We start from the raw sequence: 57,671 nt of genomic DNA, 5'->3' as shown, positions 1-57,671 counted from the left end.
CCGGCCTGGCGGCGGCCTCATTCTGCTGACGGTCTGCACCCTGACGGCGCTGGCTGTCCTGCTGGCGCTGGGCAAATGGCAACTCGACCGTCTGGCCTGGAAAGAAGATCTGATCAGCAAGATCAACGCGCGGGTGGACGCGCCGCCAACGCCTGCCCCGGCGGAGAGCGCCTGGCCGCGCCTCGACGTTCATGCCGAGGAGTATCGCCACGTCACGGCCTCGGGACGTTATGACTTCGCCCATCAGACCCTGGTGCACGCCAACGCGCCCAGGGAGAATGGCGCGGTGCGGGCCGGCTACGTCGTCCTCACGCCGCTTGTACTGGCCGATGGCGGCGTCGTGCTGGTCAATCGCGGTTTCGTGCCGATGGAAATGCGCGGCGCTCTCGCCGATGTGGACGCCCGCACGCCTGCTGACGCCACCGTCACGGGGCTGCTGCGCGCCTCCCAGATTCGCGATCCGTTCGTGCCGGCTGACGACCCGGCCAGCGGTGAATGGTTCACCCGCGACATCGCCGCCATCGCCGCCGCGCAGGGACTGAGGCGCGTCGCGCCGTTCATTATTGATGCCGACGCGCCCGCCCGCTACACGGAAGGGCCGCGCGGCGGGCTGACCGTCATCAGCTTCCCCAACCGGCACCTGGAGTACGCCCTGACCTGGTTCGGCCTGGCGGCGACCCTGCTGGGCGTCTACGGCGTGTTCGTCTGGCGGCGGCTGCGCGAGCGGCGGCGGGCCTGAGGCGGCTTTCCTCACGGCGCCCCTCCCCGCGCGGCGGGACGACGCGGCGCACCGGAGCGAACGCGCTTTCCGGGCCCCATGTGGACGATTTTGCGCGGGAGCCGAGGCGTTCGCCCGGGAGTTTCGGGGGATCCGGCAAGGGAATCCGGCGAGATGAAACCGGCGCCGTGATCCAGAATGAACAGCGCCCCGCCATATGTTAAAAGACGAACCTCCGTTTTGCGCGCGAGCCGACCTTCGCGCTGACAGGAAACGGATTGACCCAAGCCGGAGAGAACCTTGCTGCACGTGTCTACCAGGGGCGAAGCGCCCGCCATCGGCTTCACGGACGTCCTGCTTGCGGGCCTGGCGCGCGATGGTGGCCTGTATGTGCCGCAAGGCTGGCCGCAGCTGTCGCGGACGGATATCGCCGGCATGGCCGGCCAGAGCTACGCAAAGGTCGCCCGCCGGGTGCTGGGCGCGCTGATTGACGGCGATATCCCCGCCGCCGACCTCGGCGCGATGATCGACGAGGCCTACAGTGTCTTCCGCCACGCCGCCGTCTGCCCCCTGACCCAGGTCGCCGACAACATTTTCGTGCTCGAACTGTTTCACGGCCCGACCCTGGCGTTCAAGGACGTGGCCATGCAGCTGCTCGGCCGGCTGATGAACCATGCGCTGCGGGCGCGCGGCCAGCGCGCCACCATTATCGGCGCCACCTCCGGCGACACCGGCTCGGCCGCCATCGAGGCGTTCCGTGGGCTGGATCAGGTCGATGTCTTCATTCTTTATCCCCACGGCCGCGTCTCCGAGGTGCAGCGTCGCCAGATGACCGGCGTCGACGCCCCCAATGTCCACGCCATCGCCGTGGAAGGCACGTTTGACGACTGCCAGGCCATCGTGAAGGGCCTGTTCAACGACCACCGCTTCCGCGACGAGCTTGGCCTGTCCGGCGTCAATTCGATCAACTGGGCCCGTATCGCGGCGCAAACGGTCTACTACTTCACCTCGGCCGTGGCGCTCGGCGCGCCGCACCGGCCGGTCGCCTTCTCGGTGCCCACCGGCAATTTCGGCGACATCCTCGCTGGCGACATCGCCCGCCGCATGGGCCTGCCCGTGGCCAACCTGGCCATCGCCACCAACGCCAACGATATTCTCGCCCGCACCCTGGCCTCGGGTCGCTATGAGAAGCGCGGCGTCGCCGCCACCTCATCCCCGTCCATGGACATCGAGATTTCGTCGAACTTCGAGCGCCTGCTGTTCGAATCATGCGGCCGCGACGCCGCCCAGATTCGCGCCATGATGGCCTCCCTCGGCCAGTCGGGCGCCTTCGAGATCGAGCCGGTGTCGCTGGCGGCGATTCGCGCCGGCTTCAGCGCCCACACCGCCGGCGAGGACGCCACCCTGGCGGAGATCGCCCGCGTTTACCGTGAATGCGGTTACATCATCGACCCGCACACCGCGGTGGCGGTGGCCGGCGCCCGCGCCGAGATCGCGCAGGACCCGGCGACGCCGGTCATCGCCCTCGCCACCGCCCATCCAGCCAAGTTCCCGGACGCGGTGGAGAAAGCCACCGGCATGCGGCCGCCGCTGCCAGCCCACCTGGCCGATCTGTTCGACCGCAAGGAACGCTTCACGGTCATGGCCAACGACCAGGGCGCCGTGGCCGCCTTCATCCGCGCCAACGCCCGCACGGGCTGAAACGCCCGCACGCCTCTCCCCACCTACCTGGTGACAATGGCCGGCCCCGCCCGGCCATTGCTGTTTTGATTGACCCGGCTGTTTTGATTGACCCGGCGGGTTTTGTCCGGCGTACTTGAGCATCGTCGCGGCGCCCTGCGCCGCGACGTCAGACACATGATGCGGGAGGGCGCGCCATGGCCCTGTTTCGGTTTGCCCCGCGCCAGACGGAGCCAGCGCCTGTCGTTGGCGCGCGGGTCTACCTGCGCCCCATGCGCATGGACGATTTTGACGAATGGCTCGCCCTGCGCCACGCCAGCGAGGCGTTTCTCGCGCCCTGGGAGCCGTTGCGCACGGGCGATGAGTTCGATCGCACCGCCTGGCGGCGCAAGGTTCTGGCCGCCCGGAACGACGCCCGGCTGGACGCCGCCTATGGCTATCTGATTTTCAGCCGCGCCCATGACATCATGGTCGGCGGCCTGACGCTTGGCCTCGTCCGGCGTGGCGTCGCCCAGACCTGCACGCTCGGATACTGGATGGGGGCTCCATGGGCCGGAAAAGGGCTGATGTCCGACGCGGTCGACGCCATCTGTCGCCATGCTTTCACCCAGCTGCGCCTGCGCCGGATCGAGGCAGCCTGCCTGCCGCACAACCACCGCTCGCGGCGGGTGCTGGAAAAGAACGGTTTCCAGCTTGAGGGGCTGGCGCGGGAATACCTGTGCATCGCCGGCGTCTGGGCGGACCATGTCACCTATGCGCGCCTCGCCAGCGACGGATGACCCCCCGGCGGACCATGCTCATCGGCCGCCAACATATTGGCGCCACGTTCAGGCGGTGGAAAGAAGCGCCGCACGCCCCGGAGCGCCAGGCGGCTGGCGCAAGCTCTGGCGGGTTTACCAATTGACGCCGCCCCCGCCATCAGACGGTTGCCCTGGCGGGCCGCCGCCGTTACCACTTCGCCACCGGAACATCGCCGCGCCTTCGGGCTTGGCGGCCTTTGCAGAGTTCGATTTGCCAGCCAAGCCAGCAGCCCTGTTGTCCCGCATCGGCGCCGTCCTCGCGGCCCTGGTCGTCCTGTGCCTGTCCGTGTCGGGCGCGCTGGCGGTCGAGGCCGTGCGCGTCACCCCCGAGCGGCCGGCGCTGGACCTGACCCGGATCATCGAGCGCTACCGCTCCCAGGGCGACGTCATCCAGATTTCCACCGCCCCTGGCCCTGACGGCATCGTGCGCCGCATCGCCGTCAAGGCGCGCGAAAGCGGCTCGCGGCCGGAATGGATCGTTTTCGCCCTCACCAATCCCGGCGATGAGCAGATCGACCGGCTGCTGGTGGCGCCGCATTACAAGCTCGTGGGCTCGGGCGTCGTCTGGCCTGACCTTGGCAGCAACCGCATCGCCGCCATCACCGCCAGCCAGGGCATGAAGCCGGAACGGGAGGACAGCCCGGACGCCGACGTCTTCGCCATCACCCTTGATCCGGGCGCCACGGTGACCTTCATCGCCGAGCTGACCTCCGACAGGCTGCCGCAGGTGCTGCTGCTCGATCCGGAGACGTACAAGGCGAAAACCAACGGCCTCACGCTCTACAAGGGCATCATCCTCGGCATTTGCGGCCTGCTGGCCCTGTTCCTCACCATCGTTTTCGTGGTCAAGGGCGCGGTGATCTTTCCGGCCGCGGCGGCGCTGGCCTGGGCGGTGCTGGCCTGGGCCTGCATCGATTTCGGCTTCATCCAGCGGCTGTTTCCCTTCACCATCGGGGCCGACGCCATCTATCGCGCCGGCGCGGAAACCGTGCTGGCGGCGACGCTGCTGGTGTTCCTGTTCGCTTATCTCAATCTCAACCGCTGGCACGTGCGCTACAGCCACGTCACCGCCATCTGGCTGGTGTTCCTCGGGGCGCTCGTCGGCCTCGCGGTCATTGATCCGCCGGTCGCTTCCGGCGTCGCCCGCATCTCCATCGCCGCCATCGCCGCCATCGGCTTCGTGCTGGTGCTCAACCTGGCCATGCATGGCTATGACCGGGCGGTGATGCTGATTCCCACCTGGACCTTGCTGCTGGCCTGGGTCGGCGCCGCCGCCATGGCGGTCACCGGCTATCTGAACAAGGACATCGTTCCCGCGGTGCTGATCGGCGGCCTGGTCCTTGTGGTGATGCTCATCGGCTTCACCGTGCTGCAACACGCCTTCGCGGGCGGCGCCATCGCCCAGGGGCTGGTGAGCGACACCGAGCGCCGCGCCCTCGCCCTCGCCGGCTCCGGCGACGTGGTGTTCGACTGGGACGTGCAGACCGACCGGATCGCCGTCAGCCCCGAACTGGAGCAGCAGTTGGGCCTGAAACGCGACGCCCTCAGCGGCGGGGCCGCCGACTGGCTGGCGCTGATGCACCCGCTGGACCGCGACCGCTACCGCGTCACGCTTGATTCGATCCTTGAGCAGCGCCGGGGCCGCATCAACCTGGACTTCCGCCTGCGCTCGGCGCGCGGCCACTACGTCTGGCAACGCCTCAAGGCCCGGCCCGTCGTCGGCAGCGATGGCGAGGTCATCCGCATCGTCGGCACGCTCGCCGACATCACCGACAGCAAGACCGCCGAGGAACGGCTGTTGCAGGATTCGATCCACGACCGCCTCACCGGCCTGCCCAACCGGCAGCTGCTGGTCGATCGCCTGAACACCGCCATCCTGCTCGCCCGGCGCGATGAGGCGGTGCGGCCCACCGTCGTGGTCATCGACATCGACCGCTTCCGCACCATCAATGAGGAGGCCGGGCCGGCCGCCGGCGACGCGGTGCTGCAAATGGTCGCCCGCCGCCTCGCCCGCCTGCTGAAACCGCAGGACACCCTGGCGCGGCTCGGCGGCGACGAATTCGCCGTGGTGCTGTTCTCCGAGCCCGAACTGGAGGCGATCCGCGCCTTCACCGAACAGGTGCGCGCCGTGCTCGGCACGCCGGCGCCGCTTGGCGAGCTTGAGGCCTATCTCACCGGCTCGATCGGCATCGCCCTCTACGACCCCTCCGTGCGCTCTGGCGCGGAGGAAATGCTGGCCAACGCCGAAATCGCCGCGACCTGGGCGAAACGCCAGGGCGGCGACCAGGTCGAGGCTTTCCGGCCGATGATGCGCAACGAGCGTAGCGTGCCGCTGGCGCTGGGCGCCGATCTGCGCGGCGCCCTGGAGCGCGGCGAGATCAAGCTGTTCTTCCACCCCATCGTCCGCCTGGAAGACCGCACCGTGGCCGGTTTCGAGACGATCCTGCGCTGGGACCATCCGCGCCAGGGCCGGCTCGCCTATGAGGATTTCCGCGAGATCGCTTCGGCCAACGGCCTGCTTGGCGAACTGTTCCTGTTCGCCGTCGAGCGCGGCGCCCGTGAACTGGCGGCCTGGCAGGACGCCCTGGACGTCGATCCGCCCCTGTTCGCCACGGTGGCGCTCACCGGCGTCCACGTGCTGCGCGCCGACCTGCTGGCGCAGTTGCGCAATCTGGTCGAGCGTTCCGGCGTCAAGCCCGGCACGCTGCTGATCGAACTGTCCGAGCGGCATCTGCAGGAAGACCCGGAGTTCATGCTGCGGACGCTGCCGCGCCTGCGCGAAACCGGTGTGGGCCTGTGCCTGTCGCGCTTCGGTTCGAGCCAGTCGCCGCTCACCAGCCTGCAACACGCCGACATCGATCTTGTGAAGGTCGATTCGTCGCTGGTGAAGGCGCGCGGCATGCCCGCCCGCGTCGCCATCCTGCGCTCCATCGCCGCCTTTGCCCACGACCTCGGGGCCGAGATCTGCGCGGAAGGCGCCGAGGACGAATCGGATTCGGTGGAGCTCGCCCAGCTCGGCTTCGACTTCGCCCAGGGCAGCGTGTTCGGCGACCCCATGAGCGCCTACGACGCCCGCCGCCTGGTCGGCTCGACCCAGGAAGCGGCCTGAACCCTGGCCGCCTGATACCCGACAGAATGGGAAAGCGGGCGGTCGCAGACCTTGCCCGCCGCCGCGCCGGTTGCGGGTGAACGCGGCTCCCCAGCAGACCACGCCGTACGGGCGGGCCTCCTGAAGGGGCGCGGGCGCCCGGAATCAAAGGATCACGATCTCGCGGTCAGGCTGGTCTTCTGCGCCGCCAGGGACGCCAGCGCCAAAAGGAACACGGCCGGCTGCAACGCCCCCTGCCCCTCAGGCGTGGCCAGCGTCTCCCGACAGCCGCGCGGGGTCGACGCCGATCAGCTTCAGCGCCTGCTCATAGGTGTGTTCGCCGCCGCCGAAGATCAGCGACGGGTCAGCCGGGCAGTTGAGCCAGCCATTGGCCTGGATCTCATTTTCAAGCTGACCGGCGGCCCAGCCGGCGTAACCGAGCGCCACCAGCGCGTTGCCAGGGCCGTCGCCCCGCGCGATGGCGCGCAGGATATCCACCGTCGCCGTCAGACTGATGTCGTCATCAATTGGCAGGGTTGAATTGTCGATCGAGAAATCCGAGGTGTGCAGCACGAAGCCCCGGCCGGCGTCGACGGGGCCGCCGCGCACCACCCGCACCCTTTCCGAGGCGGACGACAGGCGGATGCTGGTGTCCTTGATGATGTCGAGTTGCAGCAGCAGATCAGCGAGCGACAGGTCCGTCGCCGGCTTGTTGATGATGATGCCCATCGCCCCTTCTTCCGAATGGGCGCAGATGTAGATCACCGAGCGGGCGAAGCGCTCATCCTCCATGGAAGGCATGGCCACCAGCATCTGGCCGTCAAGCCAGACATCTGAATCAGCAGGCGATGGGGCGAACGGTATAGGCATGCCCCTATTGTAAAGGGCATGGCCGCTTTCGCCTACTGGGGATTGCGGTCGGTCAGGCGACCTTTGCAACCCCTGCAACCGCCGGGGCGACGCCGCCATGGCCGGGCGCGGATGACATCGGGCGCGTCCCGTCCTATTCATGCACTGCGCCTGCAGCGGCCCGCGCGTCGCGCGGGAGCGTTTTCAGACAAGCTGCGTATTGTTTCGCGTGGCGAGACGCGTGTTCGCGACTGTTGCGGCGCATGCGCCAGAACGACACAAACCTCTGACGATAAAGACTTATCCGGGAGTTACCATGACGATCCAAGTCGGCGACCGCCTTCCGCAAGCCACCTTCCGCGTCATGACCGCCGAAGGTCCGGCGGCCAAATCGACGGATGACCTGTTCGCCGGCCGCCGGGTCATCCTGTTCGCCGTTCCCGGCGCCTTCACGCCCACCTGTCACCGCAACCACATGCCCGGCTTCGTCACCCACGCGGCTGAACTCAGGGCCAAGGGCGTGGACGCCATTTATGTCACCGCCGTCAACGACGTGTTCGTCATGGACGCCTGGCTGAAGGCCAGCGGCGCTGAAGGCAAGGTCGAGGGCCTGTCGGACGGCAACGCCGATTTCGCCAGGGCGATTGGCCTGACCATGGACGGCTCGGGTTTCGGCCTCGGCGTCCGCTCGCAGCGTTATTCCATGGTGGTGAAGGACGGCGTGGTCGAGCAGCTCAATGTGGAGGCTGTCTCCGGCAAGGCCGACGTCTCGACCGCCGAGCATCTGCTCAACAACCTGTAAGACTGCTCCCAGGCGGGGCGGAGCGCTGCCTCGCCTGTCCTGCGCGCCTGCCCTGGAACCCCAGGTTCAGGCCGCCTTGTAGGGCGCCATGCCCTGACGGGCCAGGGCGTCGACACGCTCGTTTTCCGCGTGGCCGGCGTGGCCTTTCACCCAGTGCCAGGCCACGTCGTGCCGCTCCTGCGCCGCATCCAGCCGCCGCCACAAATCCTCGTTCTTCACCGGCTTGCGGTCCGCCGTCTTCCAGCCCTTCGCCTTCCAGCCGCGCAGCCACGAGGTAATGCCGTTGCGCACATACTGGCTGTCGGTCCACAGATCGACGGCGCAGGGCCGGTTCAGCGTCTCCAGCGCCATGATGGCGGCCATCAGCTCCATGCGGTTGTTGGTGGTGAGCGCCTCGCCGCCGCTCAACTCCTTCTCCACGCCGCGAAACATCAGCAGCACGCCCCAGCCGCCCGGGCCCGGGTTGCCGCTGCAGGCGCCGTCCGTGTAGATCGTTACCCGCCCGCTCACGCCGCCAGCCCATAGTCGGACGCTGAAATCACGCCACGGTGGAAGGCCAGCTTGCGGTCATATTCCAGCGGGTCTTTCGGCTTCACCAGCACGCCCGGCGGCACGTTGAGCCAGTCGACCAGCCGCGTCAGCAGAAAGCGCAGCGCCGCGCCCCGGCACAGCAGCGGCAGGGCGGCGACCTCCTCCGGCGTCAGCCGGCGCACGCTCTGGTAGCCGGCCAGCAGCGCCTGACCCTTGGTGAGGTTGAAGGAGCCGTCCGCCTCGAAACACCAGGCGTTGAGGCAGATGGCCACGTCATAGGCCAGGGCGTCGTTGCAGGCGAAGTAGAAGTCGATGACGCCGGACAGCTTCGGGCCGATGAAGAACACGTTGTCGGTGAACAGGTCAGCGTGGATGACGCCCGTGGGCAGCCCCCGGGGCCAGTTCGCCTCCGCCTCGGCCAGGGCCGCGCCGATACGCGCCCCAAGGCCTGGCGCGATATCGTCGGCGCGCCCGGCCGCCGCGTCGAACAGCGGCCGCCAGCCGGCGACGCCCAGCGCGTTAGGACGGCTGAGGGCGAAGCCGTCGGCCGCCTGGTGCAGACCGGCCAGGGCGACGCCCAGCTCGCGGCAATGACCGACGCCGGGTTTGCGCACGGAAACGCCGTCGAGGAACGTGACGATGCAGGCCGGACGTCCCGCCAGCTCGCCCAGAGCCTCGCCGGCGCGGTTTTTCACCGGCAGCGGGCAATTGACGCCGCGCGCCGCCAGGTGCTGCATCAATCCGATGAAGAACGGCAGATCGTCCGGGTTCACCCGCTTTTCGTAAAGGGTGAGGATGAATGAACCGGCTTCGGCGCGCAGCAGGAAGTTGGAGTTCTCGACGCCTTCGGCAATGCCCTTCAGCGACAGCACCGCGCCCATGTCATAGCCAGCGATGAAGTCCGTGAGTTCTTCATCGGCGATCTCGGTGTAAACGGCCACGATTACTCCGTGGGTTCGGCGCGCAGCTCGCGCGGCAGCGGGAAGAAGACGCTTTCATCGGCGGTGGAGACGCTTTCCACATGCACGTCATAGCGCGCGGCGAAGGCGTCGATAATCTCCTCGACCAGCACCTCCGGCGCCGAGGCGCCGGCGGTGACGCCAAGGCTGGCGATATTGCCGAACAGCCCCCAGTCGATGTCCTCCGCCCGCAGGATCAGCCGCGAGACGCGGCAGCCGGCGCGCTCCGCCACCTCCCGCAACCGCTGGGAGTTGGAGGAATTGGGCGAGCCGACGACAATCATCGCCTCCACCTGGGGCGCCACGCGCTTCACCGCCTCCTGGCGGTTGGTGGTGGCGTAGCAGATGTCTTCCTTGTGCGGCCCCACCACGTCCGGGAAGCGCGTCTTCAACGCCTCGACGATCTGCTGGGTGTCATCGACGGAGAGCGTCGTCTGGGTGACGTAGGCCAGGCTGGCGGCGAGGGCCGGATCAATCCGCGCCACGTCCTCCACCGTCTCCACCAGGGTGATGCTGCCGGGCGGCAACTGCCCCATGGTGCCGATGACTTCCGGATGACCGGCGTGACCGATCAGGATGATGTGCCGGCCGCGCCGCCGGTGCACCTCGGCCTCGCGATGCACCTTGGTGACCAGCGGACAGGTGGCGTCGATAGCGAAGAAATTGCGCGTCGCCGCCTCGTCCGGCACCGATTTCGGCACGCCATGGGCGGAGAAGATCACCGGCGCCCGGGTGTCGGGAATCTCGGACAGCTCGTCGACGAAGATCGCGCCCTTGCGGCGCAGGCTCTCCACCACATACTTGTTGTGGACGATCTCGTGCCGCACATAAACCGGCGGGCCGTAGACGGCCAGCGCCTTCTCCACCGCGTCGATGGCCCGCACCACGCCGGCGCAAAAGCCGCGCGGCGCGCAGATCAGCACGTCGAGGCGCGGCCTGGCCGCCGCGCTGGCCGCCGCAACGGCGTGGTCGTCCGGTTTGGGGCCGGTCATGTGTGCAGTCCCTGAAGTGCGTGCGCCGTGGCGTGGCGGGAAACAACGCCGCCCCGTCCGTTCTGCTGAAAGGCTTTAGCCCATTGGCGGCGCGCGGTCACCCTTGCCCAACGCGATGTGGCCGCCCCGTCGCGACCTGTCAAGAACGGCGCCGACGCGCGGGCCGCCATGCTTTTGGTGTTGGGGACGATGGGCATGCGATGGCATAAACAGGGACCCGCTGAACCGCCTCCCTGCTTCGCCAGGCGCCCCGGACGACAGAACGGACCTGATGACCGACCCCGCAAGCCACACCAGCTTCATCGAGCCCATCCTCGTTTTCTGTGGCGCCGCCGCCGTCGCCGTGCCGCTGTTCCGGCGCATCGGCCTCGGCTCCATCATCGGCTACCTGGTGGCGGGCGTCGTCATCGGTCCCTGGGGCCTGCAGCTGGTGTCCGAGCCGGAAGCCATTCGCGGCGTCGCTGAATTCGGCGTCGTTCTCCTGCTGTTCATCATCGGGCTGGAGCTGAAGGTGTCCAGCCTGTGGTCGATGCGGCGCGACATCTTTGGCCTCGGCGCGGCGCAACTGCTGTTGTGCGGCGCGGCCCTGGCGGCGGGCGCCTGGTTCGTCGGCTACGGACCGAAGGAGGCGACCGTCGCCGGCATGGCGCTTGGTCTTTCCGCCACCGCCATCGCCCTTGGCATTCTTGGTGAGCGCGGTGAAACCCGCGCGCCCTATGGCCAGCGCACCTTCGCCGTGCTGCTGTTCCAGGACCTGTCGATCGTCCCCATCCTCGCCATCGTGCCGCTGATGGCCAATGTCACCTCGCCCGAGACCCATGCGATGTCGGCGCAGCTGATGTCCATCGGCATGGCCCTGGGGGGCATCCTGCTCATCGTGCTGGTGGGCCGTTACCTGCTGAACCCGATCTTCCGCATCCTCGCCGCCAGCGGCGCCCGCGAGGTGATGACCGCCGCCGCCCTGCTGGTGGCGCTGGGCGCGGCGGTGTTGATGGAGCACGTCGGCCTCTCCATGGCCATGGGCGCGTTCCTGGCTGGCGTGCTGCTGGCCGAATCGAACTTCCGCCACCAGCTCGAGGCCGATATCGAGCCGTTCCGCGGTCTGCTGCTCGGCCTGTTCTTCATGAGCGTCGGCATGTCGATCAATCTTGGCCTGGTGGGGGAGAACGCCCTGCCGCTGGCCCTCGCCGCCATCGCCATGGTAGCGGTGAAGATCGGCCTCGTCTCCGGTCTGGCCCGCGCTTCCGGTTCGCCCTGGCGTGATTCGCTGCGCATCGGCGCCCTGCTGGCCACGGCGGGCGAATTTGCCTTCGTGCTGTTTCCCACCGCCCAGGGGCTTGGCCTGCTGACCCCCGATCACGCCCAGATGCTGATTTCACTCGCCGCATTGTCGATGCTGCTGGCGCCGATCGCCGCCAAGGCCATCGATGCGGCGCTGCTGCGCCGGCCCGTCGCCGACGGGGATGTCGACGCCTCCGATCTGGACAATGGCGAAACCGCCAGCGGCGGCGTCATCGTCATCGGTTTCGGCCGTTTCGGCCAGGTGGTCAATCAGGTGCTGCTCGCCGGCAACGCCGACGTGACGGTCATCGACCACAATGTCGAGCGCATCCGCCAGGCCAGCAGCTTTGGCTTCAAGGTGTTCTATGGCGACGGCGCCCGCACCGACGTGCTGCACGCCGCTGGCGCCGGGCGGGCGGCCGTCCTCTGCATCTGCGTCGATCACGCCGAAACGGCGACGCTGATCGCCGAGCTGGCGCACGCCGAATTCCCGCACGCGCGCACCATCGTCCGCGCCATTGACCGCGAGCACGCCATCGCCCTGATGAAACTGCCGGTGGACTACCAGATCCGCGATACGTTCAAGTCGGCGCTCAGCCTGGGCCGGGCGACGCTGGAAACCCTGGGGATGGACTTCGAGCAGGCTGAAACCGTGGAGGAAGACGTGCGCAAACGCGACGTCGCCCGCCTCGTCCTGCAAAGCGAACAGGGTTTCATGAGCGGCCTGGAGCTGCTGCACGGTTCATCGATCCGGCCGGAGCCCCTGTCGCGCCCGCGCAAGCGCTCGCGGGCGCTGAACGCCGAAACCCGGGGCCTCCTCGACGCCAGCGACGCCGACGACGACTGGGGCGCTGGCGACGACCCCTCGCTGCTGGGCTCCCGGGGCTCCCTCGGGATCTGACGGCGGCCGGCGCCCCGCATGGCGTCGGCCGGCTCGTCCAGGACGCGCGCGCTCCGCGAACGCCAGCGTTGCTTTTTCAGCAAACCGGGAAAAACCGGAAACCCAAAAAAGGCCGCCCGGAACATCCGGGCGGCCATGATCCGCAGCGGGCCTCAGGCGGCTGCGCCTGCCGTCAGTCCGCCTGACGCTCGCGCGCCACCGCCCGATAGCCGATGTCGCGACGGCAAAAGCCCTGGGGCCAGTCGATCCGGTCCACCGCCTCATAGGCGCGCCGCTGGGCTTCCGTCACCGTGGCGCCGCGCGCCGTCACCGCCAGCACGCGCCCGCCGGCGGCCGTCAGGGCGCCGTCGACCGTCTTCGTGCCCGCGTGGAACACCATCACGTCCGGGCCCCCGGCCGCGTCAACCCCACGGATCACCGAGCCGGCCTGGACCGCGCCGGGATAGCCGTCCGCCGCCATCACCACCGTCAGCGCCGCTTCGTCCGACCAGGCAAGCTGCTCCGGCGGCAGCGCGTCGAGGCGGCCGTCGATGGCGGCCAGCATCACCTGCACCAGATCGCCGCGGAAACGTAGCATCAGCACCTGACACTCCGGGTCGCCGAAACGCGCGTTGTATTCGATCAGCTTCGGCCCTTCGGCGGTGAGGATCACGCCGGCGTAAAGCACGCCCACATAGGGCGTTCCCCGCGCCGCCATGCCCGCCACCGTCGGCGCGATGATGCGGTCCATGATCTGCTGGTGAACCTCCGCGGTCACCACCGGCGCCGGCGAGTAGGCGCCCATGCCGCCGGTGTTCGGGCCGCGATCGCCGTCGAATACCCGCTTGTGATCCTGGGCGTCGCCAAAGGGAATGAAGGATTTTCCGTCAGTGATGGCGAAGACGCTGGCCTCCTCGCCGCTCATGAACTCTTCGACGACGACCGCCGCCCCCGCCTGGCCCAGCCCGCCGCCGAACATCATGTCCAGCGCATCCTCGGCCTGGGGGAGCGTCTCGGCCACCACCACGCCCTTGCCGGCCGCGAGGCCATCGGCCTTGATGACGATCGGCGCGCCCTTCTTGCGCACATAAGCGCGGGCCGCGGCCAGATCCTCGAACCGGGCGAACGCGGCGGTGGGGATGGCGTATTCCGCGCACAGCTCCTTGGTGAAGCCCTTGGAGCCTTCCAGCTGCGCGGCCGCGCTGCGCGGGCCGAAAGCCTTGATGCCCGCGGCGGCGAGATCATCGACGAGGCCAGCGACCAGCGGCGCTTCCGGGCCAACAACCACCAGCCCGACGTCGTGGGCGCGGCAGAAGTCGGTCACCGCCGCATGGTTGCTCACGTCGAGCGCGATGTTCTCGCCAAGCGTCGCCGTGCCCGGATTGCCAGGCGCGATGAAAAGCTTGTCGCATGAGGGGGATGCAGCCAACTTCCACGCCAGCGCATGTTCGCGGCCGCCCGAGCCAATGAGCAGGATATTCATGGCCGCGCTTATAAAGAAACTGCCGGATAATGAATAGCGCTCGCGCGCTCCGCCCCACGCGATTCTCCGCGCCCACGCGGTTCATTCCCATAGGGCCCATATGGTTCCCTGCGGTGGTTCATGCCATGGCGGTTCTTGTCCTGGCGGCGACCGCACATCCCTCCCCCTTGTCGCATGCGCCGGCCCGGAGCCGATGTGCCGGGCCACACCTACGGATATGGACCATCTGTCCATCATCCCAGGAAGCAGGATTGCTTTCGGGGAACGACATGAACGTGATCAGGACGGCCGGCTCCATCATCTTCGCAACGCCGATTGGCTGGGCGCTGATCGTCATCGCCATTATCGTGGCGGCCAGGATATAGGGCTGGAAACCCGTTGATGCTGAAGGAATTGCAGAGCGATCAGGAAGGGTGCTCCCGCCCCATCCGTTCCGGGCCACGTCCGTGGAACGACAAGGAGCGCGGCAAGGAGCGCGGCCAAAGGGCGTGAAAAGAGGGCGTGAAAAGGGGCGCGGAAACGCCGCCTGGCTCCCCGCTCATCCCTTGCAGACCGGCTCCTCGCAATCGCGCATGGCGGCGATGATGCGGCCCAGGGTTTTGGGGCCGGGATATCCCTGAATGCCGACGCCGCCGGTGATGAACGACGGCGTCGCCGACATGCCCAGCGACGCGGCGAGTTTCATCTGCGCCTGCAACGCCTGGACGGTCTTTTCGTCATCGGCGGCGCGCTGGACATTGGCGAAGGTCGCGCCGTTTTTCTTGCCTTCCGTGGTTTCGCTGCGCCGCCCGTCCATCACCACCCGGGCGGCGGCCAGCGCCGCGGCGCCGTCGGCGCGGCCCTTGCGCGAGAACATTGCCCGGTAAAAATCATAGGCAACCTGCGGCCCCATGGTTCGCAGCAGCGCCATCTCCACTTTCGCGGCCTGGGCCGAGGCGGGCGAGAGGATCGGATTGTTCATGAAGCCGACGCGCACATCGTCCGCATCCGCCATCAACGCATGCAGGTCGCGCGCCGTCGCGTGGCACCACGGGCAGTTATAATCGTAAACTTCAATGATGGTGACGTCCGGCTGGGCGGCGCCCATCCAGAACATCCCGGGCAGACGCTCGATCTCAGAGGTCAGCTCCACCGGCAGCCGCATGTTGGGCAACGGCGCCCCGTCCCGGTCCTTCAGGTCGTACCAGTGATCCGCCCCCTGGCCGCTTGTCTGGCCGCTTGCCTGGGCCCGCGCGCCTACAGCGAAAAGCGCCCCCAGCCCCCCGAGCAACGCTGTCCGCCGGCTCACCCACATCATCACGTCAAACCCTTCCAGCACGCCCAATCGCCCGGTCGATACACAAAACGTCTATGCACAGGACAATGCGGCGTGGTCGTGTCGCGCACAACCATGGCCGGTCATCATGGTTTTCAGTTGCGCAACAGGCGGCGGCCGCCGCCCAAACTCTGGAGGTTTCCATGCCAGACGCCACACCAGCGAAACTCGCCATCGACTATGTGGAGTTTTCCTCGCCCGACGTCGCCGCCACCACGGCTTTCTTCACCAACGCCTTCGGTTGGAATTTCGTCGATTATGGTCCGGATTATCAGGCGCTTGATGGCGCCGGACTTGACGGCGGCGTCGCCCGGGCCAGCCTTGCGCCGCCGCTGGTGATCCTGAAAACCGACGATCTCGAAGCCGCCCTGGCCCGGGTAAAAGCCGCCGGCGGCGTCGTCACCGCGGATATCTTTGACTTCCCCGGCGGCCGTCGTTTCCAGTTCCGCGAACCCGGCGGAACCGAACTCGCCGTCTGGTCCGCGACCTGACCGGCGCAACGCGCGCCGGCGCGGCTGTCACAACCCGATGATCGCCGCCGCCTACCAGTGCGGCGGCTTCGTTACCGGCGTATCCGGCGCGGTCTGCTCTTCCAGCAGCAGGAAGCGGCTGGTCAGCGCGTTCAGCTTTTTGCCCAGCTGATCAATGGTTTTCCACTGCTCAGCCAGCACCGACGACAGATCCTCGATGGTTTTCTCCTGCTCGGCGATGCGGATTTCAAGCTCGGTCAGGCGTTCTTCGCCAGTCATGGCCGCGTTTCCTCAATGCAGGGCTGACGGGCGCGGAACCGGAAGCTGGCTCCCCGCCACGCCCTGACCCATATATGCGCCGGCCCACGCGGCCAAGATCAGCGCCTGAAGATCAGCGCCTGAAGATCAAGGCCATCAAAGACCAGCGCCATTCCCGCCGGATTCTGCCGGGCGCGGCGGCGACGCCCTGCCGGCGCGTTGCCCTCCGGGAGCCGCAGCGTCCAACCGGAGATCGCGTTGAAGCTCCTTGTTACTGCCGACGGGATCAGTCCAGCGTCGCCAGCAATCCGGCAAACAGTCTCCCCCGGGTCGCCAGCGAACTCACCACGATGTGTTCGTTCAGCGTATGGGCGTTGGCGCCCAGGGCGCCGAGGCCGTCGAGGGTGGGAATGCCCATGGCGCCGGTGAAATTGCCGTCCGAGCCGCCGCCCTGGCTGGCGTGCGGCAGGTCGAAACCAAGATCGGCGGCGATGGCTTTCGCCCGCTCGTACAGCGCCATGCCGCAGGCGTCCGGCTCCCACACCGGCCGGGTGACGCCGCGAGTCACGGTGAAACGGGCGCCGTCGCTCTCCCCGCTCATCGCCAGCATGGCGGCGACGCCGGCGTCCAGATCCGCCTGCCGGCGCGCCATGCTCAGCGCCTGGCCAGTGCAGGCGGACGGCACGCAATTCACCCATTCGCCACCGTTGATGACGCCGACGCTGAAGGTGCAATCGCGCGTGGTCATCGCCTCGATGTCGAGAATCCGCCGGGCCATTTCGCGAATCGCCGAGCGGCCGGCGGAGAGCTGGGCGCCGGCGTGGCTGGGGCGTCCCTCGGCGTGCAGATTGAAGCGGGCGATGGCGTAACGCCCTGTCACCACGCCATTATCGGTCAGCGACGGCTCCGGCACGAGCACATAGCGGTTACGCGCCGCCTCCTGCTCGACCAGTTCGCGGGCGCTGGGCGTGCCCACTTCCTCATCCGGCGTGAACAGCACCGTCACCGGCAGCGGCGTCTGCCAGCCGGCGCGGGCGAGCTGGCGAATCGCCTCCAGCGCCAGGTAGTTGCCGCTCTTCATGTCCATGATGCCCGGGCCGTAGCAGATGTCGCCCTCGCGCCGCACCGGCAGGCGCTGCAACGTCCCCAGCGGGTGCACCGTATCGAAATGGCCGGCGATCAGAACGCCAGGCTCGCCGAAGCGCGGATGCGGAAACCGCGCCCGGACACACCCGGCGAAACCCATCCGGCCGGGAATTCGCTCGATGGTCGCCCCCATCGCCGCCAGATCAATGCTGGCCAGGTCCAGCATGGCGTTGACGGCGGCGGCGTCGTGGGTGGGGCTTTCGCACATGACCCATGGAATCAGGCCCTGCAGCATGGTTTCAGCGTCGAACGGCAATCCGGCGAAGTTCACGGCGTTTCTCCCTGCTGTTTCCGGGCGCGCCCGGCTGCCCAACCATGGCGCGTCGCACCCCGCGTTGCCAAGACGCTTTACCAGGACGCTTTGCCAGGACGTGTCGCCAGGCGCTTCGCCAGCCGGGGCTGTCAGGCGGGGCTGTCAGGCGGGGCGCCGCCAGAGCGAAAGGCTGGCCGTCAGCCCCCAGGTATTCGCCGCCGCACCTTGCGTATTCGCGACCCCAATACCTGCCGCCTGCGCCGCCTATGCCAAAAGTCTTGGTTGCGATCGCAACGGAATCCGCTACTCCAGAATCGTCGACCAGGCCCCCCTTTTGGGGCGTCGTGGTCGTGATTCCGACACAGCGGGCAGCCGCCTGCCGTAGAAAAACATATAAATACAGTAACTTGACGCCCGTCTCCGGCGCAACCGCCCGGAGCCTCGTTCAGGGAGGCGACCATGCAGGGCCTGTTGGTTCTGAGCAGGGGCATCGATCAGCTCAGCCGCTGGCTGGGCTATGTGGCGAGCTGGCTGGTGCTGCTCAGCGTGCTCATCAGCGCCGGCAACGCTACGGTGCGCTACCTGTTCCACTACAGCTCGAACGGCTGGCTCGAAATCCAGTGGTACATGTTCGGCGCCATGGTGCTGTTTGGCGCATCATGGACCCTCGCCTGCAACGAGCATGTGCGCGTCGACGTGATTTACGGCTCGGTGTCGCAGCGGGCGCGACTGTGGATCGACGCCATCGGCCTGACGGTGTTTCTGCTGCCGGTCACCATATTTCTCACCATTATCTGCTGGCGTTTTTTTCTCACCTCCTGGTTCTCGGGCGAATATTCGCTGAACGCCGGCGGCCTGATCCTGTGGCCGGCAAAGCTGGTTTTGCCCGCCGGCTTCTTTCTGCTGACGCTGCAGGGCGTCTCCGAACTGATCAAACGCGCAGCGGCGCTGCGCGGCCTGACGGACATCGACACCAATTACGAAAAACCGCTGCAATAACAGCGCAACCGATGCCGGCAAGGCGGGGTCAGGGAGGTCCGAACCATGTTCGCATACGGGGTGCTGCCGCCGCTGATGTTCGCCGGCATGATCTGTTTCATGCTGCTTGGTTTCCCGGTGGCGTTCTCGTTGTCGGCCGTGGGGCTGGCGTTTGGCGTGCTGGGCATCTTCACCGGGCATTTCACGCCGGATTTCCTCACCGCCCTGCCGCTGCGCTTCTTCGGCATCATCTCCAACGACCTGCTGCTGGCGATTCCGTTCTTCACCTTCATGGGCGCGATTCTGGAGCGCTGCGGCCTGGCGGAGGATTTGCTGGAGGGCACAGGCAAGCTGTTCGGGGCCATTCCTGGCGGCCTCGCCTATGCGGTGATCGTCGTCGGCGCCATTCTCGGCGCCATCACCGGCACCGTGGCCGCTTCGGTGATCGCCATGGGGGTCATCTCGCTGCCGGTGATGATGCGCTACGGCTACGACATGCGCGTGGCCACCGGCGTCATCGCCGCCTCCGGCACCATCACCCAGCTGATCCCGCCGTCGCTGGTGCTGGTGATCCTTGCCGACCAGCTCGGCAAATCAGTCGGCGACATGTATCTGGGCGCCATCGGCCCCTCGCTGCTCCAGGTGGCGATTTTCATCCTCTACATCGTGGCGCTGTCGTTTCTGCGTCCCGGCGCCATGCCGCCGCTGCCACCGGAGGCGCGCGGCGAGCTGAACCGCGCCCTGGTCTTCCGGGTGCTGTGGGGCATGATCCCCTCGATCGTGCTGATCTTCCTGGTGCTGGGCACCATCTTCCTCGGCCTCGCCACGCCGACGGAAGCCGGCGCAATGGGCGCGGTCGGCGCGCTGGTTCTGGCGGCGCTGCACCGGCGGCTGACCTGGAAACTGTGCTGGGAGGGCATGGAGAACACCATGCGCCTCACCGCCATGGTGGTGTTCATCCTGATCGGCTCCACCTGCTTCAGCCTTGTTTTCCAGGGCATGGACGGCGGCCGCTGGATTGAGCACATGCTGTCGCACCTGCCTGGCGGTCAGATCGGCTTCCTGATCTTCGTCAACATCTTCATCTTCATCCTGGCGTTCTTCCTCGACTTCTTCGAGATCGCCTTCATCGTCATTCCGCTGCTGGCGCCGGTGGCGGCCAAGCTGGACATCAACCTGATCTGGTTCGGCGTGCTGATCTGCGTCAACATGCAAACCAGCTTCATGCACCCGCCCTTCGGCTTCGCCCTGTTCTACCTGCGCGGCATCGCGCCCAAGGCGGTGAAAAGCTCTGACATCTACTGGGGCTCGATCCCCTGGGTGATCATGCAGCTGATCCTGGTGGCCATCGTGATCTTCTGGCCCAATTCCGTCACCTACTGGCTGGAGGACGTGAAGAAGATCGACGACAAGGCGGTGGAGGAGCAGTTCCGCAATCTCGGCGGCGCTCCCGCCCCGGGCCTCCCTGGCGCCCCCGGCCTTCCCGGCGCGCCAGGCGCTCCGGCCGCCCCAGGCGGACTCGGCGGCTTTGGCGGCCCGCCGGATGTTGGCGCGCCGAAATTCTGAGGCGCCAGCGACTGCCGGAAGCCGGCCGCCCATAACGGCGGGACGCAGGCCCGGCCGGCAGCCCTCCCACCGCGCGATGACGCGACTTGCTCCCGCCATCTGCGTCTGTTGTTGTGTCCCCGCCTGACCTGGAGGCGCGCCAACCCGGAGACACGTCCCATGCAGCCTGTCGTGGAAACACCGTCCGCAGCGCCGGCGCCGCAACGCCTGGTTCTGTCGCAGTGGCCAACGCCCGCCGGCATGGCGCTGCTGATCTGCGATGAAACCGGCGCCCTGCGGGTGTTCGACTGGGAAGGCTATGACGGGCGCATGCGCCGGCTGCTGGCGCGCCATTACGGCCCCATCGAACCCGAAACCGGCGCGACGCCGCCGGACCTCGCCCATGCGCTCGACGCCTATTTCGGCGGCGACATCGCGGCCATCGACGCCATCCGCGTCGCCACCAACGGCACGCCGTTCCAGCGCCGGGTGTGGGCGGGCCTACGGCTGATTCCCGCCGGAGAAACCCGCAGTTATGGCCAGCTGGCGGCGATGATCGGCGCCCCGCCCACGGCGGTGCGGGCGGTGGGCCTCGCCAACGGCGCCAACCCCATCGGCGTCGTCGTGCCCTGCCACCGGGTGATCGGCGCCGATGGTTCACTCACCGGCTACGCCGGCGGCCTCGCCCGCAAACGCTGGCTGTTGACCCACGAAGGCGCAGGCTTCAGCGACAAACCAAAACGCGGCGACAAAAAAGCGGGAGACCCCCTGTCGGCGCTGCCCCTGTTCGCCATGCTGAGCGAACCTGGATAAAGCGGGACGTATTCACGCTGCCGTCAGCGCGTCGCCCGCCGCCATGGGGCGCCGCCCCAAAACGTCATGGCCGGGCTTGCCCCGGCCATCCACGCCTTTTCACGCCGCGCATCTGCCGCGCGGCAGGTCAGCCTGCTCCAGCCGGAGCGCGCCGACCACAACGTCGCGACGGCTCGCGGCCAGACGCTCCGCGTCAACCTCAGTACAGCAAACGCGCCCGGATGGTGCCGTCGATGCCGCGCAGATCGCCCAGCGCCGCCGTCTTGTGATCGCCATCGCCTTCCGCGTCGAGCACCACATAGCCGATATCGCCCGAGGTCTGCAGATACTGGGCCGAGACATTCAGCTTGTGGCTGGAGAACACCTCGTTGATTCGCAGCATCACGCCGGGAACGTTGCGGTGCACGTGGATGAAGCGGGCGCCGCGCGGGGTTGGCGGCAGTTGCACCTGGGGGAAGTTCACGGCGCCGAGCGTCGAGCCCACGTCGGAATACTCCACCAACTTGCGCGCCACCTCGGCGCCAATGCGCTCCTGCGCCTCCTGGGTCGAGCCGCCAATGTGCGGCGTCAGGATGACGTTGGGCAGCCCCTGCAATGGCGAGACGAACGCCTCCCTGTTGGAGCCCGGCTCCACCGGGAACACATCGATGGCTGCGCCGGCCAGATGCCCGTCGCTGAGGGCGGCGGCCAGGGCGTCGATGTCCACCACCTTGCCGCGGGCGTTGTTGATGAGGTAGGCGCCCGGCTTCATGGCGCGGATTTCCGCTTCGCCGATCATGTTGCGGGTGGCCGGCGTGTCGGGCACGTGCAGGGAAACCACGTCGCTCTGCCCCAGCAGTTCCTGCAGGGTTTCCACCGGCTCGGTGTTGCCGTAGCGCAGGCGGTCGGTCTGGTCGTGGTAGATCACCCGCATGCCCAGCGCTTCGCCGAGGTGCGACAGCTGGCTGCCGATATTGCCGTAACCGACGATGCCCAGGGTCTTGCCGCGCACCTCATAGCTGCCGGTGGCCGACTTGTCCCATTTGCCGGCGTGCGCGCCGGTCGAGCGCTCCGGGATGCGGCGCATCAGCATGATGATCTCGCCGATGGTCAGTTCCGCCACCGAGCGGGTGTTGGAGAACGGCGCGTTGAACACCGGCACGCCCCGGGCCGCGGCGGCCGGCAGGTTCACCTGGTTGGTGCCGACGCTGAAGCAGCCGATGGCGATGAGCCGGTCGGCGGCGCCGATCACCTCGGCGGTGAGCTGGGTGCGTGAGCGGACGCCGACGAGGCGCACGCCTTCCAGCGCCTTGCGCAGGTCCTCGCCGTCGAGCGCCGTGGTCAGCCGCTCCAGATTGGTGTAGCCGGCGGCGCGCATCAGATCGACCGCCGTGTCGCTGATCCCCTCCAGCAACAGGACGCGAATCTTGTCTTTGGCGAGGGACAACTGGCGGGACATGGGCTCGTCTCCTGGGCGATGCGTGAGGGACGCAAGAATAAGGCGCGCCATTGGGGGCGCGTTGGCTGAATAGCACCCTGGCGACAAAAATTCCCGGAATTTTGTCGCGGCGCGCGCCCGGCGCCTTCCATAGCCGGGCGCGCGCCCGGTTTGCGGGCTGTTCAGGGCGCCGTCCGGCCAGCTACAATGGCCGCCATGGCTCCGCCCCGCATCCCCAGAACCTCCTCACGCGCCCCCCGCTCCAGCCCGTCGGCCGACGACAGCCTGTTCAGCGTTGCTCCCCCGGCGGATGGCGGCTCGAACGCCCACGAATGGACCGTCTCCAGCCTGTCCGGCGCCATGAAGCGGACGCTGGAGGACCAGTTCGGTCATGTGCGCCTGCGCGGCGAGGTCAGCGGCTATCGCGGCCCGCATGCGTCTGGCCATTGCTATTTCTGCCTGAAGGACGATGGGGCCCGCATTGATGCGGTGATCTGGAAGGGCGTGTTCGGGCGGCTGCGCGTGCGCCCTGAGGAAGGCATGGAGGTGATCGCCACCGGGCGCGTCACCACCTTCCCCGGCCAGTCCAAATACCAGATCGTCGTGGAGCATCTGGAGCCGGCCGGCGTCGGCGCGCTCATGGCCCTGCTGGAAGAGCGGCGGCGCAAGCTGGCGGCGGAGGGGCTGTTCGATGAAGCGCGCAAACAGATTCCGCCATTCCTGCCCCGGGTGATCGGCGTCATCACCTCGCCCACCGGGGCGGTGATCCGCGACATCCTGCACCGGCTGGAAGATCGCTTTCCCCGCCGCGTCATCGTCTGGCCCGTGCGGGTGCAGGGCGACGGCAGCGCCGCCGGGGTCGCCGCCGCCATCCATGGCTTCAACGCCCTGCCGGAAGGGCCGCCGGACGCGGCGTTGCCACGGCCGGACGTGCTGATCGTCGCCCGCGGCGGCGGCTCGCTGGAAGATCTGTGGGGCTTCAACGACGAGGCGGTGGTGCGCGCCGCCGCTGACAGCATGATTCCGCTGGTCTCGGCCGTCGGCCACGAAACCGACTGGACGCTGATCGACCACGCCGCCGACCTGCGCGCGCCCACCCCTACGGCCGCCGCCGAAAAGGTGGTGCCGGTGCGCATGGAGCTGCTGGCGCAACTCGGCGACCTCACCCGCCGTCATCACGCCGCCGCCAGCCGGCTGTCGCGCCATCGCCACGACGCGCTGCGCGCCCTCGCCCGCGCCCTGCCGCGCCCCCAGGCGGCGCTGGAAGGGCCCCGGCAACGGCTCGATCTGGCCGCGACTCGGCTGACCTCCGCCAGCGCCCGCCAGATCGACGCCGCCAGCCGCAGGCTCGGCCGCGCCGCCACCGCTCTGGCGCGCCATTCGCCATGGGCGGAGCTGCGGGCGCGGCGGGCGCGGTTTGACGCCTTCGCCGGCCGGCTCACCCCGGCCTGGACCGTGGTGGAGCGCCAGCGCCGCGCCAGGCTGGAAAACCTGGAGCAGATGCTGCGCAGCCTCAGCTACAAGGGCGTGCTGGCGCGCGGCTTCGCCCTTGTGCGCACCCTGGAGGGCGCCCCGGTGCGCAGCGTCAGCGGCGCCCCGCCCGGCGCGCGGCTGGAGATGCAGTTCGTTGACGGCGCCGTGCAGGCGACAGTTCCTGATGGCGGCGGGGCTCCGCCGGCCGGACGCCGCCGCCGCGCCCGCAAGGCGGCGGACGATGACACGCCGCTGCTGGACCTGTAAGAAAGGCGCAAACGTTTTCTCACGCGGCCAGCCGCACGGAGCAGGACATGGACAGGTTGAACGCCGGCCAGAACGAAGCGAAGCTGCATTATGAATCCGGCGATTATCGCGTGATCCGCCCGGGCGATTTCGTCCGCTGCGCCGTGACCGGCGCGCCAATTCCGCTGGATGAACTGCATTACTGGAGCGCCGAGCGCCAGGAGGCCTATCTGTCGCCGGCCGAGGTGCTGAAAGCGCACAAGCTCAAGCTCGGCCCTCAATAAAGCCAGAACTCCGGCGGCTGCCCGACGGCTGGGCGCCCGTCACGCCCGTGCGCACCGCCCCTCCTGCAAGGCGCTTGCCCCACGACAGAGGCGCGTTCCAGAACAGGCGCGTTCCAGAACAGACCTGCGTTCCAGGGCGGACACGCCCGGCGGCGGGTTGCCTTCTGCCGACAATCTGCCAGAACCAGCCTCCCGCGCCGCCCACACCCACCCGTCATGGCCTGGCTTGCCCCCACCCTCCACGAAAGCCGCGCGCTGGCAAAGCGGCGCGCCGCGTCAGCGCCGGTGCGTGGGCGCCCGCAACATGAGCGGGCCTGACGTAAGAGAACCAGGAAGCGCGGTGAGCAGGACCAGAGGCGCGTGAGCAGGTCTGACGCGCGGGGCTGGACCTGCAACACAAGCTGGGCAGGCTCGCCGGCGCTTATCTGGCCAGCACCTTGGCGAGCAAGGCGTCCAGCGCGCCATCATCCGCGAAAGTCAGCGTCACCGGCAGAACCGTCATCTGCGCCAGCACCGGCGCCAGGCTGGCGTCGCCGGCCATGCGCGCCGCGTCCTTGGCGGTGGTGACCAGCGTCAGGCCCTCCCGGGCGGCGCGGGCCGCCAGCGGCGCCAGATCGGCCGGCCGGTAAGGGTGGTGATCGCCAAAAGCGGCGAGATCGACCACCTCGGCTCCAATTTCCCTCAAGGTGGCGACGAATTTTTCTGGCCGGCCAATGCCCGCAAGCGCCAGCACCCGCCGCCCGGTCAACCGCGCGGCGACGGCCGCATCCGGCCGCAGCGACGCCCGCAACGCCGGCTTGCCGCGCGCCTGCGCCTCACGGGCGATCGCCTGCCCCGCGTCGCCGGCCCCGATCACCACCACCGCATGCACGGCCGGCCATTGCGCCGATAGCGGCGCCCGCAACGGTCCCGCTGGCAAAACGCGGCCATTGCCCACGCCGACGGCGCCGTCGACGACAGCGAGGGCCAGATCCTTGTGCAACGCCGGATTTTGCAAACCGTCATCAAGGATGATCACATCAGCCCCCGCCCCGACAGCGGCGCGGGCGCCCGCCAGTCGGTCGCGGGCGACAAAAGTTGGCGCCGCCGCCGCCAGCAGCAGCGGCTCATCGCCGGCAAGGCGCGCGTCATGCACGGCGGGATCAATCTGCGTGACCGCGCCCTGACGGGAGAGCGCGCCGCCATAGCCGCGACTGACGAAGGCCGGGCGCAGGCCGCGCCGCGCCAGATGGGCGGCGAGGCTGATGGCGGCAGGGGTTTTTCCCGCGCCGCCGGCGACGAAATTGCCCACGCAGATCACCGGCGCGCCGACGCGCGCGCCTGGCCGCGCCATGCGCCGCGCCGTCACGCCGCCATAGACGGCGGCGGCCGGAGCCAGCAGCGCCATGGCGAGGCGCGCCGTGAGGCCAGGATCGCGCTGCTGCCAGAAGCCCGGCGCGCGCATCAGAGCCGCTCCAGCTCCATTTGCAGGATGTAAGGCTCGATCGCCTGCAAGGTCCGCTCCAGCGCCCCGCCGTAGCGATCAACCACGCCGGCGGCGGCCCGCGTCATCTCGCGTCCCCGGGCGGCGTCCTGCAACAGCGTCGCGATGGCCTCCGCCAGTTCATCGGCGTCGGTGACCGGCATGGCCCCGCCGGCGCCGTCGAACGCCGCATAGACGTCGTTGAAATTGTGCACGTGCGGCCCATGCAGGATCGGCGTGCGCAGCTTGGCCGGCTCGATGGGGTTGTGCCCGCCGTGATTGAGCAGCGAACCGCCGATGAAAGCGACCTGGGCGAGGCGGAAATACAGGCCGAGCTCCCCCATCACGTCGACGATGTAAATCTCTGTGGCGGAGCCTGGCGCATAGCCCTCGGAGCGCAACATCGCCTCCAGCCCCTCCTCCTCCGCCATGCGCGCCACATCCTCGGCGCGATGCGGATGGCGGGGCGCGATGAAGGTCAGCAGATCCGGCCAGCGCTCCTTCAGCTGCATGTGCACATAACAGGCGATTTCATCTTCCACGCCATGGGTGCTGGCCGCGAGCCAGACCGGCCGGCCGCTCACCTGCCCCTGCATCAGCGCCAGCGTCTGGGTGTCGGCGGGCGGGGCTGGCGCATCGAATTTCAGGTTGCCGGCGATGGTGACGCGCGGCGCGCCAAGGCGGGCGAGACGCTCGGCGTCGGCCGGCGTCTGGGTCAGGGCGACGTCAATGCAGCCGAGCAGCGCCCGCGCGGTTTTGGGCGCCCGCTGCCAGCGCCGGAACGACCGCTCCGACATGCGACCGTTGACGAGGATCAGCGGCACCCCCCGCTTTTCCAGCGCCACGATCATGTTCGGCCACAGCTCGGATTCCGCCACCAGCGCCAGGTCCGGCTGCCAGTGATCGAGAAAACGGCGGATGTAGCGCGGCGTGTCCAGCGGCGCGAACTGGTGAAAAGCGCCCGGCGGCAAACGTTCGGCCAGCACGCCGGCCGAGGTCACGGTGCCGGAGGTGACCAGCACGGTGAAGCCGCGCTGGGTCAGCCGCTCGATGATCGGCAGGATGGAGATGGTTTCGCCTACGCTGGCCCCATGCAGCCAGGCCAGGCGGCCCGCCGGACGCGGCGCGTTCGCCACGCCGCGCCGCTCGGCGATGCGTTCGCCGTCCTCCTTGCCGCGCCGGCGGCGCGCCGCCAGCAGCAGGGGCGCGAAGGGCTCGGCAAGGGACATGGCGGCGCGATACAGGCGCAGGGTCAGCGGCGTACCGGTCATGACGATGGCTCTCCTGCGCGGGTGTCGGCGCCCGCGGGCGGCTGGGCTCCCGGCGGTTTTTTGGCGCCCGGGTCTGGCGTTCCCACCAGGGCGTAGGCGCGCGCGTGGGCCGCATCCAGCCCCTGCTCGACGGCGAGCCGCGCCGCCTCCATGGCGGTCTCATCGGCGTCTGGCGGCACGTGGACCGGCTCGCCGATGACGATGGCGCCGCGCCCGAACGGCAGGCCAATCGAGGCGTGGTCCCAGCTGTTGAAATCGATGCGACGGCTGCTCACCACGGCCACCGGGCACACCGGCCGGCCGGACATGCGGGCCAGCGCCACGATCCCTGGCCCGCAGACGCGGGAAACCTTGGGCACGTCGGCGGTCATCACCACCATTTCGCCGCCGGCCAGCGCCCGGCTCATGGCGATCAGCGCCCGCACGCCGCCCTTGTCGCGGATCTGGCTGGCCTTGCGCGCGCCGGAGCCGCGAATGGCCCGCACCCCAAGATGGCGCAGGGCGATGGCGTTGAACTCGCCGTCGCCCGAGCGCGACACCAGCGCCGCCGCCGGGTCCTGCCGGCGTTTGGCGAACGTCACCATGAAATGCTGCCCGTGCCACATGGCCGCGATCACCGGCATCTGCGGACCGACCCGGTCATAAATGTCAGGCGGGTCCATCTGGAACCGGGTCGTCGCCTGGACGAGGTCGAGATAGCGCGCAAGCAGGAATCCAAGCGTTTCCTGCACCGCCCGCGACCGCCCAATGCGTTTGACAAGACCCATTCCGCAAATTTCCGGCCGTGTTGCGGCCCTGCTGGCGTCCGCGCCGGCGAAGCCGCGACGCTTTACCGGGCCGGGCGCGGAAACCGCGCCGAATCGCCATGGTACAGCATGATCGGTCGTCGCGACCCTCGCCACGCCCAAACACGAGACGTCAGGGAACTGGGGCGCCTGCCCGGTTCCGGCTGATATTCAGGCGAACGCGACCAGCCATGGCGACGTTCATGAACGCCCGTGCCGGCGACCACCCCGAAATGAACCGCGGCGGCATCCGCGTCCAGACGCGAACGCCGCCCCTCACGCGCCGAGAAGGCGCGCGGCTTCAGATCACTGAAAATGACATGGAATGCAAGGACTTTGCGCGAATCCGCGCCATTGGCCCGCCAGTTAACCTTGCCCTGCGGGTTTCGGGGAAAACCGCCCGGAGCGCCTTTCCCCGAAGCCGGGGCCTTGCGGCGGGCGGCGCGCCTGGCGCGAAAACCGGCTCCTTAACGACCCGCCGCTTCAGGATCAATCAGACGATGCAGGTGCACGATGAAGTAACGCATCAGGGCGTTGTCGACGCTGCCCTGCGCCTTGCCCTTCCACGCCGCGTAGGCGCTGGCGTAATCGGGATACATGCCGACGATGTCGAGATTGCTGAGATCCCGGAACTCGATGTGCTCCAGGTCGGTGAGCTCTCCGCCAAACACAAGGTGAAGGAGCTGTTTGGACGATCCGTTTGCCATGAAAGCCTCTGTAACTGACTGCTCAACCGCCGCGACGCCGCCCGCCTCCGAAGCACGCCCCGATCGGGCGCCCCGATCGGGCGCCCAAAGGGGCGCGATCCCGATCTGTGGAGCCGCAGGACGCCCCCCCGACCAGCCAGATCGCCCGGATCTGCTGCATGGCCATCCGGCGACGCGGACGTCGCTTCGCCGAAAAACACGTCAGATCGAAGGCAGAATCCGGTCCCCGGTCGTCGGGGCGTCTGCGCTGCCCGCGGCGTTTCCCCACCCCTGTTTATCGGCCGGAACGACGGCTGCGCCAGGCGGCGCGGTCAGGTCCAGCCGTTACGGCGCATGAAATCCTGCACGCCTTCCAGCACCTCGCCATGCAGCGGCGCGCCGGAGGATATGAGAGTCTCATGCTGCGGATCCCGCAAATTATACACTGGCCGGAAGCCGTCCAGCCCCGTCAGCAATCCTCCCGCCTCTTCTATGAGCAGATCGGCGGCGGCGATATCCCAGTCGCGCGCATGGGCCGAGACCAGCGCGATATCCAGATCATTGCTGGCCACCCGCGCCAGCCGCAGGGCCAGCGACGGCAGGCGCGGCATCTTTGTCAGGGCGCCGGTGTAATGCTCCAGCTTGTCGACCATCGGCCCTGGACCCGCGACGCGGGCGCCCCGCGCCTGCTCCCGGGGCGAGGCCAGAATCGGCGCGCCATTCATCTCGGCGCCGGCGCCGCGCACGGCGCTATAGTGCTCGCCCAGCGCCGGCGCATGGACCACGCCCGCCAGCGGCCGGCCCTTTTCCACCAGGGCGATCGCCACGGTCCAGTTGCTGTCGCCGGCGCAATAGGCGCGCGTGCCGTCAATCGGGTCGACAACCCAGCAGAGGTCGTGATCCAGCCTGGCCCGGTCGTCGCGGGTTTCCTCGGAAAGCCAGCCAGCGGAAGGCAACGCCGCCGTCAGCGTCTCCTTCAGAAAGGCGTCGACCGCTTCATCGGCGTCGGACACCGGCGAATTGCCGGTCTTGTAACGCACCCGGGCGCTGGTCTGCTGGCCGGGACGGAACGACGCCATGGCGATGTCGCCGCCGGCGATCGCCGCCTGGCGCATGATCTCGCGCAGCGCCAGGGCGTCGGCGCCGCTGCCGGCCGTGCCGGCGGAGGACGTTCGGGCTGGGGGAATGCGCGCAGAGATCGGACGGGCTCCCTGGCGCGTGCTCCAGCGGAGCGAACGCCGCTCCGCCACAGGAAAACGCGCCAAATCAACAGGATGGAACAAACGGCGGTTCAGTTCGACCGCATCCGGCTCCACGCCCGGCCGATCCTGCAGGACATCGCCAGCCCAGGGGACCGCCACGCGGGAAGAAAACGCGGAACGCCAGATACATACGCCTGCGCCGCCCGGCTCACAAGGCGTTTCCCGCGTCCGCCCCTCCTTTCAGAGCAGCGCCGTCAACGCATCGGCAAGCAGACCCGCGAGCAGAATCAGCCCCGCGTCGCGGTTGGAGCGGAACAACGCCAGCGACCGGACCGGCTCATCCCGGGAAATCCCGGACGTCTGCCAGGCCAGGTGACCGGCGAAACCGGCGAGGCCCAGCCAGCCGGCGAAGCCGGTCCCCACGCCCCATAACGCAAGCGCCAGCAGCGCCACCACGGCCGCGTAAAGCGCCCCGACCGCCGCCTGCACATGGGCGCCGAACAGCTGGGCGGAGGACTTGATGCCGGCGATCTCGTCGTCTTCCAGATCCTGGATGGCGTAGATGGTGTCATAGCCAATGGTCCACAGCACCGCCGCCGCGTACATCACCACGGGCGGCCAGGCCAGCGCGCCGAAGGCCGCCGCCCAGCCCACCAGCGCCCCCCACGAAAACGCCAGCCCCAGCACCAGCTGCGGCATATGGGTGATGCGCTTCATGAACGGGTAGACGGCCACGATCGCCAGGGAGCCGATGCCGAGCCAGATGGTGAAGCCGTTGAAGCACAGCAGAACCACGAGGCCGATCAGGCATTGCAACGCCATCGACGCCAGCGCCTGACGCACGGTGATCTGGCCGGAGGGCAGCGGCCGCATACGGGTGCGAGCCACCTTGCCGTCGAGATTGCGATCGGTGATGTCGTTCCAGGTGGAGCCGGCGCCGCGCATCGCCACCGCGCCGACAAAGAACAGCGCCATATGGGCCAGGTTTGGCCACGGACGATCCGCCGCGATCGCGGCCAGGGTCGCGGACCACCAGCAGGGCAGCAACAGCAGCCACCAGCCGATCGGCCGGTCGACCCGGGCCATTTTCAGGAAGGGGCGCATGGCCGCCGGCGCGCGCCGGTCCACCCAATTGCCGCGATCCGCGTCCGGCAACGTCAACGGGTCAACCGCGTCATTGTCGATCGCATCGTTCATCAGCCTGCCCCAGTGACCTTTGCCTTCCGGCGCCGTTGCGCGAACATCTGGCGCAGGCCCGGGGCCGCCCTGCGCGGCCAGCCTCGCTCACGGCCGGTGTGTTCCGGCCCTCCGCGCACGCCCTGGGCTGGAGAACGGCCGTCGCCGTCAGGCCCCTGATCTGCCCGAAGCCATGGGAGGCCCTGGGTGGGCCTCCCCGCCGCCGTCAGAGCGCGCCGGACGGGATGCTGCGCTGCCCAGTCAGGCCCGGACCGCCCAGCGGGCCGCCGCCACCGCCCTGGGCCGCCTGGGCGCGGGCGCGTTTTTCCATCTGCTGGATTTGCGCCGCCACCTTGCAGGCCTGGCCACGGATGCCGATTGCCTTTTCATGGTCGGATTTGAGGCCGGCCAGGAAATTGTCTGGAATCTGGCACCAGGCCTTGTTGGACTCCATCCACTTGACGGTTTCGGCGCCGTTGGAAACCAGCTTGCCGAAAGCGCCGCAGGCCGCGCGGGCGTCCATCTTCTTGCCGCCCTTGCTCAGCTTCTGGATGCCGTCCACAAGCGATTTGCGCTGCAACAGCAACGTCTGCATCTTCTCGCAGCCGGGAGGCGGCGTCTGCGCCAGCGCGGGCGCGGAAGCCAGAACGCCCAGGCTGACAAGCCCCGTTGCGATCGACACGGCGCGGATCGACCTGGCGCGAATCGACATGGCGAGTGACATACGCCGAACTGGCAAATTCATTAACATTCCCCGTTTTCTGTCCGCTGCGCCCGCCCGTCCAGCCCTGACGGGCTTTCCCGGACACTGGCTGCCGTCGCCTTGCGGAACGCCACGCCGCAGAACCAGGACCATGGCGCCTAACGTAATAACAGCCCGCCGTCACGCCCCACCCGGAAATCGAACGCGACAATATGACGGTGAATTATGTCCCCTGTTGGACCACGCTTCCATGAGCAGGCCCCTGCCGACACACCTAGCGCCAACCACAACTGTTTATCAATATGGTTTATGATGGGCGGACAGCCATTGGCGGCTTCACCGTCCCCATTGAGGATTGCCGAATTGCAGCAGAGCGATGCTCCCCCGCCCCGCCAGCGCGACCGGCGCGCGCCGCGCCTGTTCGTCAGCCAGTCCCTGGCGACCGGCGAGACGCCGGTCGAGACTGTCACGCTGGAAAAACAGCAATCCCACTACCTCAGCCATGTATTGCGGCTCGGGGTGGGCGCGCGGGTATTGCTGTTCAACGGCATGGACGGCGAGTGGAGCGCCCGCATTGTTGAAGCCGCGCGCGGCGCCGTCACCCTGGCCCCCGACGACCAGACCCGGCCGCAGGTTCTGGGCCCTGATCTGCACTATCTGTTCGCCCCGCTGAAACACGCCCGGCTGGATTACATGGTGCAAAAAGCCGTCGAGATGGGTGTCAGCCGCCTCGCGCCGGTTATCACCGAACGCACCGAGGCGCGCCGCGTCAACCTCGACCGCATGCACGCCAACGCCGTGGAAGCGGCGGAGCAGTGCGAATTGCTGTCGATCCCCGATATCGCGACCGAAGAGCGTCTCGCGCCGGCCCTGGAGCGGCTGGAGCCGGGCCGCACGCTGATTTTCTGCGATGAGGACGCGCCTTCCGCCAATCCGTTGACGGCGTTGTCCGGCCTGCCGCCTGGTCAGCCGCTGGCGGTGCTGATCGGCCCAGAAGGCGGCTTTTCCGATGCGGAGCGGGCCCTCATCGGCCGTCGTCCTCATGTGACGCGCATCTCGCTTGGCCCGCGCATCCTGCGGGCGGACACCGCCGCGGTCGCCGCTCTGGCCGTGATCCAGGCCACCCTGGGCGACTGGGGCGCGCGGTCCCCCTGAACGATTTTTCCGCCCCGCCGCCCCGCGCATGGCGGCGGCGCGACGGCGGAGATTGCCGCCGGCCCTTCCGCCGCTTATGAACATGGCGGGCAGATGGTCGCGCGTCCCCCGCGTTGCCTCCCCCGCCGCCGGGACAAGGTCCCACGGCGATCGGTCCGGGAGCCGGTTGCGTTGACACGGATGCGCCATGGCGCGCCGTCGACGGCGGAACTGTCTCTCATCGACGAGTCTGGCGGCGCGCCGGCACGGATCCAGCATCTGGCTCCATGCGGGCGCGACATGCTCCTGGCGATTTCCGGAAAGACACACATGGCGCGCGATGTTTCCGATTCCACGCCAATCGGTTCCCGTGACGAGCTGGTCGGCTGGCTGGAAAGCGGCTGCCGGCCGGCGAATGACTGGCGCCTGGGCACCGAGCACGAGAAGATTCCGTTCCACGTCGCCGATCACAGCCCGGTTCCGTATGACCATCCCGCAGGCATTCGCGCCCTGCTCGATGGTCTGGCCGCCCGCACCGGCTGGACGCCGATCATGGAGGGTGACCACCCCATCGGGCTGTACAGCGAGGATGGCGGCGCCATCTCGCTGGAGCCTGGCGGCCAGTTCGAACTTTCGGGCGCGCCGCTGGCCACGCTGCACGACACCGCCGCCGAGCTGGACGCGCACCTGGCCGACGCGAAGGCCGTGGCGGAGCCGCTGGGCGTCCGCTTCCTGACCCTGGGCATGAGCCCGCTGTGGAGCCGCGCCGAAACGCCGGTGATGCCCAAGCAGCGGTACGACATCATGCGGCGTTACATGCCGAAGGTCGGCTCGCTCGGCCTCGACATGATGCTCCGCACCTCCACGGTGCAGGTCAACCTCGATTTCGGCAGTGAAGCCGACATGGTGCGCAAGCTGCGCGTTTCCCTGGCCCTGCAGCCCGTCGCCACCGCTTTGTTCGCCAATTCACCGTTCACGGAGGGCAAGCCGAACGGCCTGCTGTCCATGCGCTCGCATATCTGGACCGATACGGACCGCGACCGCACCGGCATGCTGGCCTTTGCCTTCGAGGACGGCATGGGCTTCCAGCGCTACGTGGATTATGCGCTCGACGTGCCGATGTATTTCGTCAAGCGCGGCGAAACCTATATTGACGTCGCCGGCGCCTCGTTCCGGGATTTTCTTGACGGCAAATTGCCGGCCCTTCCGGGCGAAACCGCCTCGCTGGCCGACTGGGCCAACCATCTCTCCACCATCTTCCCCGAAGTGCGGCTGAAGCGCTTCCTGGAAATGCGCGGCGCCGACGTGGGTGACCGCGACATGATCGTCGCCCTGTCCGCCTTCTGGACCGGCCTGCTCTACGACAGCGCCGCCCTCGACGCCGCCTGGCGGCTGGTGAAGGGCTGGACGGCGGAGCAGCGCCAGCAATTGCGCGACGACGTTCCCGCCCGGGGTTTCGAGGCCCGCATTGATGGACGCAGCATGCGGGAGCTGGCCGCCGACGTGCTCGCCCTGTCGGAACAGGGGCTGGCCCGCCGCGCCCGCGTCAACGCCGCCGGCGCCGACGAGCGCATCTGGCTGGCGCCGCTCCAGACCATCGTGGCGGAAGGCCGCAGCAACGCCGCCCGGTTACTGGCGCGTTACCACGGGGAATGGCGCGAGTCCGTGCTGCCAACCTTTGAAGAATGCGTATTCTGAACAAAATGGCGCGGGCGCAATCCGCGCCTGCCCTGCGACTTTTGTAGAACGACTGTAACTTCCTGGGCCTGGGGCATTCCAGCCGCGACGGAATTGGCTCTACAATGGCCATCCGGCCAGTTCCGGCCGGCGCGCGCGACGGGGTTCAGGAGACACCATATGCACGACAAGCCGCAGGAAGGCCGTTTTCTCGAAAGTCTCGGGGTCATGGAAACCATCGAGAGCGACAATATTGTCCGCTGGGACGGCGTGCGGCTGTATATGGAATGCGACGTCTATCACAACGGCCAGCTCGTCCATTCCAAATACCGGCGCAATATCAGCAAGCCAGTGGCGCAGCACCTGCTGTCGCTGCTGCAGGACGTGATTCGCACGAACTGACATATTGTCAGGACAACCGCCCCGCCGCCCCATGAAGGGGGGGCCAGATAAGACGCCCGGGGGGCCGAAAAGCGGCGGGGCCTGAACACGACGCCCGTTTTGGGCCGCGCCCCGCCTCAGGGAAGCGCGTAGCCCGACTGGGCGCACATGCGTTTCACCACCTGCAGGGCCTCCGCGTCCGTCGCCACCAGGGCGAGTTCGCCGGAGCGGATTTCCTTGCGCGCGGTGCGCACCGCCGCCAGGAACGGCTGGAAGCCCAAATAATTGCCGCCCCCATCCCTGGCGTTCAGATAGCCGCAATAGCGCCCCTGCCCCTTTTCGAATGTCTGCATGTTCAGCGGCAGCCAACGCCACTGCACGCTGTCGGGATCATTCAGCCCCGGCGACAGGGATTTGGCCAGCGCCGCCTTTTCCGAGGGATACAGCTCACGGGTTGGCGTATCGGAAACGACGCTGTTGTCCACCCAGAAAATATCCGCGGCGTCCTGCATGAAGACCATGGCGGCGATGCCAGCGACAAAGACGCCCGTGGCGATGGTGAACAGCGTTTTCCGGGTCAGAAGCGACATCGAGGTTATATCCGCAACACATTGCCGCCGGTGCGGCGATCAAACAATACCAGGGGCAACGCCGCCAGGAACAAGGCCCGGCTCGCGTTCAGCAAACGCGCCCGGGCAAGCAGCCCGGACGCTGTACGTCGCCAGCGGGCGCCGGACGAGCGCCTGACCGGATCAGCGCCAACCCTGCCCTCGCCCCTTTGCCTGAACGAAATTCCCGCGCGAGGCGGCGCTCAACCCGGGCGCATGCGCCGGGCGCTCAGGCCGTGTAACGGGCGATCACCGCATCCCGGTCGGCGTCGGTGAAGCCGAGATGGCGCAGATAGCCTTCGACGGAGCCATATTCGTCGCTGACCGATGTCAGGGCGATGTCCAGATGGTGCGCCGCGACGCCAAGGAAGGCCTGCACCGCTTCCTCGGGAACCGGTCGGCCGAGCGCTTCGGAAAGGTTCTGCTGCACCTGCTCGCGGCGGGCCTCGGTCATCGTCAGTTCATTGGTCAGCAGGTAATCGGCGATGATATCGTCGCGATGCACGCCGAGAATGGAATGGATCAGCGCGACCAGAAGGCCGGTGCGGTCCTTGCCGGCCGTGCAATGCACCAGCACGCCGCCGTCGAGCCCCGGCAGCGCCCGCAGCGCCCGGCTGAACAGGTCCTGGTGGCGCTCCTCGTGCAGCGCCTTGCTGTAGTATCCCTGCAGATAGGCCTCGATGGAGGCTGGCGTCACGTCCGATTTACGGAGGAAGGCCAGATGCGGCGTTTCCGATTCGTCGCCAAGGTCGTTGTCGATAACCGAACCGCCCCAGTTGGACGGGCGGCGGGAGGGCTGGTTCTGACGCTCGGTCGGCCGGCGCAGATCGACCACCAGCGCCAGATCGAGCGCCGCCATGCGCTCCAGGTCCGCGTCGGTCGCCAGATTCTGGTGCGCCGCACGGAACAGCCGCCCGGCGACGACGCGGCCGCCAGCCCCCGTGGCGTAGCCGCCAAAATCACGAAAATTGACGATTGCGTCGTATGTTAGCACCCGGTTCCAGGCCATCGCCTGCTCGCCCTCAGCCATTGCTCTCTCTCGTTTCCTGCCTGTTCTGATAGGTTTTCCGGTGGAGTTCATACCATTTTGCGTGAAAAAAAATGCGTCAATTCAAAAGCTGAATGCAAAATTCCGCGCCGGAGGTCCGAGTTTGTCCGCCGCGCGCCGCCATCCCGGGGCCGCGTCTGGCGCCCCGGGATGTCGACGCCAGACGGGCTGACGCGCGCGGGCTCCGGCTTCGCGCCATGGCGCCAGGGAGTTCCCGGCGGCCCGCCCGCGCCGGCGGAGGCGGCGTCTCCGGCGAGGCGCGGCGGAGACGGATGGGGTGATCATCCCGGGCGCGCAGGGCTTGTTTGCGCCAGAACGCCTCCCATGTCCTGAACCGGTGTGGCCTTGCCGGGCGCCATACCCGTTTCGTCCCGCCATTCAACGGGCTGGAGCGCGCCTCAAAATGGGCTGGAGCGCCGCGGCGGCGCATCCGTACTGAACAGACAGGAGGCCGGGCATGAATGTTGCATTGATTGGGGCCAGCGGCGCGGTGGGCTCACGCATTCTCGCGGAGCTGTCGCGGCGCGGCCACGCCGTCACGGCCATCGCCCGCAATCCGGACAAGATTCCGGTCATGCCGGGCGTGACGCCCCGCCAGGCGGATGTATTTGATGAGATTGGTCTGGCGCAGGCCATCACCGGCCATGACGCGGTGATCAGTTCCGTCTGGTTCACCGCCAGTGATCCGGCGATCCTGATCGGCGCCGTGCGTCGCGCCGGGGTTGAACGCTATCTGGTGGTGGGCGGCGCCGGCAGCCTCGATGCGGCGCCGGGCCTGCGTCTGTATGACTCGCCCGAATTCCCCGCCGAATGGGTGACGGAAGCCAAAGCCGGCGGCGCCTTTCTCGCGCTCCTGCAGAAAACCCCGGATATTGACTGGACCTTCCTGTCGCCGTCGGCCCTGCTTGTCCCGGGCGAGCGCACCGGGCGCTTCCGCCTCGGCGGCGACAGCCTGCTGCGCGACGCCAGCGGCAAATCTTCCATCTCCATGGAAGATTACGCCGTCGCCATGGTCGATGAGCTTGAGCGGCCGGCCCACGCCAGGCGGCGCTTTACAGTGGGCTATTGACGTTCAGGGAAAAGGCCGCGCGGTGAAAACCGCGCGGCCCCAAGGTCGGCGTTGTGCGCCGCCGTCAGCTTTTCAGGCGCTTGTTGCACTCGCTGTAATAACCGCCGCCCTTCTGGATCCACTTGAGGCCGCCATTGCCATTCGTGGCCTTGTTGGCGTTGTACTGGTCCAGGCAGGTGTGCATGCGCTGTTTCGCGGGCTTTTCAGCCGAATACTTGGGCGAGATCGCGCGCGGAAACACGGCGGTTCCGGCGGCGGCGGGCTGGCCCGGCTGGGCCGGGGCCGCCGGCTGCCCCGCGCGCACCGGCGCTGTCTGGCCCGTCGCCGGCGCGGCCGCCGCCGCGGCGCCGTCGCCACACTGGGCCTTGCGGAAATCATTCCACTTCATCGCGCCGAGCGTCCCGGCGGCCTGGGCCGCCTTATACTTCGCGCTACATTCCTGCATGGTGAGGGCGCTCGCCGGAGCCCCCATCAGCAGGCTGGCGCCCAATGCGGCCAAACCGCCAAGCGCCAACGCGCGCAGCGGCGCGGAAGCGCGCGCATGCGCCGCCGATGCGGAAAATCTCGTGCGGGAGATATGATACGCCATCAGTCTGATCCCTGGTTAATGCGAACAGAACAGCAGCATTCCCCGCCCCAATCAACTGCCATTCAGCACACGTTGCCGATATCAGGCCAGATCGCGAAGATGTTGACGGACCGGCGAACTGAAAAAGTCAGTCGCCCTCCAGGCCCAGAGCAAAACCGGTGGTTCAGTCTCACCGGTTTTCCCTGCGCCGGATCGGGAAAACCTCAACAAAATCTCAACCGGACCACCCGCCCCCTGGACGCCATGCGCGCCAGAACGCGCCGACGCCAGAGAACAGACAATTGAAAGTATATATAAAAATTATTACACGAGTCAACAAGTATAAATTCTACTCCGGATCATCGAGACTGAACTGTTCTGTCTGCTCATCATAAGAAAACAGTTCGGCGTAACGTCCCCACGACACGGCGGTGTTCAACGTCTGGTCCGCATAGCTTTCAGACATGGCGTCCTCCAGCTCGGCGCGGAACCGGGCGGCGGGAACACGGTGGTCGGTCCGCTGCTCCAGTTCCTGGCGGATCATCCGCACCAGCGGCACGCGCTCGATCAGCTGGTGGGCGAACAGATCCTTGCGCGCATCGGTTTCCATGCCGGCGAAAGCAAGGCCCGCATCGGTGAGATGCAGGTCGCCGTCCTTCATGTCGGCGAAGCCGAGCAGTTGCAGCGCCTCGCCCAGCTGCACCATCTCATCCGCCTCCAGCTGGTGGTCGCGGGCCAGGTCGGGCAGGTCGGCGCGGCCGTTCCACGGCTCGCCGGCCACCGCCTCCATCATGCCGGCCATGATGTTGGTGGACACGGGCTGCAGCGCCAGCGGCGAGGCCCCGCCCTCACCCTCACCCTCGGGCTGGGCCTGCGCCCGCCGGGTCATGCGGGCGTAAACATCGTCCACCACCTTGCGGAAGCGCGGATCCTGGCGGTTGCGTGGATGCGGCAGGGTAATGCGCACCTGCGCCGCAACCCGGCCCGGATTGGACGAGAAGATCAGGATGCGGTCGCACAGCAACACCGCTTCCTCGATGTTGTGGGTGACGATCAGCACCGCGCCCACCGGCAGGCGGTCTTCCATCCACAGGTCGATGAGGTCGGTGCGCAGCGTCTCGGCGGTCAGCACGTCGAGGGCCGAGAATGGCTCGTCCATCAACAGCAGATCCGGGTGCATCACCAGGGCGCGGGCGAAACCGACGCGCTGGCGCATGCCGCCGGAGAGCTCGCGCGGATAGGCGTTCTCGAAGCCGTCAAGGCCGATGAGGTCGATGGCCTGCAAGGCCCGCCGGCGCCGCTCTGGCGTGTCGACGCCCAGCGCCTCCAGGCCCAGCTCGACGTTCTCCTGCACCGTCAGCCAGGGAAACAGGGCGAAACTCTGGAATACCATGGAGACGCCGCGCGGCGGGCCATCCACCGGCTGGCCATGGAACAGCACCTCCCCCGAAGTCGGTTGCAGCAGGCCGGCGGCGATGCGCAGCAGCGTCGACTTGCCGGAGCCCGAGCGGCCGAGCAGGCCAATGATCTCGCCCTGGCGCACCTCGAAATTTACGCCGTCGAGCACAGCCAGGGCTTCGCCGCTCGCCTTGGCGAAGTCTCGCTTGACGTGGCGCACTTCCAGCAGGGTTGGGCGACCGGTGCGCTCCTGTTGCGGCCAGGCTGTTTCGCGCGACATCCGCTTGCACTCCGCTTGCGCGCCGCAGCCAGGCGCGTCCACTTCAGGGTTTTCCCGCGACATTTTCCGGCGAAAGGACAACGGACGCCGGAGAAATGCGTCAAAGGGGTTTCACAGCCGGAACCGGCGCTCGATCCAGCGGCGCAATGGCAGCCACAGCACCCGGTTCAGCGCCAGCACGAACAACGACATGACGGTGACGCCGAGCACCACGCGCGGCAGATCCCCCGCCTCCGAAGCCTGGGCGATGTAGGAGCCAAGCCCGGCCGCGACCAGCTTCGTATCGCCCCACTGGGCGATTTCCGCCACGATGCTGGCGTTCCAGGCGCCGCCGGCGGCGGTGAGCGCGCCAGTCACATAATAAGGCAAAATCCCCGGCAGGATGAGCGTGCGCCAGCGCAGCGCCCCCTTCAGGCTCAGGCTGCGGCCGGCTTCACGCAGGTCGCCCGGAATGGCGCTCGCCCCGGCGATCACGTTGAACAGGATGTACCACTGGGCGCCGAGCGCCATCAGCGCCGTCAGCCAGATATTGGGATTGCCGTGAAAGACGATGATGCCCGCCACCACCACGGGAAACAGCAGATTGGCGGGAAACGCGGCGGCGAACTGCACGATGGGCTGCGCCCGCACCGCCACCCCCGGCCGCATGCCGATCCACACGCCGACCGGCGTCCAGAACAGGCTGGACAGAACCACAACCACCATCACCCGCAGGAAGGTGAAGAAGCCAAGCCGCACCGCCTCGATGAAGTCCGCCGGGGTCAGCGTGGCGCGAATGAAGGAGATGATCAGCCACGCCGCCCACAGTGAGCCGACCACCACCACGGCCAGCCACAGCAGGTCCAGCGCGCGAACGAGCAGTGGCGGCAGCCGGAACATGCGGCGCCGGCGCCGGCCCGGCCCGCCGTCCAGCCGCAATTGTCCAAGCTGGCGCAGCAGGGCGCCCACCGGCGCCACCGCCGCCCGCAACACCCGCGTGCGGCGAAAGGCGTCCAGCAGCCAGGCGTCGGGCGCTTCGGCTTCGGCGTCGCCGCCATCGCCGGTCATGCGGAACTTGTCGGCCCAGGCGGTCAGCGGCCGGAACAGAACCTGGTCGTAGATGAGAATGACGACAGTCATGGTGAGCGTGGCGTAGCCGACCGCCTGCAGATTGCCCTCGCTCACCGCCCTGGCCAGATAGGAGCCGACGCCGGGCAGGATGATGTTCTGGTCGCCGACCGTCAGCGCCTCGGAGGCGACGATGAAGAACCAGCCGCCGGACATGGACATCATCATGTTCCACACCAGCCCCGGCATGGAGAAGGGCACGGTGAGGCGCCAGAACTTCTGCCAGGCGGACAGTTGCAGGCTGGCCGCCGCCTCCTCCAGGTCACGCGGCGTATTGCGCGCCGACTGCAGGAAGCTCAGCGCCATGTTCCAGGCCTGGCTGGTGAAGATGGCGAAAATCGCCGCGAACTCCGCGCCAATGATCTTGCCAGGAAACAGCCCGAGGAAAAACGTGATGGTGAACGTGAGGAAGCCCAGCACCGGCACCGATTGCAGGATGTCGACCGCCGGCTCCAGCACCATCGAGAGCTTGCGGCTGCGGATGCACAGGGCGCCAAAAGCCATGGTGAAGGCCAGCGACGCCGCCATGGCGGCGAGCATGCGCAGCGTGGTGCGCAACGCATAATAGGGCAGATGCGCCGGGTCGGTGGTGACCGGCGGCGAGCGCAACGCCTCCAGCGGCGCGGCGACGTCGCGCGCGCCCATGGCGATGCTGACCATGATCGCGACCAGGAGGCCGAAAGCGACGATATCCCAAATATTTGGAAACCATCGACGCCCCAGGGAGGGTTGCGTGATCATCTGGCGGGAACCTGCGCAGCTTTTGGCAAAAACGACAAGCCCTGAGGGCGCATGTGACTGGGCGGCCGACTGGCGCACCATAGAGCAGGTCCGCCGGGTTTTTACCATATCAAACCCGTCTGTTACCGAACTATGACCAAGGAGTGACGCCAGACAAAATCCGGCGCTGGCCGGGCGCGCGCCTTGCCCGCGCCGCCCTGACGGGTCGTGGACCGCCCCCCCTGGCCGCATCACTTCTCCGGGCCCGCCCCATGGCCCGTTGACCTGGCCTATTGATTTGGCGGGGCAGAACCCCCATCCTCGCTTGCCTTCTGAGGGAGAGGCGGCTGAGCAAGCTTGCCTGTAGCTGGTGCTTGAACTTTTAATCGCTTTTCTGCTCATTGTGCTCAACGGCCTATTCGCGCTCTCCGAACTTGCAATTGTCTCCTCTCGCGCCTCCCGCCTGCGGGTGATGGCGGAGCGCGGCCAGCGCGGCGCCGCCGCGGCGCTGGCCCTGTCGGAGGAACCGGGCCGCTTCCTGCCCACGGTGCAGATCGGCATCACGCTCATTGGCATTCTGGCCGGCGCCGTGTCGGGCGCGGCGCTTGGCGGCCGGCTTTCCGAAGTCCTTTCCGGGTTTGGCTTCAGTCGCCAGATGTCCGACGCTCTGGGCTATGGCGGCGTCGTCGCGCTCATCACCTTCATGTCCGTGGTCATTGGCGAGCTGGTTCCCAAACAGTTCGCCCTGCGCCGCCCGGAGCCGATCGCCTGCGTCATGGCCCCGCCCATGGCGGCGCTGTCGAAGCTGGCGGCGCCCCTGGTGTGGTTCCTCAACGTCACCACCCGCGGCCTGATGTGGCTGCTCGGCGCCCGTGATGACGGCGGCAGCTCCATCACCGACGACGAAATTCGCACCATCGTCGCCGAGGCGCGCACGGCCGGCGTGATCGAACCGGCGGAGCACCGCATGATTGGCGGCGTGCTCCGCCTCGGCGACCGCTCGGTGCGCGGCCTGATGACGCCCCGCATGGAGGTGGACCTGATCAATGTCGATGACGATGACGCCGCCATCTACGCCCAGATCGCCGAGAGCCCGCATTCGCGCTTCCCGGTGATCGAGGGCGACACCGACAATGTTATCGGCGTTGTGGTCGCCCGCGACCTGTTGCGCGGCCTGCGCGCCGGTGACCCGCTCGATATCCGCAGCCATTTGCGGGCGGCCCCCGTGGCCCCCGATACGCTCAGCGCGCTCGACGTGCTTGAAGCCCTGCAGAAATCAGCCGTGCCCATGGCGCTGGTTTACGATGAGTATGGCCATTTCGAAGGCGTGGTGACCCCGGCCGACGCGCTCGAAGCCATCGTCGGCGCCTTCATTTCCGATGAGCCGGACGACGAGGACGCCGTGCAGCGCGAGGATGGCTCCTGGCTGCTGTCCGGCTCCATGTATGTGGACGAACTGGGCGACCTGCTCGGCCTCGATCTGCCCGAGGAGCGGGACTACGACACCGTCGCCGGTCTGGTGATCGACGCCATGCGCCGTCTGCCGCAGACCGGCGACATCGCCGAGGCCCTGGGCTGGCGCTTCGAGGTGATCGACATGGATGGGCGGCGCGTCGACAAGGTGCTGGCGAGCAGGCTCTGACCAGCGCGCGCCAGCGCCCGCGCGGCCCCAAGGCCCGCGCTCCCGTTTATGGCCGGCGCCCGCTGGCCCGATCACGCCGGCCGGAACTGATTCGCTCCCGGCCTCAGCGGCGCGCGGCGAAAAAATCCCGCAACAACGTCGCCGACGCTGTCTCGCTCATGCCGCCATAAACCTCCGGCGCATGGTGACAGGTGGGTGAGGCGTAAAGGCGCACGCCGCTGTCAACCGCCCCGCCCTTGGGATCCGCCGCGCCGTAGTACAGCCGGCGGACGCGGGCGAAGGAGATCGCCGCGGCGCACATCGGGCAGGGCTCCAGCGTGACGTAGAGATCACAACCGGTCAGCCGCTCATTGCCGAGAACCGCCGCCGCCGCCCGGATAGCAAGGATTTCGGCGTGCGCCGTGGGGTCGTTCAGTTCGCGCGGCCGGTTGCCGGCGCTGGCGATCACCACCCCCTCGCGCACCACCACGGCGCCGATCGGCGTCTCGCCGCGCGCCCCGGCGGCGCGCGCTTCCGCCAGCGCCACGTCCATCATTGAACCCGCGCCGCGCCGTCCGCGCGCATTTTCCATGCGATGATCCTGCATTGATCTCCTCGCTAAGCGGCCCGCCCTCTGCTATCACGCCGCAATGACGGACAAAACGGATAACAGGCGCCCGCCCCGCCAGGGACGCGGCGGCAACGGCAATCGCGGCGGCAATGGCGGCAGCCGTGACGGCGGCGGCGCGCGCGGATCCAGAACTGGCGGCTTCGGCGGCGGTCGCGATCGCGACGCGCGCGGCGACAGGCCCGCTGGCGGCAAGCCCGCTGGCGGCGGCTTTGGCGCGCGCGGTGACCGGGGCTTCGGCGAGAAGCGCCCCTTTGGCGAGAAACGCCCCTTCGGCGAGAAGCGCCCCTTCGGCGAAAAGCGCCCCTTCGGCGAAAAGCGCCCCTTCGGCGAGCGCCGGCCGGAAGGCGGCCCGGGCCGTGCGGATCGCGGCCCCCGGCCGTTCCGTGGCGAGCGTCCCGACAGCCCGCGCTTCGATCAGGATCGTCCGCGCCAGGATCGCCCATATCACGAACGCCCCCGTCAGGAGCGTCCCCGTCAGGACGGGCGTGATGGCGAACGGCGCTTCGGCGGCGACCGCGATTTCGGCCGACATGGCGGCGAAAACAGAAGCTTTGAGAAGCGAGGCTTCGGCAAGCGCGACGGCGCGCCCCGGCGCGACGCTGGCCACTATGGCGACGCCAGGCCGGCCTTTTCCGGTCGCCCCCGCCCGGAAAGCGCCCGCGGCAGCTACAGCGAACGTTTCAGCGACCGCCCGGCCGGACGCCAGGAGCGCGATCGCCCTGATCGCAACCGCCCTCGCCCCCAGACCGAGCGCGTCGAGCGTCCCGATGGCCGCGAGCGCCTGGCCAAGGTGATGGCCCGTTCTGGCGTGGCCTCGCGCCGCGACGCCGAGATCATCATCACCGCCGGTCGCGTCAGCGTGAACGGCCAGGTGATCCATTCGCCGGCCATCAACGTCGGCCCGGCCGATCATATCCTCATCGACGGCAAGCCGATGCCGGCGCGCGAGCGCACCCGGCTGTGGCTCTACAACAAGCCCGCCGGCCTGGTGACGACGCAGTTCGATCCCGAAGGCCGTCCGACGGTGTTCCAGCAGCTGCCGGGCGACCTGCCGCATGTGATCTCGGTCGGCCGCCTCGACATCAACACCGAAGGCCTGCTGCTGCTCACCAATGACGGCGGTCTGGCGCGGGTGCTGTCGCATCCCGAAACCGGCTGGCTGCGTCGCTATCGCGTCCGCGCCTATGGCCAGATCACCCCCGACGCGCTGCTGGCGCTGGAGGACGGGGTCACCATCGATGGCATCCATTACGGCCCGGTCCAGGCCAGCATCCAGCGCCAGCAGGGTCACAATGTGTGGCTGATGCTTGGCCTGCGTGAAGGCAAGAACCGCGAGGTCAAGCGCATCCTCGAGCACCTTGGCCTCCGGGTGAACCGCCTGATCCGCATCTCCTTCGGCCCGTTCCAGCTCGGCGACATTCCGGAAGGCGCCGCCGACGAGGTGCGCCTCGCCGTGCTGAAAAGCCAGCTCGGCGACGATCTGGCCCGACGCGCCGGCGCGGATTTTGAGTCCCCGGCGCATGAGCGCGATCCTGGCGAAGGCCGCCCGGCCTCGCTGCTGCCGCCGCGCATTCCCCATCGCCTGCCCGAGGAAGAGGCGGTCGACGCCGCGTTTGACGAAGGCGTGGAGGAAGAATTCCGCGAGGCCATCAAAGGCAAGCCCTGGAAGGACACGTCGCCGTTCGACCACGATGACGGCTGGTTCGAGCCTGGCGGCCGCAAGGCGGCGATGCGCGCCGCCGCCAGCGACGCTTATGCCCGGCCAGCGCCAGTTGCCCCTCCGGCGCCGCGCGGCACCCCGGACCCCTGGCGCCCCTCCCCCGACGATCCGGCGCCGCAGAAGGCCGTCGGCTCGCGCGTCGGCCTGAAGCGCAGCACCTGGCGCGACGCCGAGACGGAAGCCGCGCGCGCTGGCGCCGGCAGCCGCAAGCCGCGTCGTGGCGATGATCCGCTGGCAGCCCGCGCCGAAAGCGGCCAGCGCGCTCATGTGCGCGCCGGCGCCGTCGCCAGCCCCGGCGGCCGCCGCGTGCTGGTGGAAAAAGTGGTGCGCGAAAAGCCGGAAGCCCCCGTGCGCGGCGACCGCCCCTTCCGCGGCGGCGGTAAACCCTTCGGCGGCAAACCCGGCTTCGGCGCCCGCGACGGCGGCTTTGGCGACAGGCCGCCGCGCGGCGATCGCGCGCCCGGCCGCGACCGTCAGGATTTCGGCGCCAGGCAAGAGTTCGCCTCCAGGCAAGAGTTCGGCGCCCGGAAAGAGTTCGGCGCCCGGAAAAGCTTCGGGGAGAACCGGTCTGGAGATCGGCAAGGCTTCGGAGACAGGAGAGGCTTTGGCGACAGGCAGGGCTTGGGCGACAGGCAGGGCTTGGGCGACAGGGCGTTTGCCGGAAAACCCTTCGCTGGCAAACCCGGCGGCAAGTCGTGTGGCGGCAAATCCTTTGGCGGAAAGTCCTTTGGCGGCAAGCCCTCTGGCGAGCGACCGGCCGGCGGCAGGCCATTTGGTAAAGGCGGCGGAAAACCGTTTGGCGGCAAGCCAGGCGGTGGCAGACCCGGCGGTGGCAGGCCTGGCGGCGGCAGATCTGGCGGTGGACGCGGCCCTGGCCGCTGATCCGCCAGCGCGCCTGGCCACAGAGCGGCCGTCGTCCAGCCCGGATGATGCGCCGCCCTTGGAAAAGCCTCATGCCCGCGCGTGTTGCGGGCATCCACGTCTTCGGCGCCGGATCAATCGCCCGCCGGCGCGTTTCGCGAAAAGCGGCGTCTACTTTTCCTGAAGAAAATGCGCCAGCTCAAATCGCTAGCGACAACGCTCCCGGCCCCCGCGTGGATCGGCGGAACGGGTCGGGCCATGACGGCGGGAAACGACAGGGGCGGCATGGGCGCAGTGCGTCGGGCTACCCATCGCTTCCAGGGCGTTGGCATGATTATTTGCGAACAAGCGGCGTCCACTTTATTCGCATCATGTTCCAGACGCCCATATTCGCATAAAGGACGACGCCTTGAGGATTGTGGCTGGCAAGTTTCGGGCGCGCGCGCTGGCCTCGCCCAAAACCCAGGCGGTGCGTCCCACCTCCGACCGGCTGCGCGAAGCGGTGTTCAACGTGCTCAGCCACGCCTATGATGATCCGCTGCGCGACGCCCGCGTGCTGGACCTGTTCGCCGGCACGGGCGCGCTGGCGATCGAAGCGCTGTCGCGCGGCGCCGCCTTCGCCCTGTTCGTCGATGATTCCGCCGAGGCGCGCGGTCTGATCCGCGCCAATGTCGATGCGCTCGGTCTTGGCGGAACCAGCCGGCTGTTTCGCCGCGACGCCACCAGGCTCGGCCCGATCAGCGGCATGCCGCCATTCTCGATGGTTTTCTGCGATCCGCCCTACGGCAAGGGGCTGGCCGAACAGGCGCTCGCCAGCGCCCGCGCGGGCGGCTGGCTGACCAGCGACGCGCTGGTCGTCGTCGAGGAAGCCAGCGACGCCAATTTCACCTGGCCCGACGGCTTCACCGCCTATGAGCAACGCAGCTACGGCGACACCACCGTATATTTTGGCGGCCCGCAAGGCAGCCAGGCATAACGGGCCGCCACCTCACCGCCGGCCGAACAGCTTCTCGATATCGGTCAGCTTCAGCTCCACCCAGGTGGGGCGGCCGTGGTTGCACTGGCCGGAAAGCGGCGTCGCCTCCATCTCGCGCAACAGGGCGTTCATCTCCTCCGGCCGCAGGCGGCGACCGGCGCGGATTGAGCCGTGGCAGGCCATGGTCGCCAGCACGTGGTCCAGCTTTTCTTCCAGCGCGCCCACGTGGTCCCATTCGGCCAAGGCGTCGGCCAAGTCGCGCACCAGCCGGCGCAGATCGCATTTGCCTAGCAGCGCCGGCGTTTCGCGCACGCACAGGGCGCCGGCGCCAAACCCTTCCACCACCAGTCCCAGCGCTTCCAGCTGCTCCGCCGCCGCCAGCACCCGGTCGGCGTCCACCGGGTCGAGTTCGACCACTTCCGGGACCAACAGCAATTGCCGGGCGACGCCCTGCACGACGCGCTGGGCCTTCAGCCGCTCATACACCAGCCGTTCATGCGCCGCGTGCTGGTCGACGATGACCACGCCGTCGGTGGTCTGGGCGATCACATACGTGCCATGCACCTGGGCGCGGGCCGCCCCCAGCGGCTGTTGTTGCCGCGCCAGGTCCTGGTCGAAAGCCGGCCCCTGGGCATGCGCGTCATCGCCATCCATGCCAGCCGGCGTCGACGCCCGCGCGTCGGCGGAGGGCGTGACCAGATCGCTGAACACGCCCTGCGCGCCCTCAGCAAAACCCGCTCCGGCTCCGTCGGCCGCCCAGTTCCGGCCAGCCGCCCCATAAGAAAGGTCAGCGTGCGATGCTCCGCTGCGTGCGGCGGTGTGATCAGGTCCCGCGCCAGCATCAACAGGGGCTTGCCAGTTGGCGGGCGGCGGCGCATGGCGCGGCGCTTCGCGCCAGCGCTGGTCCCATCCGTGCGCCGCGCGCGCGGCCGCTGGCTGCGCGCCGGAGGTCACGCGGCCGGAAGCGCCATCCGCCCCTGGCCAGCCCCCGCCCTCCGTCGCCCGGCTGGCCTGCAACGCCGCCAGGGTGCGCGATCCGCCGGTGGTGGACGAACGGTGGCCGGCGCGATGGATGGCCTCCTTCAGGGCGCCGATCATCAGGCCGCGCACCAGGCCGGGGTCACGAAATCGCACCTCCGTCTTGGCCGGATGCACGTTGACGTCCACATGGCGCGGATCGCAGGCAATCAGCAGCGCCAGCGCCGGATGGCGCCCGGCCGGCAGCACGTCCATGTAGGCGGCGCGCACCGCGCCCTGCACCAGCTTGTCGCGCACGGGCCGGCCATTGACCATCACGTGGATATGGCTCGGGCTGCCGCGATGCCATGTGGGCAGGCCAGCGAAGCCGCTGAGCTCCACGCCTTCGCGCGCCGCATCGACGGCGATGGCGTTGGGGGCAAAGTCGCTGCCCAGCAGCCGGGTCAGCCGCGCCAGCAGCGCATTGTCGCCGGTTTCGCGCGGCAGCGTGATAGGGGTGAGATGGTCGCCGGCGAGGGTGAAGGCCACCTCCGGGTGCGCCATGGCGAGCCGTTTCACCACGTCGGCCACCGCCTGGGCTTCCGCCCGGTCGGTCTTGAGAAACTTCAGCCGCGCCGGCGTCGCCATGAACAGATCGGCGATTTCCACCCGCGAGCCGCGCACCCCGGAGGCTGGCCGCACCGGCCCCTTGACGCCGGCCTCCACCACGATCTGGCAGGCGGCGTCCGCATCCAGCGTGCGCGTGACAATGCTGAGCCGCGACACGGCGCCAATCGACGGCAACGCCTCGCCGCGAAACCCCAGGGTGGCGATGGCGAACAGGTCGCCATCGGGAATTTTGGAGGTGGCGTGGCGCTCCACCGCCAGGGCCAGATCCTCGGGCCCCATGCCGCAACCATCGTCGGTGACGCGGATCAGCCGGCGGCCACCGGCCTCCACCACCACCTCGATGGCCGTCGCCCCGGCGTCGAGTGCGTTCTCCACCAGCTCCTTCACGGCGGCGGCCGGGCGCTCCACCACCTCGCCGGCGGCGATGCGGTCAACCAGAACCGGGTCGAGGCGCCGAACCGCCATAGCTGATACTCCTGTCAGCGCCAGGCATTTCGAGCCCCAGGCGTTTTTGCGGCCCCAAACCCCGCCAACCTCACGCCTTGCCCCAGAAGCGCCAACCGGGGCGCGGCGGCAGAGCGCCGGCCCAAACGCGCGGGCGCGAAACGCCTCCTCGCAAGCAGGTGGGGTCGAATCCCGGGCCAGTCTAGCGGCTCTGGCGCGGCCGGTCAGCCCGTCAGGCCGACCGGCTTGCCCGCCGTCACCACCAGCAATTTGCTGGCGTCAAAAATGCGGGCGGCGGCGCGGCGCACGTCCTCGCGCGTCACCGAGGCGACCAAATGGTTGCGCCGGTCGATGTAATCCACGCCCATCTTCTCCAGCGACAGGTGCAGCAACTGACCGGCGATCTTCGACGAGGTGTCAAAGTGCAACGCGTAGGAGCCGATGAGATATTGCTTCGCCAGCCGCACCTCATCCTCATCCGGCCCCTCGGCGCCCATGCGGGCGATCTCGGCGGAGATGACCTCTATTGATTCGGCCACGCGCTCATTCTTGGTGGCGGTGCCGCCAAAGAACATCGCCGCATGACGCATCGGATACAGCGCGCTGGAGACGCCATAAGCCAGGCCGCGCTTCTCGCGCACTTCCCTGAACAGGCGGGCCGAGAACACCCCACCGCCCAGAATGTGGTTGGCGATATGGGCGGCCATGTAATCGGGATCATGCCGGGCGACGCCGGGCGCGCCGAATCGCACCACCGATTGCGGCGTCTCCACCTCCACCACGCGGCGTACGCCCTGGCCCTGCAGTTCGATCTGCGCCACCTGCGTCAGATCGCTGGCCTGCGGCAGATCACCGAACGCATCGTCCAGCAGCGCGCCGAGCACGTCGGCGTTGACGGCGCCCACCGCCGCCACGTGCAGATTGTCGCGCGCCAGCACCCCGGCCCGGAAGGCTGAGAGATCGTCGCGGTTGATCGCGGCGACGCTGTCGAGCGAGCCGCGCACCGGCCGGCCGTACGGATGGCCGGCGAAAGCCGTTTCGTTGAAGGCGCGCATGGCCAGCACGTCCGGATTGCTGGCGTCGTGCCGCAGTCCGGCCTCGATCTGGCCGCGCACCCGGGCGATGGCCTCTGGCTCCAGACGCGCTTCGTTCAGCGCCAGGCGCAATAACTCCACCGCCTTGGGCAGATGGCTGACCAGGGTTTTCAGCGAACCGCGAAACGTATCGCGATCGGCGCTGAAGCGCAGTTCGATGGCGTGGTCGGCCAGCTGCGTCTGGAAGGCGTCGGAATCGTACGGCCCCGCGCCCTCGTCCAGCATGCCGGACAGCATGTTGGCGACGCCGGGCCGCCCGGCCGGATCCTGCGAGGCGCCGCCGACGAAGGCGAATTCCAGCGCGAGCAACGGCACGGCGTGCTCTTCCACCAGCCAGGCGTGAACCCCGCCGGGCGACGCGACGACCTGCACGCTGGCGGGCGATTTCTTGCGATCCGCCCCGGCGGCGGCTCTGTCGAGAGTATCTGTCATGGTCATTCCGTAGGGCGCGGACGCGCCGGGGCGGACAACAGGTTCAGGGCGACGATGAGCCGCCGCGCCTGAAAATGCGAACTATTGCGGCTCGAGACGACCCGTCACCGCCGTGCGGGCGTCCAGCCAGGCGCGGGCGGCGTCCATCACGCCTTCCGGCGTCACGGCGGCGATGCGCGCCGGCCATTGCTGCACGTCGGCGATGCTTTCGCCAATGGCCAGCGCCGAGCCGTAGACCCGGGCCAGCGTCGCCTGGCTGTCCTGGGCGTAGACCATGTCGGCCACCAGCCGCGTTGTCGCCCGGCGGAAATCCGCTTCGTCGACGCCTTTGGCGATGAAATCCGCCACCGCGTCGTCGATGTGCTTTTCCAGGTCATCCAGGGAAACGTCCTGGGCCGGCGCGGCGGTCATGCCAAATCGGGTCTGGTCGACGGCCGAGCCGAAATACCACGCGCCGGCGGAGACGGCTTTGGCCTTCTCCAGCACCAGCTTGCGATACAGCACCGAGGTCGCGCCGCCGCCGAGCACTTCAGCGAGAACGTCGAGCGCGCAGGCCGCCTCATGGCCGCCGGTCAGCGTCGACGGCGCCAGATACAGCCGGCGCAGCAACGGCTGCTCGACACGGGCGTCAGAAACCGTCACCCGGCGCGCCGCGCGCGGCGGCGGCTCCTGCGGACGCAGCCGTTGCGGCCGCGGCGCCGATGCGATGCGGCCATAGTGCTCCTGCGCCAGGGCCTGCGCCGCTTCCGCCTCCACGTCGCCGGCCACCACCAGAATGGCGTTGGAGGGGGTGTAGAAGCGTTGGTAATAATTGAAGGCGTCGTCGCGGTTCAGCCCTTCGATCTCGTGCATCCAGCCGATGATCGGCAATCCATAGGGGTGATGCGTGAACAGCGCCGCATCCATCGCCTCGGAAAGCTGCTGGTCCGGGTCGGAGTCGGTGCGCATGCGCCGCTCCTCGATGACCACGTCGCGCTCCGGCCCGACGACCGATTCATCGAACGACAGATTGGTCATCCGGTCCGCCTCGAAGTGCATCATCTCTCCCAGATGCTCTTTGGCGACGCGCTGGAAATAGGCGGTGTAATCATAGGAGGTGAAGGCGTTTTCCTGGCCGCCGATGGCGGCGACCGCGTCGGAGAATTCGCCTTCCGGGTGCCGCGTCGTGCCCTTGAACATCAGGTGTTCGAGGAAATGGGCGATGCCGGACTTGCCGACCGGATCGTCGGCGGAGCCATTGCGATACCACACCATATGCGTGACGACCGGGGCGCGCCGGTCCGGAATCACCACCACGTCCAGTCCGTTGTCCAGCGTGCTGGCGTGCACGACCGAACCGTCCGCGCCGGCCTGCGCCTGCTCTTCAACGCGACGCGCGGCGTCTGTGGCGCTGCTCATGCTTGCTCCTGACCTTCATGCGCCGCAGCCGCGACGCGTATGCTTTTCCGAAACATAGTCCCTGGCGCGGCGCTTTGTAAGCGGCATGGCGGACCACCGCGCCGGCAATGGCTCCATTCCCATGAAAGCGGCGGCGTGACCGCGGATGGACGGCGGAGCATGGTCCCGCCTGCCAGGTTGCGCCCACTCCCGGAAAACGAAGCCCGGCGAACCACAGGGCCGCCGGGCAGAAATCGTCGGTCAAACGTCCATCACCACAGGTCCAGCCAGACCCCCGCCGGCTCAGTCTTCGCTGGGCTTCAGGAAGTCACGCTCCGGCGTGCCGTCCTTGTTATAGGGAACCGGGTCATCCGGGGTCGCGCGCATCGGCGCGGTGCCGGCCGGCTTGCGATAGCCTGTCGGCGGCTGCAGCAGGGTTTCGCGCTTGGGCTCGTAGTTCGGATCAAGTTTCTTGCCGTCGCCGTCCGTGGCCGTCGCGCGCAACTCGTCGGGATCGACCCATGTCGCCGCGCGGCCATCGCCCAGCACCTTGCGCGGCTGGTTGTCTTCCGCCGCGTGCTTCGGTTTGCGCGAAATCCGCTCCATCTCGTAAACGCTGAGGCGCCCACCGTCCTGGACGCGGTTGTCGCTGGGGAATGGCACCGGCTTCTGCCGCTCGGCGGCCTCGCGGCGGCGGCGCTGCAGGTCGGCGTCATCCGGCCAGCTTTCAGCGCGTTTGGCCGCCGGAGGCAGCGGCGTCGGCAGCTTGCCGGTGGAGGGCGGCAGCGCCAGCGGCGCGCGCTCGTGATAGCTGATCGGGTCGCGCTCTTCGTCAATCACGCCCATCTTGCCGAGCAGGTTCTTCATGAACACGCCCTCTTCCGCCTGGGCGGCCGAGCCGGCGAGCGCCGAAAAACCGATCGCGGCGGCGAAGCCGAACGCCAGCGGCGCGCGGCGCGCCATGGCCACGGTCCTGGCCGGGCGCGCGACGCGTTTGGAAAACTTGAGCGCCATTGGTTCTCTTTCCCCCTGCGGCCGCCTCCCCCCTGGGTCGCCGCCGTCAACAACATGATCGCCGGGGCGCGCCGGCCGTCCGGGCGCTCCGACAGGTCGATAATTGATGCTTCCGCAGCGCACGTCCCCGCGCAGCGAATGTCGCCTTGCGTCAGGAAAGCGCGCAAGATCAACGATATCAAGATCAGGGATACACAGCAAAGTTTCGACCCGTTTGACCGAAACTTTGCCCCCCGACCCGGCGCGCGCACGCAAATCCGGCGCTTTTTGAAGCCTACATATGCGGCGCCAGTATGGCCACCGGTCATGGCGTCTCAGGGTGAATCCGCCCCTTTCGGGCTGGCGCCAGCGCCAAAAAACGAGTCGTACAGCAGCGCGATCACACCAAAAACGATGGCCGCGTCGGCTACGTTGAACACGTACCAGCTGAAGTCGCCCACATGGAAGTGGACGAAATCGACCACCGCGCCCCAATAAATCCGGTCGATCAGATTGCCGACCGCCCCGCCGATGATCAGCCCAAGGCCCGCCGCGAGCAGGCGGGTTCTGGCCCGCGCCAGCCAGACGCTGAGCAGAACCGTGGCGATCACCGAGCCAATCACCAGCCCCCAGCGCCCCACGGCGTGGGGCATCTGGAACAGGCCGTAGGAGATGCCCCGGTTCCAGACCAGTACGAACTCCAGGAACGGCGCCAGCGTCATCGGCGGCCGGTTGGCGATGTCGGCGCCGAACATCAGCCAGAGCTTGCTGGCCTGGTCCAGCGCCAGCACGATGATGGCGAGCGCGACGCCAAGGCGGGCCGGGCTCATGCCAGCCCGCCCCTGCATTTCGCCCGGTTCGGGTTGCCCGTCGCGCGTCTGGCTCACCGGGCCATCGCCAGCCGCCATCACGCGGCTCCCAGCGCCGGTTCGCCCGGATGCGCCTTGGTCCATTCGCGCATGGCGGCGGCGTCGCGCGGGCTGAGATCCGGCCACGCGGGGTCCGCGCCGACGTCCGGCAGCACCTTCCACGAACGGGCGCATTTGCGCCCTTCCGCCCGGGCGAACACCACGGCGACGCCAGGAACGTCGTCGAGCCGGAACGCCTCCTCGTGAGTCTCGCCATCACGAACGCTGATCGCGGACGTGATGCAGACTTCGGCGAAGTCCACGCCCTTCAGGGCGCCGAGCAGGTCGGCGTCCGACACGTAGACCGCAGGCGCCGCCTCAAGGCTGGAGCCGATATTCTTGCGAGCCCGCTCCAGCTCCAGCGCGCCGGTCACCACGCGGCGCACCTTGCGGATTTTGGCCCAGCGCGCCGCCAGGGCGTCGTCCCGCCAGGTCGGCGGCAATTCCGGGAAACGCTCCAGATGCACCGAGCCAGCCTCCGAGGGGAAGCGGCTCAGCCACGCCTCTTCCGCCGTGAAGGCGAGCACAGGGGCCAGCCACGTCGTCACGCACCGGAAAATCTGGTCGATCACCGTCAGCGCCGACCGGCGCGCCAGGCTGGAGGCCGGGTCGCAATACAGCGTGTCCTTGCGGATATCGAAGTAGAACGCCGAAAGCTCCGTGGTGAGGAACGGCGCCAGCGCCGCCAGCACGCGCTTGTAATCGTAGGCGGCGTAGGCCTGGCGCACGGTCTGGTCGAGCTCGACCAGCCGGTGCAGCATCAGCCGCTCCAGCTCCGGCATCCGCTCCGCCGCCACCAGCTCCGCGCCGGAGAAGTGATGCAGCGAACCCAGCATCCAGCGCAGGGTGTTGCGGATCTTGCGATACTGGTCGGTGACGCCTTTCAGCACTTCGGGGCCGATGCGCTGGTCATCCCAATAGTCGACCGAAGCGGTCCACAGGCGCAGGATATCGGCGCCCGACTGGCGGATGACATCCTGCGGCGCAAGCGTATTGCCCAGCGACTTGGACATCTTGCGGCCCTGCTCGTCGAGCGTGAAGCCGTGCGTCACCACCACGTCATAGGGCGCGCGGCCGCGCGTGCCGCAAGCTTCCAGCAGCGACGACTGGAAGAAGCCGCGATGCTGGTCCGAGCCTTCCAGATACATGACCGTGTCGAAGTCCGGCGCCTTGCCCGCTGCCGGCAACCTCTCCCCCTCGGGACGGCGCTTGCGCGGGCGCAGATCGGCGCGCGGCTCCAGGGTGAAGGCATGGCTTGAACCGGAATCGAACCAGACGTCGAGCACGTCGGTCACCTTCTCGAAACGCGCCGGATCATGATCGGGCGCGAGGAAGCGCGCGCCATCGGCGTCGGCGAACCAGGCGTCCGCGCCTTCGGCCTCGAAGGCGTCGGCGATGCGGGCGTTGACCCTGTCGTCGCGCAGCAGCTCGCCGGTCTCGCGATCAACGAACACGGTGATCGGCACGCCCCAGGCGCGCTGGCGCGAGATCACCCAGTCCGGGCGGCCGGAGACCATGGCGGTGATGCGGTTCTCACCGGCGGCCGGCACCCACTGGGTGTCGGCGATGGCGGCCAGCGAACGGGCGCGCAGGGTGTCGCCGCTCCCGTCGATGTCGCGGTCCATGGCGATGAACCATTGCGGCGTATTGCGGAAGATCAGCGGCGCGCGCGAACGCCAGGAGTGCGGATAGCTGTGGCGCAGGCGACCACGGGCGATCAGCGCGCCGGCGTCGGCCAGGGCGGCGATGACGCGGGCGTTGGCGTCGCCCTCCTTGCCGTTGTCGTCCAGCACCCGGGCGCCGGCGAACAACGGCACGTGCGGGAAATAGCTGCCGTCCGGCTGCACCGTGTGAGGCACCTCCGGCGTGCCAGCCGCCTCGAAGGCGGCCCGGTGGCGCACGTAGGTCATGTAGTCGTCGGCGCCGTGGCCGGGGGCGGTGTGCACGAAGCCCGTGCCGGCGTCGGCGGTGACATAATCGGCCGGCAGCAGCGGCACGCCGAAGTCATAGCCCTGGCCGTGCAACGGATGGTGGGCGAGCACGCCGGCGAGATCGACGCCGTTAACGTCGGCGACGCGCCGGAAACTGGTGACCTTGGCCACGCCCAGCACCGTCTCCGCCAGCGCGTCGGCCAGCAGATAGCGGTCGCCCGGCTTCGCCCAGTTGCCCTCCGGCGCCTCCGTCACCTCATAGAGGCCATAGGCGATGTCCGGCGAATAAGCGATGGCGCGGTTGGCGGGAATGGTCCACGGCGTGGTGGTCCAGATCACCACCGAGGCGCCGGCCAGCGCCGCATTGTCTGAGGCGGCCACCGGGAATTTGACGAAGATGGTGCTGGAGACGTGGTCCTTGTACTCCACCTCGGCCTCCGCCAGCGCCGTGCGCTCGACGATCGACCACATCACCGGCTTGGAGCCCTGGTAGAGCTGGCCGCTCATGGCGAACTTCATCAGCTCGCGGGCGATCTGCGCCTCGGCCGGGTAGGACATGGTGAGATAGGGGTTGTCCCAGTCGCCGGTGACGCCGAGGCGCTTGAACTCCTCGCGCTGCACGTCGACCCATTTGTCGGCGAAAGCGCGGCATTCGGCGCGGAACTCCAGAACCGGAACGTCGTCCTTGTCGAGGCCCTTCGCCCGGTATTGCTCCTCGATTTTCCATTCGATCGGCAGGCCGTGACAGTCCCAGCCCGGCACGTAATTGCTGTCGTAGCCAAGCATCTGCTGCGAGCGGGTCACCAGATCCTTCAGGATCTTGTTCAGCGCGTGGCCGATGTGGATGTTGCCATTGGCGTAGGGCGGGCCGTCATGCAGCGTGAAGCGCGGCGCGCTCTTCGCCTGCTCGCGCAGCCGCCGGTAGAGATCAAGGTCGTTCCAGCGCGCCAGCAGCAGCGGCTCGCGTTCCGGCAGGCCGGCGCGCATGGGGAAATCCGTCTGCGGCAGAAACAGGGTTTTCGAATAATCCGCCTTGTCCCCGGCTTTGGCGGCGGCGTTTTTCTGGCTGATATTGGCCGCCCCGGCCTTGCTGCTGTCGTTCATCGAACTGGCTCATTCCCCTGGAGCGTTTCCGGCAGGGCGCGGTCGCGCCCACCTGCGGAACTGCGTCAAAACATGGACCGGCAACTTACCGCCCGCGGGCGGACCTTGCCTGAAACTGGCGAATGGAAAAACCGGAGATCACGCCGTGACATGCCCCGCGCCATCAATCAAGAGCGACGGAAACATGCGGCGGCCGGAAAGAACGCGCGTCGCCCCACTGGCAAAGAACGCGCGCCGCGCCCCTGGAAAACGTCCCGGCGTCGTCCACGGCGAACCATTCGCTGATCTGGGTGGTCCGGAGCGACAGGCCCCTCCGGGCGCGGCGACGGCAGCCGCCATGGCCCGCCAGCGATGCGACAGGCCGCCGCGAAGGCGCGCATCCCGGCGTCCGCGCTCCGGTTACGCGGAAGCCGGGCCGGTAATTCGCAAACTGAAAAGGCTGCTCCGGCGCGTCAT

The 57,671-nt window shown here is 68.3% G+C and carries 47 protein-coding genes (1 of these 47 cut by a window edge); 19 read left to right on the top strand and 28 right to left on the bottom strand.

Annotation, left to right across the window (positions count from 1 at the left end; translation table 11 throughout):
- The 4 genes from EV666_RS01965 to EV666_RS01950 all read left to right on the top strand — a co-directional run.
- Positions 1-739, top strand: partial view of an SURF1 family protein gene (locus tag EV666_RS01965; protein WP_132002162.1) — the 3' portion only. 47 nt of this gene lie to the left of the window's left edge; the window shows 739 of its 786 coding nt (coding positions 48-786); its start codon lies off the left edge, out of view; it ends in the stop codon at positions 737-739.
- Between the two features lie 279 nt (positions 740-1,018).
- Entirely contained in the window at positions 1,019-2,419 is a 1,401-nt protein-coding gene (thrC, locus tag EV666_RS01960) for a threonine synthase (protein ID WP_132002159.1), read from the top strand.
- A 176-nt stretch (positions 2,420-2,595) separates the two neighbouring features.
- Positions 2,596-3,177 carry a GNAT family N-acetyltransferase gene (locus EV666_RS01955; protein WP_132002155.1) on the top strand — a complete coding sequence of 194 codons (582 nt, stop codon included), beginning with the start codon at positions 2,596-2,598 and terminating at the stop codon, positions 3,175-3,177.
- The gene (locus EV666_RS01950) at positions 3,143-6,307 is read left to right on the top strand and encodes an EAL domain-containing protein (protein WP_376886012.1); all 3,165 of its coding nucleotides are present in this window, start codon (positions 3,143-3,145) and stop codon (positions 6,305-6,307) included. Before EV666_RS01955 ends, EV666_RS01950 begins: the two co-directional genes overlap by 35 nt.
- A 240-nt stretch (positions 6,308-6,547) precedes the next feature.
- On the opposite strand, the gene EV666_RS01945 is transcribed toward EV666_RS01950, so the two are convergent.
- A complete protein-coding gene (locus EV666_RS01945; protein ID WP_132002152.1) occupies positions 6,548-7,156 on the bottom strand; it encodes a YqgE/AlgH family protein in 609 nt (202 codons plus the stop codon).
- A 295-nt stretch (positions 7,157-7,451) separates the two neighbouring features.
- Between EV666_RS01945 and EV666_RS01940 the strand changes: the two genes are divergently transcribed.
- Entirely contained in the window at positions 7,452-7,937 is a 486-nt protein-coding gene (locus tag EV666_RS01940) for a peroxiredoxin (RefSeq protein ID WP_132002149.1), read from the top strand.
- A gap of 66 nt (positions 7,938-8,003) precedes the next feature.
- Here EV666_RS01940 and rnhA read toward each other — a convergent pair whose 3' ends face one another.
- Genes rnhA through ispH form a run of 3 tightly spaced genes read right to left on the bottom strand, consistent with a single transcriptional unit; the run spans position 8,004 to position 10,419 of the window.
- The gene (gene rnhA, locus EV666_RS01935; RefSeq protein WP_132002146.1) at positions 8,004-8,447 is read right to left on the bottom strand and encodes a ribonuclease HI; all 444 of its coding nucleotides are present in this window, start codon (positions 8,445-8,447) and stop codon (positions 8,004-8,006) included.
- Positions 8,444-9,409, bottom strand: coding sequence for a homoserine kinase (gene thrB, locus EV666_RS01930; protein ID WP_132002143.1), 966 nt, complete (start codon positions 9,407-9,409; stop codon positions 8,444-8,446). The genes rnhA and thrB overlap by 4 nt, the downstream gene beginning before the upstream one ends.
- Positions 9,410-9,411: 2 nt before the next feature.
- Positions 9,412-10,419, bottom strand: coding sequence for a 4-hydroxy-3-methylbut-2-enyl diphosphate reductase (ispH, locus tag EV666_RS01925; RefSeq protein ID WP_132002140.1), 1,008 nt, complete (start codon positions 10,417-10,419; stop codon positions 9,412-9,414).
- Positions 10,420-10,690: 271 nt separating this feature from the next.
- On the opposite strand from ispH, the gene EV666_RS01920 reads away from it, so the two are divergent.
- A complete protein-coding gene (locus EV666_RS01920) occupies positions 10,691-12,601 on the top strand; it encodes a monovalent cation:proton antiporter-2 (CPA2) family protein (protein WP_132002137.1) in 1,911 nt (636 codons plus the stop codon).
- Between the two features lie 172 nt (positions 12,602-12,773).
- On the opposite strand, the gene purD is transcribed toward EV666_RS01920, so the two are convergent.
- Positions 12,774-14,063: a phosphoribosylamine--glycine ligase gene (gene purD / locus EV666_RS01915; RefSeq protein ID WP_132002134.1), complete on the bottom strand. Its 1,290-nt coding sequence runs from the start codon at positions 14,061-14,063 to the stop codon at positions 12,774-12,776.
- A gap of 538 nt (positions 14,064-14,601) precedes the next feature.
- A complete protein-coding gene (locus tag EV666_RS01910; RefSeq protein ID WP_132002131.1) occupies positions 14,602-15,381 on the bottom strand; it encodes a thioredoxin domain-containing protein in 780 nt (259 codons plus the stop codon).
- A 140-nt stretch (positions 15,382-15,521) separates the two neighbouring features.
- Between EV666_RS01910 and EV666_RS01905 the strand changes: the two genes are divergently transcribed.
- Positions 15,522-15,869, top strand: coding sequence for a VOC family protein (locus EV666_RS01905; protein ID WP_132002128.1), 348 nt, complete (start codon positions 15,522-15,524; stop codon positions 15,867-15,869).
- Between the two features lie 51 nt (positions 15,870-15,920).
- Here EV666_RS01905 and EV666_RS01900 read toward each other — a convergent pair whose 3' ends face one another.
- Positions 15,921-16,127: a SlyX family protein gene (locus EV666_RS01900; RefSeq protein WP_132002125.1), complete on the bottom strand. Its 207-nt coding sequence runs from the start codon at positions 16,125-16,127 to the stop codon at positions 15,921-15,923.
- 265 nt (positions 16,128-16,392) lie between these two features.
- Positions 16,393-17,523 carry a M20/M25/M40 family metallo-hydrolase gene (locus EV666_RS01895; RefSeq protein WP_132002122.1) on the bottom strand — a complete coding sequence of 377 codons (1,131 nt, stop codon included), beginning with the start codon at positions 17,521-17,523 and terminating at the stop codon, positions 16,393-16,395.
- 441 nt (positions 17,524-17,964) lie between these two features.
- Between EV666_RS01895 and EV666_RS01890 the strand changes: the two genes are divergently transcribed.
- The 3 genes from EV666_RS01890 to EV666_RS01880 all read left to right on the top strand — a co-directional run bounded on the left by EV666_RS01890 (position 17,965) and on the right by EV666_RS01880 (position 20,841).
- A complete protein-coding gene (locus EV666_RS01890; protein ID WP_132002119.1) occupies positions 17,965-18,504 on the top strand; it encodes a TRAP transporter small permease subunit in 540 nt (179 codons plus the stop codon).
- A gap of 45 nt (positions 18,505-18,549) precedes the next feature.
- The gene (locus EV666_RS01885; protein WP_132002116.1) at positions 18,550-20,049 is read left to right on the top strand and encodes a TRAP transporter large permease; all 1,500 of its coding nucleotides are present in this window, start codon (positions 18,550-18,552) and stop codon (positions 20,047-20,049) included.
- 159 nt (positions 20,050-20,208) lie between these two features.
- Positions 20,209-20,841 carry a methylated-DNA--[protein]-cysteine S-methyltransferase gene (locus tag EV666_RS01880; RefSeq protein WP_132002113.1) on the top strand — a complete coding sequence of 211 codons (633 nt, stop codon included), beginning with the start codon at positions 20,209-20,211 and terminating at the stop codon, positions 20,839-20,841.
- A 199-nt stretch (positions 20,842-21,040) separates the two neighbouring features.
- On the opposite strand, the gene serA is transcribed toward EV666_RS01880, so the two are convergent.
- Positions 21,041-22,279 (bottom strand): phosphoglycerate dehydrogenase, encoded by a 1,239-nt coding sequence (serA, locus tag EV666_RS01875; protein WP_132002110.1) that lies wholly within the window; start codon positions 22,277-22,279, stop codon positions 21,041-21,043.
- 186 nt (positions 22,280-22,465) lie between these two features.
- On the opposite strand from serA, the gene xseA reads away from it, so the two are divergent.
- On the top strand, positions 22,466-23,998 hold the full coding sequence (xseA, locus tag EV666_RS01870; RefSeq protein WP_132002107.1) for an exodeoxyribonuclease VII large subunit: 1,533 nt from the start codon (positions 22,466-22,468) through the stop codon (positions 23,996-23,998).
- Positions 23,999-24,045: 47 nt separating this feature from the next.
- The gene (locus tag EV666_RS01865) at positions 24,046-24,261 is read left to right on the top strand and encodes a DUF2093 domain-containing protein (protein WP_132002104.1); all 216 of its coding nucleotides are present in this window, start codon (positions 24,046-24,048) and stop codon (positions 24,259-24,261) included.
- Between the two features lie 421 nt (positions 24,262-24,682).
- Here the strand turns inward: EV666_RS01865 and lpxK are convergent, their stop codons facing one another.
- From lpxK to EV666_RS01830, 7 genes are all read right to left on the bottom strand, one after another.
- Entirely contained in the window at positions 24,683-25,705 is a 1,023-nt protein-coding gene (gene lpxK / locus EV666_RS01860; RefSeq protein ID WP_132002101.1) for a tetraacyldisaccharide 4'-kinase, read from the bottom strand.
- Positions 25,705-26,994 (bottom strand): 3-deoxy-D-manno-octulosonic acid transferase, encoded by a 1,290-nt coding sequence (locus tag EV666_RS01855; protein WP_132002098.1) that lies wholly within the window; start codon positions 26,992-26,994, stop codon positions 25,705-25,707. The genes lpxK and EV666_RS01855 overlap by 1 nt, the downstream gene beginning before the upstream one ends.
- Positions 26,991-27,761: a lysophospholipid acyltransferase family protein gene (locus EV666_RS01850; protein WP_132002095.1), complete on the bottom strand. Its 771-nt coding sequence runs from the start codon at positions 27,759-27,761 to the stop codon at positions 26,991-26,993. Before EV666_RS01850 ends, EV666_RS01855 begins: the two co-directional genes overlap by 4 nt.
- 485 nt (positions 27,762-28,246) lie before the next feature.
- Positions 28,247-28,486, bottom strand: a complete 240-nt coding sequence (locus EV666_RS01845) for a DUF4170 domain-containing protein (protein WP_132002092.1) — start codon at positions 28,484-28,486, stop codon at positions 28,247-28,249.
- A gap of 311 nt (positions 28,487-28,797) precedes the next feature.
- Complete coding sequence (locus EV666_RS01840) at positions 28,798-29,715, bottom strand: inositol monophosphatase family protein (RefSeq protein ID WP_245514147.1); 918 nt, start codon at positions 29,713-29,715, stop codon at positions 28,798-28,800.
- A 192-nt stretch (positions 29,716-29,907) separates the two neighbouring features.
- A complete protein-coding gene (gene ubiA, locus EV666_RS01835; RefSeq protein WP_132002089.1) occupies positions 29,908-30,864 on the bottom strand; it encodes a 4-hydroxybenzoate octaprenyltransferase in 957 nt (318 codons plus the stop codon).
- A 205-nt stretch (positions 30,865-31,069) separates the two neighbouring features.
- Positions 31,070-31,588, bottom strand: coding sequence for a hypothetical protein (locus EV666_RS01830; RefSeq protein WP_132002086.1), 519 nt, complete (start codon positions 31,586-31,588; stop codon positions 31,070-31,072).
- A gap of 321 nt (positions 31,589-31,909) precedes the next feature.
- On the opposite strand from EV666_RS01830, the gene EV666_RS01825 reads away from it, so the two are divergent.
- The 3 genes from EV666_RS01825 to EV666_RS01815 all read left to right on the top strand — a co-directional run bounded on the left by EV666_RS01825 (position 31,910) and on the right by EV666_RS01815 (position 34,759).
- On the top strand, positions 31,910-32,701 hold the full coding sequence (locus EV666_RS01825) for a 16S rRNA (uracil(1498)-N(3))-methyltransferase (protein WP_245514146.1): 792 nt from the start codon (positions 31,910-31,912) through the stop codon (positions 32,699-32,701).
- A gap of 309 nt (positions 32,702-33,010) precedes the next feature.
- Positions 33,011-34,378, top strand: coding sequence for a glutamate--cysteine ligase (locus EV666_RS01820; RefSeq protein WP_132002083.1), 1,368 nt, complete (start codon positions 33,011-33,013; stop codon positions 34,376-34,378).
- A 159-nt stretch (positions 34,379-34,537) separates the two neighbouring features.
- On the top strand, positions 34,538-34,759 hold the full coding sequence (locus tag EV666_RS01815; RefSeq protein WP_132002080.1) for a hypothetical protein: 222 nt from the start codon (positions 34,538-34,540) through the stop codon (positions 34,757-34,759).
- Between the two features lie 116 nt (positions 34,760-34,875).
- Here EV666_RS01815 and EV666_RS01810 read toward each other — a convergent pair whose 3' ends face one another.
- A complete protein-coding gene (locus EV666_RS01810; protein ID WP_132002077.1) occupies positions 34,876-35,328 on the bottom strand; it encodes a hypothetical protein in 453 nt (150 codons plus the stop codon).
- Between the two features lie 247 nt (positions 35,329-35,575).
- Positions 35,576-36,376, bottom strand: coding sequence for a tyrosine-protein phosphatase (locus tag EV666_RS01805; protein ID WP_207906307.1), 801 nt, complete (start codon positions 36,374-36,376; stop codon positions 35,576-35,578).
- Between the two features lie 475 nt (positions 36,377-36,851).
- On the opposite strand from EV666_RS01805, the gene EV666_RS01800 reads away from it, so the two are divergent.
- Positions 36,852-37,463 (top strand): NAD(P)-dependent oxidoreductase, encoded by a 612-nt coding sequence (locus EV666_RS01800; protein WP_132002074.1) that lies wholly within the window; start codon positions 36,852-36,854, stop codon positions 37,461-37,463.
- A gap of 64 nt (positions 37,464-37,527) precedes the next feature.
- On the opposite strand, the gene EV666_RS01795 is transcribed toward EV666_RS01800, so the two are convergent.
- The 3 genes from EV666_RS01795 to EV666_RS01785 all read right to left on the bottom strand — a co-directional run bounded on the left by EV666_RS01795 (position 37,528) and on the right by EV666_RS01785 (position 41,557).
- Complete coding sequence (locus EV666_RS01795; protein WP_245514180.1) at positions 37,528-37,935, bottom strand: hypothetical protein; 408 nt, start codon at positions 37,933-37,935, stop codon at positions 37,528-37,530.
- Between the two features lie 445 nt (positions 37,936-38,380).
- Entirely contained in the window at positions 38,381-39,709 is a 1,329-nt protein-coding gene (locus EV666_RS01790) for an ABC transporter ATP-binding protein (RefSeq protein WP_132002071.1), read from the bottom strand.
- 111 nt (positions 39,710-39,820) lie between these two features.
- Positions 39,821-41,557, bottom strand: coding sequence for an ABC transporter permease (locus EV666_RS01785; protein WP_132002068.1), 1,737 nt, complete (start codon positions 41,555-41,557; stop codon positions 39,821-39,823).
- A 349-nt stretch (positions 41,558-41,906) separates the two neighbouring features.
- On the opposite strand from EV666_RS01785, the gene EV666_RS01780 reads away from it, so the two are divergent.
- Positions 41,907-43,178, top strand: a complete 1,272-nt coding sequence (locus EV666_RS01780) for a hemolysin family protein (protein WP_132002065.1) — start codon at positions 41,907-41,909, stop codon at positions 43,176-43,178.
- A gap of 103 nt (positions 43,179-43,281) precedes the next feature.
- On the opposite strand, the gene EV666_RS01775 is transcribed toward EV666_RS01780, so the two are convergent.
- Positions 43,282-43,749 (bottom strand): nucleoside deaminase, encoded by a 468-nt coding sequence (locus EV666_RS01775; RefSeq protein WP_245514145.1) that lies wholly within the window; start codon positions 43,747-43,749, stop codon positions 43,282-43,284.
- An 832-nt stretch (positions 43,750-44,581) separates the two neighbouring features.
- On the opposite strand from EV666_RS01775, the gene EV666_RS01770 reads away from it, so the two are divergent.
- Both EV666_RS01770 and rsmD read left to right on the top strand, forming a co-directional pair.
- Positions 44,582-46,390: a pseudouridine synthase gene (locus EV666_RS01770; RefSeq protein WP_132002788.1), complete on the top strand. Its 1,809-nt coding sequence runs from the start codon at positions 44,582-44,584 to the stop codon at positions 46,388-46,390.
- 388 nt (positions 46,391-46,778) lie between these two features.
- Positions 46,779-47,345 (top strand): 16S rRNA (guanine(966)-N(2))-methyltransferase RsmD, encoded by a 567-nt coding sequence (rsmD, locus tag EV666_RS01765; RefSeq protein WP_132002062.1) that lies wholly within the window; start codon positions 46,779-46,781, stop codon positions 47,343-47,345.
- Between the two features lie 12 nt (positions 47,346-47,357).
- Here the strand turns inward: rsmD and mutL are convergent, their stop codons facing one another.
- The 6 genes from mutL to ileS form a co-directional block, all read right to left on the bottom strand.
- Complete coding sequence (gene mutL, locus EV666_RS01760) at positions 47,358-49,397, bottom strand: DNA mismatch repair endonuclease MutL (RefSeq protein ID WP_132002059.1); 2,040 nt, start codon at positions 49,395-49,397, stop codon at positions 47,358-47,360.
- Between the two features lie 203 nt (positions 49,398-49,600).
- On the bottom strand, positions 49,601-50,908 hold the full coding sequence (locus tag EV666_RS01755) for a M16 family metallopeptidase (RefSeq protein ID WP_132002056.1): 1,308 nt from the start codon (positions 50,906-50,908) through the stop codon (positions 49,601-49,603).
- A gap of 75 nt (positions 50,909-50,983) precedes the next feature.
- Positions 50,984-52,300 carry a M16 family metallopeptidase gene (locus EV666_RS01750; RefSeq protein WP_132002053.1) on the bottom strand — a complete coding sequence of 439 codons (1,317 nt, stop codon included), beginning with the start codon at positions 52,298-52,300 and terminating at the stop codon, positions 50,984-50,986.
- A 282-nt stretch (positions 52,301-52,582) separates the two neighbouring features.
- Positions 52,583-53,293 carry a hypothetical protein gene (locus EV666_RS01745; RefSeq protein ID WP_132002050.1) on the bottom strand — a complete coding sequence of 237 codons (711 nt, stop codon included), beginning with the start codon at positions 53,291-53,293 and terminating at the stop codon, positions 52,583-52,585.
- Positions 53,294-53,607: 314 nt separating this feature from the next.
- Positions 53,608-54,102: a signal peptidase II gene (gene lspA, locus EV666_RS01740; protein ID WP_132002785.1), complete on the bottom strand. Its 495-nt coding sequence runs from the start codon at positions 54,100-54,102 to the stop codon at positions 53,608-53,610.
- A 77-nt stretch (positions 54,103-54,179) separates the two neighbouring features.
- Positions 54,180-57,215, bottom strand: coding sequence for an isoleucine--tRNA ligase (ileS, locus tag EV666_RS01735; protein WP_132002047.1), 3,036 nt, complete (start codon positions 57,213-57,215; stop codon positions 54,180-54,182).
- Between the last annotated feature and the right edge of the window lie 456 nt (positions 57,216-57,671).

Source organism: Camelimonas lactis (assembly GCF_004342915.1).
Lineage (GTDB): Bacteria > Pseudomonadota > Alphaproteobacteria > Rhizobiales > Beijerinckiaceae > Camelimonas > Camelimonas lactis.
This window is presented reverse-complemented; position numbering and strand designations above follow the sequence as displayed.

Bases quoted from the DNA above. Each gene is read 5' to 3' on its own strand.
- EV666_RS01955 (WP_132002155.1), top strand. From the start codon at position 2,596: ATGGCCCTGTTTCGGTTTGCCCCGCGCCAGACGGAGCCAGCGCCTGTC.
- EV666_RS01950 (WP_376886012.1), top strand. From the start codon at position 3,143: ATGTCACCTATGCGCGCCTCGCCAGCGACGGATGACCCCCCGGCGGAC.
- EV666_RS01945 (WP_132002152.1), bottom strand. From the start codon at position 7,156: ATGCCTATACCGTTCGCCCCATCGCCTGCTGATTCAGATGTCTGGCTT.
- EV666_RS01940 (WP_132002149.1), top strand. From the start codon at position 7,452: ATGACGATCCAAGTCGGCGACCGCCTTCCGCAAGCCACCTTCCGCGTC.
- ispH (WP_132002140.1), bottom strand. From the start codon at position 10,419: ATGACCGGCCCCAAACCGGACGACCACGCCGTTGCGGCGGCCAGCGCG.
- EV666_RS01920 (WP_132002137.1), top strand. From the start codon at position 10,691: ATGACCGACCCCGCAAGCCACACCAGCTTCATCGAGCCCATCCTCGTT.
- purD (WP_132002134.1), bottom strand. From the start codon at position 14,063: ATGAATATCCTGCTCATTGGCTCGGGCGGCCGCGAACATGCGCTGGCG.
- EV666_RS01905 (WP_132002128.1), top strand. From the start codon at position 15,522: ATGCCAGACGCCACACCAGCGAAACTCGCCATCGACTATGTGGAGTTT.
- EV666_RS01900 (WP_132002125.1), bottom strand. From the start codon at position 16,127: ATGACTGGCGAAGAACGCCTGACCGAGCTTGAAATCCGCATCGCCGAG.
- EV666_RS01890 (WP_132002119.1), top strand. From the start codon at position 17,965: ATGCAGGGCCTGTTGGTTCTGAGCAGGGGCATCGATCAGCTCAGCCGC.
- EV666_RS01885 (WP_132002116.1), top strand. From the start codon at position 18,550: ATGTTCGCATACGGGGTGCTGCCGCCGCTGATGTTCGCCGGCATGATC.
- EV666_RS01880 (WP_132002113.1), top strand. From the start codon at position 20,209: ATGCAGCCTGTCGTGGAAACACCGTCCGCAGCGCCGGCGCCGCAACGC.
- serA (WP_132002110.1), bottom strand. From the start codon at position 22,279: ATGTCCCGCCAGTTGTCCCTCGCCAAAGACAAGATTCGCGTCCTGTTG.
- xseA (WP_132002107.1), top strand. From the start codon at position 22,466: ATGGCCGCCATGGCTCCGCCCCGCATCCCCAGAACCTCCTCACGCGCC.
- EV666_RS01865 (WP_132002104.1), top strand. From the start codon at position 24,046: ATGGACAGGTTGAACGCCGGCCAGAACGAAGCGAAGCTGCATTATGAA.
- lpxK (WP_132002101.1), bottom strand. From the start codon at position 25,705: ATGCGCGCGCCGGGCTTCTGGCAGCAGCGCGATCCTGGCCTCACGGCG.
- EV666_RS01855 (WP_132002098.1), bottom strand. From the start codon at position 26,994: ATGACCGGTACGCCGCTGACCCTGCGCCTGTATCGCGCCGCCATGTCC.
- EV666_RS01850 (WP_132002095.1), bottom strand. From the start codon at position 27,761: ATGGGTCTTGTCAAACGCATTGGGCGGTCGCGGGCGGTGCAGGAAACG.
- EV666_RS01845 (WP_132002092.1), bottom strand. From the start codon at position 28,486: ATGGCAAACGGATCGTCCAAACAGCTCCTTCACCTTGTGTTTGGCGGA.
- ubiA (WP_132002089.1), bottom strand. From the start codon at position 30,864: ATGAACGATGCGATCGACAATGACGCGGTTGACCCGTTGACGTTGCCG.
- EV666_RS01830 (WP_132002086.1), bottom strand. From the start codon at position 31,588: ATGAATTTGCCAGTTCGGCGTATGTCACTCGCCATGTCGATTCGCGCC.
- EV666_RS01820 (WP_132002083.1), top strand. From the start codon at position 33,011: ATGGCGCGCGATGTTTCCGATTCCACGCCAATCGGTTCCCGTGACGAG.
- EV666_RS01815 (WP_132002080.1), top strand. From the start codon at position 34,538: ATGCACGACAAGCCGCAGGAAGGCCGTTTTCTCGAAAGTCTCGGGGTC.
- EV666_RS01810 (WP_132002077.1), bottom strand. From the start codon at position 35,328: ATGTCGCTTCTGACCCGGAAAACGCTGTTCACCATCGCCACGGGCGTC.
- EV666_RS01805 (WP_207906307.1), bottom strand. From the start codon at position 36,376: ATGGCTGAGGGCGAGCAGGCGATGGCCTGGAACCGGGTGCTAACATAC.
- EV666_RS01800 (WP_132002074.1), top strand. From the start codon at position 36,852: ATGAATGTTGCATTGATTGGGGCCAGCGGCGCGGTGGGCTCACGCATT.
- EV666_RS01795 (WP_245514180.1), bottom strand. From the start codon at position 37,935: ATGGGGGCTCCGGCGAGCGCCCTCACCATGCAGGAATGTAGCGCGAAG.
- EV666_RS01790 (WP_132002071.1), bottom strand. From the start codon at position 39,709: ATGTCGCGCGAAACAGCCTGGCCGCAACAGGAGCGCACCGGTCGCCCA.
- EV666_RS01785 (WP_132002068.1), bottom strand. From the start codon at position 41,557: ATGATCACGCAACCCTCCCTGGGGCGTCGATGGTTTCCAAATATTTGG.
- EV666_RS01775 (WP_245514145.1), bottom strand. From the start codon at position 43,749: ATGGAAAATGCGCGCGGACGGCGCGGCGCGGGTTCAATGATGGACGTG.
- EV666_RS01770 (WP_132002788.1), top strand. From the start codon at position 44,582: ATGGCCCGTTCTGGCGTGGCCTCGCGCCGCGACGCCGAGATCATCATC.
- mutL (WP_132002059.1), bottom strand. From the start codon at position 49,397: ATGGCGGTTCGGCGCCTCGACCCGGTTCTGGTTGACCGCATCGCCGCC.
- EV666_RS01755 (WP_132002056.1), bottom strand. From the start codon at position 50,908: ATGACCATGACAGATACTCTCGACAGAGCCGCCGCCGGGGCGGATCGC.
- EV666_RS01750 (WP_132002053.1), bottom strand. From the start codon at position 52,300: ATGAGCAGCGCCACAGACGCCGCGCGTCGCGTTGAAGAGCAGGCGCAG.
- EV666_RS01745 (WP_132002050.1), bottom strand. From the start codon at position 53,293: ATGGCGCTCAAGTTTTCCAAACGCGTCGCGCGCCCGGCCAGGACCGTG.
- lspA (WP_132002785.1), bottom strand. From the start codon at position 54,102: ATGAGCCCGGCCCGCCTTGGCGTCGCGCTCGCCATCATCGTGCTGGCG.
- ileS (WP_132002047.1), bottom strand. From the start codon at position 57,215: ATGAACGACAGCAGCAAGGCCGGGGCGGCCAATATCAGCCAGAAAAAC.